At 48.8% G+C, this 57,671-nt stretch carries 52 protein-coding genes, 1 tRNA gene, 1 pseudogene and 1 other annotated feature (2 of these 55 running past the window's edge); of the genes and pseudogenes, 40 read left to right on the top strand and 14 right to left on the bottom strand.

Annotated features, from left to right (window positions below):
- From KME12_01105 to rplL, 11 genes are all read left to right on the top strand, one after another.
- Positions 1-467, top strand: the 3' portion of a protein-coding gene (locus KME12_01105; protein ID MBW4486364.1) for a metal ABC transporter substrate-binding protein. 604 nt of this gene lie to the left of the window's left edge; the window shows 467 of its 1,071 coding nt (coding positions 605-1,071); its start codon lies off the left edge, out of view; its stop codon occupies positions 465-467.
- A gap of 10 nt (positions 468-477) precedes the next feature.
- Positions 478-1,314 (top strand): metal ABC transporter ATP-binding protein, encoded by an 837-nt coding sequence (locus KME12_01100; GenBank protein MBW4486363.1) that lies wholly within the window; start codon positions 478-480, stop codon positions 1,312-1,314.
- A gap of 27 nt (positions 1,315-1,341) precedes the next feature.
- On the top strand, positions 1,342-2,199 hold the full coding sequence (locus KME12_01095; GenBank protein ID MBW4486362.1) for a metal ABC transporter permease: 858 nt from the start codon (positions 1,342-1,344) through the stop codon (positions 2,197-2,199).
- An 83-nt stretch (positions 2,200-2,282) separates the two neighbouring features.
- Positions 2,283-2,645 (top strand): 50S ribosomal protein L19, encoded by a 363-nt coding sequence (gene rplS, locus KME12_01090; protein ID MBW4486361.1) that lies wholly within the window; start codon positions 2,283-2,285, stop codon positions 2,643-2,645.
- A 91-nt stretch (positions 2,646-2,736) separates the two neighbouring features.
- Positions 2,737-2,809, top strand: a tRNA-Trp gene (locus KME12_01085).
- A gap of 235 nt (positions 2,810-3,044) precedes the next feature.
- The gene (gene secE, locus KME12_01080; protein MBW4486360.1) at positions 3,045-3,266 is read left to right on the top strand and encodes a preprotein translocase subunit SecE; all 222 of its coding nucleotides are present in this window, start codon (positions 3,045-3,047) and stop codon (positions 3,264-3,266) included.
- Positions 3,266-3,913 carry a transcription termination/antitermination protein NusG gene (gene nusG, locus KME12_01075; GenBank protein ID MBW4486359.1) on the top strand — a complete coding sequence of 216 codons (648 nt, stop codon included), beginning with the start codon at positions 3,266-3,268 and terminating at the stop codon, positions 3,911-3,913. Before secE ends, nusG begins: the two co-directional genes overlap by 1 nt.
- Before the next feature lie 7 nt (positions 3,914-3,920).
- Positions 3,921-4,346 carry a 50S ribosomal protein L11 gene (gene rplK / locus KME12_01070; GenBank protein ID MBW4486358.1) on the top strand — a complete coding sequence of 142 codons (426 nt, stop codon included), beginning with the start codon at positions 3,921-3,923 and terminating at the stop codon, positions 4,344-4,346.
- A gap of 66 nt (positions 4,347-4,412) precedes the next feature.
- Complete coding sequence (gene rplA, locus KME12_01065; protein ID MBW4486357.1) at positions 4,413-5,129, top strand: 50S ribosomal protein L1; 717 nt, start codon at positions 4,413-4,415, stop codon at positions 5,127-5,129.
- 63 nt (positions 5,130-5,192) lie between these two features.
- Positions 5,193-5,346: a sequence feature (ribosomal protein L10 leader region), on the top strand.
- Positions 5,347-5,417: 71 nt separating this feature from the next.
- Positions 5,418-5,954, top strand: coding sequence for a 50S ribosomal protein L10 (gene rplJ, locus KME12_01060; GenBank protein MBW4486356.1), 537 nt, complete (start codon positions 5,418-5,420; stop codon positions 5,952-5,954).
- Between the two features lie 95 nt (positions 5,955-6,049).
- The gene (gene rplL / locus KME12_01055) at positions 6,050-6,442 is read left to right on the top strand and encodes a 50S ribosomal protein L7/L12 (protein ID MBW4486355.1); all 393 of its coding nucleotides are present in this window, start codon (positions 6,050-6,052) and stop codon (positions 6,440-6,442) included.
- Between the two features lie 132 nt (positions 6,443-6,574).
- Here the strand turns inward: rplL and KME12_01050 are convergent, their stop codons facing one another.
- Positions 6,575-7,114, bottom strand: coding sequence for a GIY-YIG nuclease family protein (locus tag KME12_01050; GenBank protein ID MBW4486354.1), 540 nt, complete (start codon positions 7,112-7,114; stop codon positions 6,575-6,577).
- A 21-nt stretch (positions 7,115-7,135) separates the two neighbouring features.
- Entirely contained in the window at positions 7,136-7,459 is a 324-nt protein-coding gene (locus KME12_01045; GenBank protein MBW4486353.1) for a hypothetical protein, read from the bottom strand.
- Positions 7,460-8,297: 838 nt separating this feature from the next.
- Between KME12_01045 and KME12_01040 the strand changes: the two genes are divergently transcribed.
- Positions 8,298-8,861, top strand: a complete 564-nt coding sequence (locus KME12_01040; GenBank protein ID MBW4486352.1) for a YsnF/AvaK domain-containing protein — start codon at positions 8,298-8,300, stop codon at positions 8,859-8,861.
- A gap of 171 nt (positions 8,862-9,032) precedes the next feature.
- Here KME12_01040 and KME12_01035 read toward each other — a convergent pair whose 3' ends face one another.
- Together KME12_01035 and fabG are read right to left on the bottom strand one after the other, a co-directional pair.
- Complete coding sequence (locus KME12_01035; protein ID MBW4486351.1) at positions 9,033-9,620, bottom strand: rhomboid family intramembrane serine protease; 588 nt, start codon at positions 9,618-9,620, stop codon at positions 9,033-9,035.
- Positions 9,621-9,770: 150 nt separating this feature from the next.
- Complete coding sequence (gene fabG / locus KME12_01030) at positions 9,771-10,541, bottom strand: 3-oxoacyl-[acyl-carrier-protein] reductase (protein MBW4486350.1); 771 nt, start codon at positions 10,539-10,541, stop codon at positions 9,771-9,773.
- Between the two features lie 164 nt (positions 10,542-10,705).
- Here fabG and trxA point away from each other — a divergent pair, with 164 nt between their 5' ends.
- A complete protein-coding gene (trxA, locus tag KME12_01025) occupies positions 10,706-11,035 on the top strand; it encodes a thioredoxin (protein MBW4486349.1) in 330 nt (109 codons plus the stop codon).
- A gap of 54 nt (positions 11,036-11,089) precedes the next feature.
- Entirely contained in the window at positions 11,090-11,701 is a 612-nt protein-coding gene (locus KME12_01020) for an adenylate/guanylate cyclase domain-containing protein (GenBank protein ID MBW4486348.1), read from the top strand.
- A 24-nt stretch (positions 11,702-11,725) separates the two neighbouring features.
- Here KME12_01020 and KME12_01015 read toward each other — a convergent pair whose 3' ends face one another.
- From KME12_01015 to KME12_01000, 4 genes are all read right to left on the bottom strand, one after another.
- The gene (locus tag KME12_01015) at positions 11,726-13,510 is read right to left on the bottom strand and encodes a glycosyltransferase (protein ID MBW4486347.1); all 1,785 of its coding nucleotides are present in this window, start codon (positions 13,508-13,510) and stop codon (positions 11,726-11,728) included.
- 176 nt (positions 13,511-13,686) lie between these two features.
- Entirely contained in the window at positions 13,687-14,913 is a 1,227-nt protein-coding gene (locus KME12_01010; GenBank protein ID MBW4486346.1) for a glycosyltransferase, read from the bottom strand.
- 10 nt (positions 14,914-14,923) lie between these two features.
- Positions 14,924-16,597 carry a glycosyltransferase family 39 protein gene (locus KME12_01005; GenBank protein MBW4486345.1) on the bottom strand — a complete coding sequence of 558 codons (1,674 nt, stop codon included), beginning with the start codon at positions 16,595-16,597 and terminating at the stop codon, positions 14,924-14,926.
- A gap of 13 nt (positions 16,598-16,610) precedes the next feature.
- Positions 16,611-18,248 carry a hypothetical protein gene (locus tag KME12_01000; protein ID MBW4486344.1) on the bottom strand — a complete coding sequence of 546 codons (1,638 nt, stop codon included), beginning with the start codon at positions 18,246-18,248 and terminating at the stop codon, positions 16,611-16,613.
- Positions 18,249-19,245: 997 nt separating this feature from the next.
- On the opposite strand from KME12_01000, the gene KME12_00995 reads away from it, so the two are divergent.
- The 16 genes from KME12_00995 (at position 19,246) to KME12_00920 (ending at position 44,217) form a co-directional block, all read left to right on the top strand.
- Entirely contained in the window at positions 19,246-21,078 is a 1,833-nt protein-coding gene (locus tag KME12_00995; protein ID MBW4486343.1) for a fatty acyl-AMP ligase, read from the top strand.
- Positions 21,079-21,140: 62 nt separating this feature from the next.
- Positions 21,141-22,949: an acyl-CoA dehydrogenase family protein gene (locus KME12_00990; protein ID MBW4486342.1), complete on the top strand. Its 1,809-nt coding sequence runs from the start codon at positions 21,141-21,143 to the stop codon at positions 22,947-22,949.
- Complete coding sequence (locus tag KME12_00985; GenBank protein MBW4486341.1) at positions 22,918-23,346, top strand: acyl carrier protein; 429 nt, start codon at positions 22,918-22,920, stop codon at positions 23,344-23,346. The genes KME12_00990 and KME12_00985 overlap by 32 nt, the downstream gene beginning before the upstream one ends.
- A gap of 147 nt (positions 23,347-23,493) precedes the next feature.
- A complete protein-coding gene (locus KME12_00980) occupies positions 23,494-24,957 on the top strand; it encodes an MBOAT family protein (GenBank protein MBW4486340.1) in 1,464 nt (487 codons plus the stop codon).
- Positions 24,957-25,919 carry a hypothetical protein gene (locus KME12_00975; GenBank protein MBW4486339.1) on the top strand — a complete coding sequence of 321 codons (963 nt, stop codon included), beginning with the start codon at positions 24,957-24,959 and terminating at the stop codon, positions 25,917-25,919. Before KME12_00980 ends, KME12_00975 begins: the two co-directional genes overlap by 1 nt.
- Positions 25,920-26,008: 89 nt before the next feature.
- Positions 26,009-27,349 (top strand): NAD(P)/FAD-dependent oxidoreductase, encoded by a 1,341-nt coding sequence (locus KME12_00970; protein MBW4486338.1) that lies wholly within the window; start codon positions 26,009-26,011, stop codon positions 27,347-27,349.
- Positions 27,350-27,408: 59 nt separating this feature from the next.
- Positions 27,409-29,235, top strand: a complete 1,827-nt coding sequence (locus KME12_00965) for a DUF393 domain-containing protein (GenBank protein MBW4486337.1) — start codon at positions 27,409-27,411, stop codon at positions 29,233-29,235.
- A 23-nt stretch (positions 29,236-29,258) separates the two neighbouring features.
- A complete protein-coding gene (locus KME12_00960; GenBank protein MBW4486336.1) occupies positions 29,259-30,245 on the top strand; it encodes a glycosyltransferase family 2 protein in 987 nt (328 codons plus the stop codon).
- Between the two features lie 132 nt (positions 30,246-30,377).
- On the top strand, positions 30,378-32,000 hold the full coding sequence (locus KME12_00955) for a hypothetical protein (GenBank protein ID MBW4486335.1): 1,623 nt from the start codon (positions 30,378-30,380) through the stop codon (positions 31,998-32,000).
- Positions 32,001-32,048: 48 nt separating this feature from the next.
- A complete protein-coding gene (locus KME12_00950; protein ID MBW4486334.1) occupies positions 32,049-33,635 on the top strand; it encodes a hypothetical protein in 1,587 nt (528 codons plus the stop codon).
- 70 nt (positions 33,636-33,705) lie between these two features.
- Positions 33,706-36,216 (top strand): bile acid beta-glucosidase, encoded by a 2,511-nt coding sequence (locus KME12_00945; GenBank protein MBW4486333.1) that lies wholly within the window; start codon positions 33,706-33,708, stop codon positions 36,214-36,216.
- 470 nt (positions 36,217-36,686) lie between these two features.
- Positions 36,687-39,428 carry a zinc-dependent metalloprotease gene (locus KME12_00940; GenBank protein MBW4486332.1) on the top strand — a complete coding sequence of 914 codons (2,742 nt, stop codon included), beginning with the start codon at positions 36,687-36,689 and terminating at the stop codon, positions 39,426-39,428.
- 246 nt (positions 39,429-39,674) lie between these two features.
- A complete protein-coding gene (locus KME12_00935) occupies positions 39,675-39,890 on the top strand; it encodes a hypothetical protein (GenBank protein MBW4486331.1) in 216 nt (71 codons plus the stop codon).
- Between the two features lie 400 nt (positions 39,891-40,290).
- Positions 40,291-40,716, top strand: a complete 426-nt coding sequence (locus tag KME12_00930) for a hypothetical protein (protein MBW4486330.1) — start codon at positions 40,291-40,293, stop codon at positions 40,714-40,716.
- 473 nt (positions 40,717-41,189) lie between these two features.
- Complete coding sequence (locus tag KME12_00925; protein ID MBW4486329.1) at positions 41,190-42,557, top strand: NAD-dependent succinate-semialdehyde dehydrogenase; 1,368 nt, start codon at positions 41,190-41,192, stop codon at positions 42,555-42,557.
- 22 nt (positions 42,558-42,579) lie between these two features.
- The gene (locus KME12_00920) at positions 42,580-44,217 is read left to right on the top strand and encodes an acetolactate synthase large subunit (protein MBW4486328.1); all 1,638 of its coding nucleotides are present in this window, start codon (positions 42,580-42,582) and stop codon (positions 44,215-44,217) included.
- Here the strand turns inward: KME12_00920 and KME12_00915 are convergent.
- The gene (locus tag KME12_00915; protein ID MBW4486327.1) at positions 44,180-44,380 is read right to left on the bottom strand and encodes a hypothetical protein; all 201 of its coding nucleotides are present in this window, start codon (positions 44,378-44,380) and stop codon (positions 44,180-44,182) included. The genes KME12_00920 and KME12_00915 overlap by 38 nt on opposite strands.
- A gap of 651 nt (positions 44,381-45,031) precedes the next feature.
- Here KME12_00915 and KME12_00910 point away from each other — a divergent pair.
- On the top strand, positions 45,032-45,577 hold the full coding sequence (locus KME12_00910; GenBank protein ID MBW4486326.1) for an FHA domain-containing protein: 546 nt from the start codon (positions 45,032-45,034) through the stop codon (positions 45,575-45,577).
- A 36-nt stretch (positions 45,578-45,613) separates the two neighbouring features.
- Positions 45,614-47,614, top strand: a complete 2,001-nt coding sequence (locus KME12_00905) for an FHA domain-containing protein (protein ID MBW4486325.1) — start codon at positions 45,614-45,616, stop codon at positions 47,612-47,614.
- A gap of 7 nt (positions 47,615-47,621) precedes the next feature.
- Here KME12_00905 and KME12_00900 read toward each other — a convergent pair whose 3' ends face one another.
- Positions 47,622-48,263, bottom strand: a complete 642-nt coding sequence (locus tag KME12_00900; protein MBW4486324.1) for an NAAT family transporter — start codon at positions 48,261-48,263, stop codon at positions 47,622-47,624.
- A gap of 113 nt (positions 48,264-48,376) precedes the next feature.
- Between KME12_00900 and KME12_00895 the strand changes: the two genes are divergently transcribed.
- From KME12_00895 to KME12_00885, 3 genes and pseudogenes are all read left to right on the top strand, one after another.
- Positions 48,377-48,805 carry a hypothetical protein gene (locus tag KME12_00895; GenBank protein ID MBW4486323.1) on the top strand — a complete coding sequence of 143 codons (429 nt, stop codon included), beginning with the start codon at positions 48,377-48,379 and terminating at the stop codon, positions 48,803-48,805.
- Between the two features lie 64 nt (positions 48,806-48,869).
- Positions 48,870-49,371, top strand: a pseudogene (locus KME12_00890) (DUF4332 domain-containing protein).
- A 14-nt stretch (positions 49,372-49,385) separates the two neighbouring features.
- Positions 49,386-50,252: a shikimate dehydrogenase gene (locus KME12_00885; GenBank protein MBW4486322.1), complete on the top strand. Its 867-nt coding sequence runs from the start codon at positions 49,386-49,388 to the stop codon at positions 50,250-50,252.
- Positions 50,253-50,443: 191 nt separating this feature from the next.
- Here the strand turns inward: KME12_00885 and KME12_00880 are convergent, their stop codons facing one another.
- A complete protein-coding gene (locus tag KME12_00880; protein MBW4486321.1) occupies positions 50,444-51,076 on the bottom strand; it encodes a hypothetical protein in 633 nt (210 codons plus the stop codon).
- 321 nt (positions 51,077-51,397) lie between these two features.
- On the opposite strand from KME12_00880, the gene KME12_00875 reads away from it, so the two are divergent.
- Positions 51,398-51,832, top strand: a complete 435-nt coding sequence (locus KME12_00875) for a hypothetical protein (protein MBW4486320.1) — start codon at positions 51,398-51,400, stop codon at positions 51,830-51,832.
- A gap of 60 nt (positions 51,833-51,892) precedes the next feature.
- Here the strand turns inward: KME12_00875 and KME12_00870 are convergent, their stop codons facing one another.
- The 3 genes from KME12_00870 to upp form a co-directional block, all read right to left on the bottom strand.
- A complete protein-coding gene (locus KME12_00870; GenBank protein ID MBW4486319.1) occupies positions 51,893-52,180 on the bottom strand; it encodes a YggT family protein in 288 nt (95 codons plus the stop codon).
- Between the two features lie 166 nt (positions 52,181-52,346).
- A complete protein-coding gene (locus KME12_00865; protein MBW4486318.1) occupies positions 52,347-52,676 on the bottom strand; it encodes a hypothetical protein in 330 nt (109 codons plus the stop codon).
- Positions 52,677-52,765: 89 nt separating this feature from the next.
- Positions 52,766-53,416, bottom strand: coding sequence for a uracil phosphoribosyltransferase (gene upp / locus KME12_00860; protein ID MBW4486317.1), 651 nt, complete (start codon positions 53,414-53,416; stop codon positions 52,766-52,768).
- 549 nt (positions 53,417-53,965) lie between these two features.
- Here upp and crtH point away from each other — a divergent pair.
- From crtH to ppk1, 4 genes are all read left to right on the top strand, one after another.
- A complete protein-coding gene (crtH, locus tag KME12_00855; GenBank protein MBW4486316.1) occupies positions 53,966-55,552 on the top strand; it encodes a carotene isomerase in 1,587 nt (528 codons plus the stop codon).
- A gap of 205 nt (positions 55,553-55,757) precedes the next feature.
- Entirely contained in the window at positions 55,758-56,360 is a 603-nt protein-coding gene (locus KME12_00850; GenBank protein MBW4486315.1) for a superoxide dismutase, read from the top strand.
- A 178-nt stretch (positions 56,361-56,538) separates the two neighbouring features.
- Positions 56,539-56,745 (top strand): hypothetical protein, encoded by a 207-nt coding sequence (locus KME12_00845; GenBank protein ID MBW4486314.1) that lies wholly within the window; start codon positions 56,539-56,541, stop codon positions 56,743-56,745.
- A 66-nt stretch (positions 56,746-56,811) separates the two neighbouring features.
- Positions 56,812-57,671, top strand: partial view of a polyphosphate kinase 1 gene (gene ppk1 / locus KME12_00840; GenBank protein ID MBW4486313.1) — the start only. The gene runs 1,300 nt beyond the window's last position; 860 of the gene's 2,160 nt are visible here — the first part of the coding sequence; it begins with the start codon at positions 56,812-56,814; its stop codon lies off the right edge, out of view.

Genomic DNA, 57,671 nt, shown 5'->3' with positions numbered 1-57,671 from the left:
TGACTCGCAAAGTCGTGGCCAGCATTCCACCCGAAAACCGGAAGCTTCTCACCTACCACGACTCTTGGGCCTACTGGGCTCGCGAATATGACGTTGACGTGATCGGGGCCATTCAACCTTCTGATTTCAACGAACCCTCTGCCCAGGATGTCTCCAAGTTGATCGATCAGATCCGGGAAAGCAAAGTCCCTGCTATTTTTGGGTCGGAAGTGTTTCCTAGCAAAGTGGCAGAACAGATTGCCCGCGAAGCCAACGTCAAACTTGACAATACTAGTGACGACGATCTACCCGGTGAAGGTTCTGCCAATGCGATGGAAAACAACAATCCTGAACATACTTATATCGGGATGATGGCCGAAAACCTCCGCATCTTGGCGAGGAACCTCGGTGGTGATCCTAGCCTAGTAGATAGCCTAGAAACGGCCAACATCGTTGGGCCAACTGCCACCGCTCAAGCCAAGCCATAAGGTAGAAAGCATGCAACCTTTGCTGGAAGTCAAAAATCTTGCCTGTGGCTATCAAAGCCAAACCATTTTTGCAGATGTCAATTTCTCCTTGTACCCAGGCCAATTTTCCGGCTTGGTGGGGCCTTCAGGTAGTGGTAAGAGTACCTTACTCAAGACCATTGTGGGACTGCTGCATCCCTGGGGCGGAGAAATTTGGTATCGGGGACGCCGCCTAAAACCAGGAGCTTCTCCGGTTAAGGTGGGCTACGTTCCTCAAGTAGAGACGGTAGATTGGGGCTTTCCCGTCACCGCAGAAGAAGTGGTGATGATGGGGCGGTACCGACAGCAAAGGCTCTGGCCTTGGCCCTCCCGTTGCGATCGCACCAAGGCCAGAGAACTGCTCAGCCGCGTTGGCATTGAACATGTAGCGCGTCAGCCCATTGGTGAACTATCCGGTGGACAGCAGCAACGAGTGTTTCTAGCACGAGCGCTCGTGGGCGATCCCGAAATCGTGTTACTCGATGAACCAACCAGCAGTTCCGACTTGCATGTCCAGCACGAACTCCTGCATCTGTTAGCTGAGCTAGGGCAACAGGGCTTAGCCATCTTAATTTCTACCCATGATCTCAACTCCGTTGCCACTCACCTACCTTGGGTAATCTGCTTCAACCACGGCCTCATCTGCCAAGGCCCACCCAAAGACGTTTTCACGCCCGAAAGCTTAGGGAAAACCTTCCGAGGTGAAATGGTGGTATTTCGGCACAATGAGCGAATTTTGGTTGCGAGTGGAGCCACCTCCTTGCTGCATGAAATGCAAGACAATCTGCCACCCGCCCTCTACAAATCTCTACCTTCTAAATCTGCCTAATTTCTTGCACCAACGTCTGGACTGACTATGGAGTTCCTGCTCAAACCCTTTCAATACGAGTTCTTTAGTCGAGCCATGTGGGTCGGGATGATGGCAGGGTTGTTGTGCGGTGTGATGGGAGTCTACATCACCACCCGACGCATGAGTTACATCGCCCACGGTTTATCCCACGCCATCTTGGGGGGTGCTGTAATTACCTATGTTTTAGGCTTCAACTTCTATATCGGCTCTGGAATTTGGGGGTTTGGTACTGCCCTGCTGATTCAATACCTCACAGGCCGCAAAATCTACTCTGATGCTGCGATTGGCATTGTCACTACCGCTAGTTTTGCCTTGGGCGTTGCCATTATCAGCACCTATCGCAGCTTCACTCAAAGCTTTGAAGCAGCCCTATTTGGCAATGTTTTAGGCATTACACCCACCGACTTATGGGTGGTGACAGCCGTGACTGTACTCTTGCTAAGCCTGGTTTTCATCTTCTACCGTCCCTTACTTTTTTGGTGTTTTGACCGGGAAGTAGCTAAGGTACATGGCGTCCCAGTTTTCGCAATGGATACGCTGTTTGCCTTGATGATGGCAACGCTGCTAGTCGCCACCTTACAAGTGTTAGGAGTCACCTTGATCATTTCAGCAGTCGTGATTCCTGCTTCGATCGCTCGCCTTCTCAGCAATCGCTTTGGCACCATGATGCTACTCTCAGGCGGATTGGGAGCCGCGATCGCCTTTGTCGGCATCTACATCAGCTACTACTTCGACATCGCCTCTGGAGCCAGCGTCGTCCTGCTCTCCACCCTAGTTTTTAGTCTCGTTCTGGGGTGGACTCGTTTCCAACAGCGCCAAAAACGTTATTTGCCTCCACCCCTGCATGCAGAAAAATTGCAGTAAGCAAAGCAATTCTAAAAACTGAGGACTAGACCGAAAGCCTTTCTTCGAGTTACTATTGGAGACTGTGAGTTTTTTAAAAACCTATGAACGCGCAGGAAGTCATCCGCTCGATTGAAGCGGAGCAGTTAAAGGCAAATCTCCCTGAAATTTATGTTGGCGACACCGTCAGGGTAGGCGTCATCATTCAAGAGGGAGGCAAAGAACGGACTCAGCCTTATGAAGGCGTCGTAATTGCCAAGCGTAATGGTGGCATCAACGCCACGATTACCGTACGTCGCGTCTTCCAAGGCGTTGGTGTAGAGCGAGTGTTTTTAGTTCACTCTCCCCGCATCGAAAGCGTTAAGGTGATTCGTCGAGGCAAAGTGCGTCGCGCTAAGCTATACTACTTACGCGATCGCGTCGGTAAAGCAACTCGCATTAAGCAGCGCTTCGACCGCGGCCTCTAATCAGGCTCAGCTTCCACAGCTCTAAGGTTGACGCAAAACAGCTTTAGAATTACAATGCGAAAGCTGAGCGTTGAGCCTAAGCTCAACTTGGGCGCTCTTAGTTCAGTTGGTAGAACGCAGGTCTCCAAAACCTGATGTCGGGGGTTCGAGTCCTCCAGGGCGCGCTGGATGATTACCATGACGGTTCTACTCGGAAGTGTCTCCAAGATTGGTGAACAGGTGCTGTAAGTACCTACTTTCGAGTAGAATTGTTGTTTGGGCGATCCACCGAGCATTGTAATTGAGTTCCTACTTTTAGGTGAAGCAACAGTGCATACTTGCTTGCAGCTCTCTTGAGCAGGGTTGCCTAACTTTAGCGGGAAACCGCTCATAGCTGCACTGATAGGGGAATGAGCAATTGTGGCTAAAAAAGACGAAGTAGAAATACAAGAGAAAAGTTCAGGATTTGATGCAGTTGGTTTCTTCAAAGAATCCAAAGAAGAGCTAGATAAGGTCGTTTGGCCAAGTCGTCAACAGCTCGTCAGTGAATCCTTAGCAGTATTGCTGATGGTAACCCTATCTGCAACCCTCATCTACTTGGTGGACAACTTCTTCAACTGGGTAGCTGGAAAGGTGTTTTGATGACTTCTGCATCAGATGAATCATACAATGCCCTCCCACCGGAAGTGAGAGTGGAAAGCCATGAGGAGGAGTCTTTCGCTCCTAATAGTTCTCATTGGTATGCCGTTCAAGTAGCTTCTGGTTGTGAAAAGCGGGTGAAAACTAACTTGGAGCAGCGAGTTCAAACGATGGATGTCGCTGAGCGAATCCTTCAAGTAGAAATTCCTCAAACTCCTGCTGTTAAGATTCGGAAGGATGGCAGTCGGCAAAATTCGGAAGAGAAAGTCTTTCCAGGTTATGTGCTAATTCGCATGGTCATGGACGACGAGACTTGGCAAGTTGTCAAGAACACCCCGAATGTGATTAACTTTGTCGGCGCTGAGCAAAAGCGTCGCTATGGACGCGGGCGAGGCCACGTTAAACCGATGCCGTTAGGTGCGACAGAAGTAGAACGTATCTTCAAGCGCGCTCAAGAGCAGAAGCCAGTCATCAAAATTGATATGGCAACCGGAGATAAAATTCTGGTGCTCTCGGGTCCTTTCAAGGATTTTGAAGGGGAAGTGATTGAAGTCAGTCCAGAGCGCAGCAAGCTCAAAGCCTTGCTTTCCATCTTTGGGCGAGACACTCCCGTAGAACTGGAGTTTAATCAGGTTCAAAAACAGAGCTAGAAGATAAATGGCAAAGAAAGTAGTTACGGTCATTAAGTTGGCCATTAACGCAGGTAAGGCGAACCCTGCGCCTCCGATTGGCCCTGCGCTCGGTCAGCACGGCGTCAACATCATGATGTTCTGCAAGGAATACAATGCTAGAACTGCTGATCAAGTAGGTTTAGTGGTTCCTGTAGAAATCTCTGTCTACGAAGATCGCAGTTTTACCTTCATTCTCAAGACACCCCCCGCTTCTGTACTAATTCGCAAAGCTGCAGGTGTAGAACGAGGTTCTGGTGAGCCCAACACCAAGAAAGTTGGATCGATTAGTCGGTCTCAACTGCAAGAAATTGCTCAAACCAAACTACCCGATCTGAATGCCAATGATGTTGAAGCAGCCATGAGAATCGTGGAAGGGACTGCACGCAACATGGGTATTACTGTCAAAGACTAGACCTCGAATATAAACAGTTATCACGGGGGAGAAGCAGCGCTTCGTTAATGACCCCAGGAGAGGAAAATGGCAAAGAAGGTATCGCGTCGGCTCGCAGAGCTGAATAAGAAAGTAGAAGAGAGAGCGTATGAGCCGATGGAAGCGCTCAACCTCTTGAAAGAGACAGCTACTGCTAAATTTACAGAATCAGCAGAAGCGCACATTCGTCTTGGTATTGATCCCAAATACACCGATCAGCAATTGAGAACCACTGTGGCTCTCCCAAAAGGCACCGGACAAACTGTTCGGGTTGCAGTCATTGCTCGGGGTGAAAAAGTAGCTGAAGCCAACAACTCTGGCGCTAATATCGCTGGCTCGGAAGAGTTGATTGATGACATCCAAAAGGGCATGATGGACTTTGATGTCCTGATCGCAACACCTGATATGATGCCTCAAGTGGCAAAATTAGGTCGTTTGCTCGGACCTCGTGGTTTGATGCCTTCCCCCAAGGGCGGCACAGTGACATTTGATTTGGCCCAGGCTATTTCAGACTTCAAAGCTGGAAAACTAGAATTCAGAGCCGACCGAACTGGTATCGTCCACGTTCTTTTTGGAAAGTCTGACTTCTCAGCAAACGATTTGCTAGTCAACTTGAAAGCTCTGCAAGAGACGATTGATCGGAACCGTCCTTCTGGTGCTAAAGGTCGTTACTGGCGATCGGTCTTTGTTTCTGCAACAATGGGACCTTCGATCGAAGTAGATGTTAGTGCGCTGCGCGACTTAAAGCTGACTGACGTAGCCTAAGCCTAGCACTGCATCTAAAGTACTTCCCGGAGTGGAGGAGCAACAAGTTTTACCCACAAAATCCCAATTGAATAAACAAAGCCAGAGACAGCAGGCGCAGATTGCTTAATCTCCTGCCGAGGTTTTAACTCTACTAGTAATTGGTCCCTCTAGTTTTTGAAGGCCAATCCCTGTAGTGTTTAACCCGGCTCAATGTCCGGGTTTTTTTCTGGTTTGAGTTGGGCTTTGTTTAGGGATGGGTTTAGATTTGGCATTCTGCGTTTTTTCTTAAGGAGGTGAGTATCAAGTATGGGCAGAACGCTAGAGGATAAGAAGGCAATTGTGGCCGAACTCAAACAGCAGTTGAGCGAGTCCCAACTTGCATTCGTGATCGACTACAAGGGCTTAAGTGTGGCTGAGATCACTGATCTGCGGCGACGTTTGCGTCCAGTAGGCGCAACATGCACGGTCACTAAGAACACGTTGATGCGGATTGCGGTTGACGGGGATGCAACCTGGCAACCAATGACTGAACTTGCATCTCAGTCTTCCGCCTTCTTGCTCGTGAAGGACGACATTGGTGGTGCCATTAAGGCTTACCAAGATTTCCAGAAGGCTACGAAGAAGACTGAACTTCGTGGTGGCGTCATGGAAGGCCGTGTCCTCAGCGCTAATGATGTCAAGGCGATCGGTGAGTTGCCATCTAAGGAACAGCTCATTGCTCAGATTGCAGGAGCCATCAATGGTGTCGCTACCAAGCTGGCTGTGGGTATCAACGAAGTTCCTGGTTCTTTGGCTCGCGCCATCAAGGCTGTGTCCGAGAAAGACGACCAACAGGCAGCTTAATGCTTTCGGATTCTAGATTTTAGAGTTTGGATTTGTACCAAGTTCTAGTTTTTTAGGCCAAACGGTTTACGCAAAAAATTCCTAGGAGTTAACTAATGTCTGCTACAACTGACCAAATTCTGGAACAACTTAAGTCTCTGACTCTGCTAGAAGCAGCTGACTTGGTTAAGCAAATCGAGGAAGCTTTCGGCGTTAGCGCTGCAGCTCCTGCTGGTGGCATGATGATGATGGCTGGGCCTGGGGCTGGCGCTCCTGCTGAAGAAGTAGAAGAGCAAACTGAGTTCACTGTCATGCTCGATGAAGTTCCTGCTGACAAGAAAATTGCAGTTCTGAAAGTTGTTCGAGTTTTGACAGGTCTAGGCTTGAAGGAAGCAAAAGACCTTGTAGAAGCTGCGCCTAAGGCAGTGAAAGAAAATATTGCTAAGGGTGATGCTGAAGATGCTAAGAAGCAACTCGAAGAAGCTGGCGCTAAGGTAACGATTAAGTAAGCTTCGCTGCTATTCGTTCTATCTCAATGAGCAAAGGAGCCTGATTTAGGCTCCTTTTTTTGGGATTTTTGTGATGAATAGGCGATCGCCCAGCCCTACTTGAAACCATACCCAATCGCTAAACGGCTAACCTTACTTCAGGTCTAATAAGCCAGTCTCTTTCAACTTAGGATTGAAGCGAATTTGCATCTGAACGCCTCGATCTCGTAGCTGGGCTAAGATTTGCTCTTCGACTCGCCTAGCCACCCGCTTCAGTAGCTTTATTTGCGTCATTTCATCAGCTTCGCGATAATCAGTCTGCTCTTCTTCAGTCATGGCAAACTTGGCATCAATCGGCTGATTCCAAAGATTTTGCTCCTCCGCATTGCCTACCGGAGTCTTGCCGTTTTCAGAGATCCAAGCATCTCGAATCGCTTCTAGGGCGGTACGATTGGGGCGATCGCTCGTCTGGACTTTAAACCAGTAACAAGCTTGAGGGCGACGCACTAAATGCTGTTGGAGGCTGAGATAAATATCTCGCGAGTAGCCAATAAATTGTAGAGTTTGTGCTTGGTCAAAAATTGCATAAACACCAACTTTCCCTTGGAATTGCTCGTTTACTTGACCAGCATCATCGAGGTAGGGAATGTATTCTAAGTCGGCGAGAACAGGAATATCAGTTATAAAAGTCATGCGTTGCTTAAAAAAATAGTTTTAGTCAATTTTGTGATAGATAGCACACAAGCGACTAGGCTGAAAAATCTTAGCCTTAAACATAAAGTTAGGCGGCACATTCACAATCACATACTGATTAGATTCATGATATTTTTCAAATTCTTGGGGCATGCCTTTAGGGCTTGACGTGCTATAAGGCACAGGTTGAAATAGTAATTCTGTAAATTCTACTTGCTCACATTGCGACTGCTGAGCTACTTGTTGTAAAAAAGCTTCACTTCTCAACAAGTTAAATAAATCCGCTTGGGCTGCTGGCTCCAGCGTAAATCCACTATCAAAATGTTCAATAATTTTAAGTTTCATTGTTCATAACAGTTCACTAACTGGGCGATGAAATATCAAACAAAAACAAAGCAGCGATCGCTTCATCGATATAGCAGAATTAATACTAATTTCTGGGCATTAGCTTTGATTACTACTTTGATTCAGCCTATTAGATTCTGAAGCGTCTGTCAGCAATAGCTCTTCATCTCGATATTAAGAATCATGACTTCACCACTCCATCTAGGCGTGAGACTGCGGGCACAAAAAGTACCTGTAGCCTGAAATTTTACTACCCAATAGGCTTAGGTCATTTTAATTTAACTCCTTCTTAGGCTATAAAACACTGCTGCAATCTCCTAAGTCTTACTTGAGGTATAAAACCCTGCCAAATCTAGCCCCTAGGCTGGAGAAGGGGCAGATAAATGCAGAGTTAGCTCGCGTTAGTTGCCACCCATAAGAAAAAAGGAGGAAAGCTATGGCTGATTTAGATAAAAATCGAGATTTGAATCAAGGAAATGAGGCTCATGAGCCCGATGCGAACCGTGACCCGCTTTCTGGTCAACCCGGTGCTCATCCCGTAGGAACTGGCATTGGTGCCGCTGGAATTGGCACAGTGGGTGCGGTAGTAGGGGGTGTAATTGGCGGTCCTATCGGCGCAGTGATTGGAAGCGCAGTTGGAGCAGTAGCAGGTGGTTTGGTTGGCAAAAGTGCGGCTGAAGCCGTTGACCCCACCGTTGAAGAGGAATACTGGCGCAACAATTATGCTTCTCGGCCTTATGTGGAACCAGGCCACACCTATGATGATTATCAGTCAGCTTACCAAACTGGGTATGAGGGCTATGGTCGTCATGCAGAGACTGGAAGAAAGTTTGATGAGATCGAACCAGATCTTCGGAGCGATTACGAAACCCGTCATGGCGGTAAAGGTCTAGGTTGGGATAAAGCAAAGCATGCAGCCCGCGATGCTTGGGACAAGGTTGAAAATACAGTTACAGGTTCTGGCGATCGCAACTCCGGACAAAATCTTGCTGGCCGAGGCGACACTCAACAAGTCAATCTGTACGAAGAAAGGCTGATCACTGACAAAACCCGTGTCAAGACTGGTGAAGTCAACGTTGGTAAGCATGTAGAAACTGAAACTGCCCGCGTTGATGTTCCGGTGGAAAAAGAGCGTGTAGTTGTAGAGCGCACTACCCCGACGAATGCTGGTACCCCAGTTACACCTGGAGAAGCTGACTTCCATGAGGGAGAAGTAGCACGGGTAGAAATCTATGAGGAGCGAGCTGACATTCACAAAGAAGCGGTACTACGCGAAGAAGTGAATATCAGAAAAGAAGTTGATCATGAGACGGTTCAGGCGGAAGAGCAAATTCGCCGGGAAGAACTAGATATCGATCGCCAAGGTCGTGGAGTAAGCGATCGCTCCAATCCTCTAACCTAAACCCTAGCCTAACTCTGGCCTAACTCTGGCCTAACCAGATAGTTAGCTGATGGTGCATTGCAACCAGAGCAGATTGCTAGTGTGATCAAGGGTGGGCTTAATATTAGGCTCACCCTTTTTTCAGGCTCCTACAAAACTCAACGGGCTGCACTCAAAATCAGCTTGAACCCGTCAAATGGACTTTTTACGTTGGGCTAAAAGACGCGCTGCTAGAAGTCCACCTAGAAAACCGAACAAGTGGCCTTCCCAAGAGATGCCATTACGAATAGGCAGCACTCCCCAGATCAAGCTGCCATAGAGAGTACCGACTAGAAGTGAAAAGGCGATCCCCACTGCGCTTCTTTCAAAGTAACCCCGTGACAATAAAAAGCCGAAGTAGCCAAAAACAACACCGCTGGCTCCAATGTGAATCGAATTAGCGGAGCCAAACAACCACACACCCAAGCCACTGGCCAGGATTGTAATCAGACTAACGATAAAAAAGTCGCTGATTTCTCGGAGCATCACAAACCATCCCAAAACTAGGAAAGGGATGGTGTTCGCCATTAAGTGCCCTAAACCTCCATGCAAAAACGGTGCAAACAGAATGCCCCGCAAGCCGCTAATACTACGAGGGCGGATACCGTAGAGGTTGAGAGCGTTACCTAAAACGAACAAATCAATAATTTCTAGCAACCAAATACAGATAATGAAGCTGCCCAGAATCAGAGCATGATTTCTGAGTTCACGGGCGATCGCACTTTTATCGTCATTCTTCATGGCTTTGCCTCAGCAGTATCTCACCTGAGATTTGCCCCTCAAATTATCAGGGTCCTGTTCTACAGTTTTAGCTTGCTGAAGGCAGTTTTCTCCAGAATTCAATTTTTGCAGGCAACCACAGAGGATTTCCCTACAGTTGCCCTACACCCGTTAAGCCATGACCATGCCGCCATCTACATTCATAACTTGTCCTGTAATGTAGGCAGCCGCTGGGTCAGCAGCGAGGAATTTCACTAAGCCAGCTACTTCCTCTGGCTGTCCATAGCGGCCTAAAGGAATAAACTTCAAAATTTCTTCCGTGTGGTTCAAGCCACTGGTCATGTCAGTCGCAATGAAGCCAGGAGCTACAGCATTGACCGTTACCCCCCGACTCGCCAATTCCTTGGCAACAGTCTTGGTAAAACCAATAACCCCAGCTTTAGCTGCGCTGTAGTTTGCTTGCCCTGGGTTGCCCATTTGGCCTGCCACAGACGTGATATTGACGATGCGGCCAGAGCGTTGCTTCAGCATAATTTTGCTAGCCAATCTGGTACATAGAAATACACCAGTCAGGTTGAGATCAATCACAGCTTGCCAATCTTCCGGCTTCATCCGCAACAGTAAGGTATCGCGAGTAATCCCAGCATTGTTGACGAGAACATCAATGCGTCCCCATTTTTCCATCACAGCGCTGAAAAAAGCATCGACCTGATCTGCTTTGGAGACATCGGCTTGTAGAGCCACAGCGTCACTGCCCATAGCAGTGATATCAGCCACGACTTTGTCCGCAGCAGTACTAGAGTTGGCATAGTTGACCACAACATTGGCTCCTTCAGCAGCGAGCGCCAAAGCGACAGAGCGACCAATGCCTCTAGATGCTCCAGTTACGATCGCCACTTGCCCTTGCAATCGTTTCGATGCAGTCTCTTGCAATGCCTCCATACCTAATTCCTCTTTTCGAATATCAGTAGCCAATCGCTCAATTATCTTAGGGCATTTACGTCCCAACTCTGCTGCTTAACCGATGGGCTGCTTAACCGAGGACAGATGAGCTACAAAGGATTTGTACTAGGATCAATGCAATGATCCGCAACTGGTTGTGTCCTATGGCTACCAAAAAACAGTTCAGTAACTTTCAAGAATTGTTATCTGGTTCTGAGTTACCAATGCTAGTAGATTTTTATGCGCCTTGGTGTGGCCCTTGCCAAGTTATGGCTCCGATTTTAGAGCAGGTCAATGCTCAAATGAAGGAACAATTGCGTGTCGTAAAAATCAACACAGAAACCTATCCAGAATTGGCATCTCAATACCAAATTCATGCGCTGCCAACGCTGGTCTTATTTAAGGATGGACAGCCGATCGATCGCATAGAAGGTGTGATGCAGGCGAAACAGATTGTGCAACGTTTACAACCGTTTGTTTCCAGAAATTCGTAGGCAGGATGCGAGGGTTGCTAGAGTAGTCGCGATCGCCGTATCCCTCCTAAGCCTATGCACTCTCAAAACACCAAAGCTGAATTGCACCGCCTCCTTCAAGCTCGCAACGAGTACCCCGAAAAAATCGCTGAAATTGACGCTCAAATTCATACCATTTTTGCCGAAACTCACGCAATTCTGGTATTGGATATGTCAGGCTTTTCTCGGCTTACGATTCGGCATGGCATTATTCATTTCTTGGCTATGATTCATCGCTTAAGTGCGATCGCCACCCCCCTAGTCGAACAGCACCAAGGTACTGTGATCAAGCAAGAAGCTGATAATTTATTTGCTGTTTTCCCAGAAGTTGTATTAGCGGTGAATGCTGGGCTAGATATCTTAAAAAGCTTAGCGACTGTCAATTCTGGATTACCAGATGCAATGGATTTGTACGCTAGCATTGGCATCGGCTACGGAGAAGTGTTGTTGGTAGCGGGCGAAGATCTGTACGGCAATGAAATGAATTTGGCTTCCAAACTAGGGGAAGACCTAGCACGATCGAATGAGATTTTACTGACGGAGTTGGCGTTCCAGCAGTTGCAATCTACAACTTGGACTTGTGAGGCCATTGAACTCTCTGTTTCTGGCTTGGAACTAACGGCTTATCAGGTGCAGTTTTCCAAGTGAGCCCAATTTCTAACACCCAATTGCCTAACAACGGTACAGACGGTATCGATAGCCATCGGTACGATGCTTGTGCTCTGGATCAGCGATACAACGCTCTCCCGCTAAGAGAGAGGCTAAACTCGGTGTCTCGTCCGGATTGGGAAAGTTGAGCAACCATAGATCCAGCGGGCGAGGCAATTGGCTTAAGGTTTGCTGGAGCGCGATCGCACTCGATAACGGATTTTGGTCTTGATGGGCTAGCAGAAAGCGGGGATTAGCCAATGTCCCTGTGATCGGTCGGCGTTTCAGCTCCCAAGCCAAACCCATCAGCCTGCCTGTCTGCCCATGAGTCATATGGGCGATCGCGATCAAGGGGGGAGATTGAGTCGCTTGCTGAAGATGTTGCACCACCACATCAGGGCGATGGGTTTTCTGATAACCCAATCCTGTCGCAACGGTCAGACTACTAAGCAGGCCAACGAGCCAAACAATCATCACCACTGTTTTACCGTTGGGTTGCCACCGTTTCCAAACATTACCCGCTGGTTTTGGTGGTGACACTTCGGGTTGAGGCGTGACGGACTCAGACCAAAAAGCAGCTAGGCTGGTTGCCAGTAAAACAACAACGGCAGGAAAATAAACAAAGCTGAAACGAAATGCACTGGTAATTTCGGTTCCTAAACCGTAAGCAATACCAAAAAAGAGCGCGATCGCACTGAGGACAAAACCACCTAATCCTTGCAGCGCCAATCGGCTTTGGAGTTTCTGCCACTGCTGCTTTAACCCTTGGTAAATTAGCGGGACTGACCAGGCACAAAACAGCAGCATACCCAGGCCAGACATAATCACTAGGGTAAAATTGGGGGCTTGCACGGGTAAAAAGACCAGCATGGTGATCCACCCCACTAAAGCCTGTAGCACTGGATCGAACCAACCCAGCCCAGATCGAGTACCGCTATAGATCCAGTCGGTCAGCTGATTGCCGTAAACTCCTTGCCAAGCAGGTAACCAAACGACGATGCCCGCTACGGTTCCAGCGACCACCGCATAAATTCGTCCCCACAGTTTAAGCGCTGGTAGCTGGAAGGGCAGATGAGATTGATTGGACCTAGCTTTTTGCCCCACCAAAAGCCAAAATCCCAGTAATACCAAAGCCTCTGCGAATAAAGACAGGACGAAGAAGTAATGGGTTGCCATACCCAGCGTATTCACCCCAACCCAACTTAACCCAACCAGTAGGGGTAAAGGTTTATGAACCCGCAGCGATCGCAGCGCAACTACTAAGCAGCCCAAGGAAGCGATCACCCACAGCACAGCCAGGGTATAGTGACGCGCTTCCTGAGCCAGGTAGATACCATAAGGGGAAACAGCCATCCCCGCTGCTGCCAGATGCCCAACTAAAGGAGATTCAAAAGCCAGCCAGCCCAAGCCAAACATCGCCGGAATTGAAACAGCCCCAAAGATGGCAGGGAGCGATCGCGCCGCCCAAATGGACACCAACCCCTCTTGAGACGGAAACAATTGCAGCCACCAATGAGCCAGCACAAAATAGAGAGGAGGATGAGTGCTTTCCTGCATCAAGTGCTCCGACACCGCAGCCACCTTTGTTTGTGGCTCTAGCTGTAAAGGTTGCAGGAGGGTATCCAGAGCGATCGCTTGATTCAGCGGAATAGTACGAAAACTGTGCCCTAAGCTAAACACCAAAGTGGCAAATTCATCCGTCCAAACTGATTTCGAGTCAAGGCATAGGAAGCGTAGCCCTATACCCACAAGCAGCCAAAACAACAGCAGTAGGAGATGCAGCCAGCGGCTGTGAAGCAAAGTTTTCAAGTGTCAGGGCCCAAAGCCAGCGCTTTCAAGAATTGCAGGTCAGCCACTTAGATGATGAATTGCCCCCATCGATCTCAGCAACTCGTCTAAGCGCTTCCCTCCAAGTCAATCAGTTTCTCACGAATTTAGGTTAAGCGTCTGTTAGCAAAATGCTGCTTCTGCCGCTAACCTGCATCTTATTTGACTTCGGTAACTCGCCAACTCAATTTCAAGTTAATCCAGAAATTCCAGAACAGCACGATTGCGATCGCGATCATTTTGGCGGCATATTGGTTGACGTGGAAGACATTATACAAACCGTTAACAATCAAAGTATTAAGGACTAAACCCAATAAACAAACCACATTGAATTTCAGCAACCGTTTGGCACGTTGTCGCCATCCCTGCTGCCGACTGGAAACATCGCTAAAAGTCCAAGCATCATTCCAGAAAAAGTTGTTAATAATGGCCAACTCCACCGAGATGATGTTGCTTCTCGTCAGTCCTAATTGCAGCCCCTCCCGCAGTAGATAAAACACTGACATATCGACAAACAAACCCGTTAGCCCCACAAAGCCAAACCGGATGAAGCGACCAAAGGGTGATAATGCCAAACGCAAGCGCCCTAAATGACGCAAATAATCCACATACTGCTTCCAAGTAACCTTGCTCTCGCCTCCCTGTCGCTCCTGAAACACATAGCCTACTTCTGCTACTCGCCCGATATCGCCTCGGCCCAGCACTTCAATCAAAATTTTGTAGCCGACAGGACTCAATGTTTTCCCGGCGATCGCCCTACGCCGTACCAAGAAGTAGCCGCTCATAGGGTCCGAGACTCGACCTACTACACCCGGTAGAATCACGAGCCCAACCAACTGGGCTCCCCGGGATAGAAAACGCCGCACCACACTCCAGCTACTAACGCCACCTCCTTCTACATGGCGACTTGCTGTGGCTAGATCTGCGCCCTGCTGCGTCTCTGCAATCAGCTGGAGCAAAACCTCCGGTGGATGTTGGAGATCTCCATCAATGACACCGAGCACTTCTCCTTTAGCCACTTGCCAACCCCGGATCACCGCAGTGGACAACCCCCGCTCCTGTTGCCGCCGCATCACCCGCACCTGAGGATACTGGCTCACCAGCTCTTGAGCAATCTTCCAGGTATAGTCTGGGCTATCATCATCGACCACGATCAATTCATAGTTACCTGGTAGCACCTGATCTAACAGCCGACTCAACAATTCAATCAAGGCTTCAATATTCTCACCTTCATTGAAAGTGGGAATCACCAGGGATAAATAAACCGTAGGTAAGAACTGCTCTTCGAGAGAGTTCGGCTCAAGGTCATGTGCAACCGTTGGCTCAGTAATTGTCAAAGAGCCAGAAGGAGGCGCTAAAAGAGAACGGGATTGGCTAATACTCATCTCGAAAGCCTCAGGTTGCAGAAGAACGGGTATAAAGACGGACAGTAAACTCATCCAAAAGCATCGTGCCTGTTAAGTGCTGAGTTTGGGTTTGGCGGTACTGTTGAGCCAGCACTTGTTGAACTTGCTGTTTTTCTAATTCTGTACTGGGGCGAGACCAAACAGGCCGAGCGCTATCTATCCAGAGAATCCGAGGATATGATGCCGTCTCAGGGGTTAAGGTCGTTGCTAAAGCCGCCGCTAAATCAGTGGATTTCTGGGCTAAGAGCTGTACAGGAGCGCTAGGAGGCATGTAGTAAGCCAGCCGTAACACATGGCCCCAAGCGCTAGAGTTCATGGCAATCAGCGTTGGGGTCGTTGGCTCTTGCATCACCAAGTCGGCCACCGCATGAAACACTTGACGCTGCCTCAAACTGAAGTCGCCTACTCCAACACCTAGGTATAGAAGCAAGAGAGCGGCCACGGCAGGTCCTTGCCATCTAGCTGATAACCGTTCTAGCCCTAGAGTGAGTAATAGTAAGCAACCAGGCAAGATAAAAATCATAGCTCGCCCCCAGCCAAATCCAATGGTGAGCTTACCAGTTACGGTATCCACAGCTAGGGCCAAAAGCAGGGGGAAAATGCCTAGAATGCAAGCGGTTCCAAGCAATTGATGCTTACCCCATCGCCAAACTGAAACAATGCAGGCCGTTAGCACTGCAATCACTCCAACTCCAGCTAAAACAATACTTGTCGTGGGTAAGCTCGTGAGCCAATCACCCAACAATAGATGAGCGGCTAAAGTCTGAGCTACATCCTGCAGGTGAGCGATCGCAGCTGTCCCCCCCCCACCCGAAACTTGACGCACAACATCACTACGATTGCGTAGTTGTTGTAGTGTTCCCCACACCGCCCAAGGGATGGTTAAGATAACGCCAGTGGTTAAGGGTATGGCATACTGCCACCAGCGCCGCCAATCTAAATAGAGCACTAAGGCCGCTAAGGTAACAACCCAATACACAAACAGATATTGAGTCAACAGTCCTGCCGTCACAGAGCCAATTAACAAGAGCTGCCAGGACAAAGATTGCTTCCATCTTTGTGGGAGCTGTCTATCATCTTGGTGAATCAAGCGGAGGAGAGCCCAAGCACTAAGGATCGTCCAAAGCACCAAGGGACCATACATACGAGCATTCAGTGAGTGAGATAAGTAGAATGGATTGACACTGAGGAGGGCCGCCAAAATCAAGCCGCCCCGGTGTCCCAACAGTGTTTTTCCCAAACCATAAGCACAGCCAATTGCAGCAATACTAAGGAGAGCGACCAAACTGCGCAGAGCAATTTCACTGTTGCCAAATAAATATAGCCACCCATGCAAACTTAAATAGGAAAGTGGGGGATGAGGGTCACTCAGAATTCCTTTGATCACATTCTTCACCGCTTCTATTGCGCTGTAACCAGCCACGTTAGAGGGTAGATGCAAAAGAGCTGCATAGTCTTGCAGAACTATAGGTAAGGCTCCAGGATTTTGATACTGCCCGCGCTGTCCGGTAGAGAGAAGTACAGATAAAACTTCGTCATACCAGAGTTCGCGACTTCCTAAATTGAGCAGGCGCAGCAGCACAGCGATCGCGATCGCTAGAAGCAACAGCAACTCTAGGGATACAGCAAACTTTAATCTAATGGCTCTAAATTGCTTATACATAAGCGTGAGCGCCTCATGCCTCATTTCTAATGGGGTTAGACGGGGTGGTTAGGTGACTAGAAGAGGAAATGCTAGAACTTTGAAGAATAGAAACTTCGTAGATGGGATACTTACCAAACTTTCCCAAATCCGAGAACTGCATTGTAAAAGGTTGATTTGAGTGCGAAAACTTTAAATCATCTAGACTTGCTTTAGGAGTATTACAGTCCCGATAGGGATAACAAACATACAAAAACTTTTGGTATCCCTGAGACAATAGCGTGGTGCTCAGCTGCTTCACATCTTGGTTTGCCTCAGTGAGGAAGAATGCTTTCTCAGGCAGTGAGGGCGCTAACGCCTGGGCTACATACTCATGAGACATCGCAATGATGGAGCTTGGTTGCGATCGCAATCCTGCTACTGCGGGTACAGTGAGCTGGTAGTTACGGGCTAAATCGACCGTTCCTAAGAAGATATTGATATACAAGCCCACCAACCCAAATACAGCAAGCAGTCCCATGAAGGCCAACTGCAAGTTTCGTTGATGAGTTTGCATTAACGATTTCAGTTGCATCGCTACTAGCAAAGCAATCAGTGGAACCGTAATTAGTAAGAAACGTGGTCCCCATTGTTTACCACCTGCACCGGCAGGCACAATCAGAGGCACGGCCAGAACAAATAAAATGCTGATGAGCAAAATCACCTGCATTTTAGGAGTCAGTTTCAACTTACCTCCTAAAAAGGCCAGACAGGTATAGATTAGAGAAAAGAAAACAACTGGAAAATAGTAAGTAAGACTAAATAGCAACTGCTTAAGATTATCTAACGCCGTTCGCAAGCGTTGGCTCAAAGTGAATTCTTCAACGATTTGAACAGAATGAATTCCTAAAGGATGCTGATAAACCAGCAGATTGATACCAAAAAATATTGCCACTGACAGCATCATACTAACCGCGATCGCGATCGCCTTCTGCCCAACAAAATTAAATTTTTTTAATTGTTTGGTTTGAGTTGCAACTAGCCACACAAGCATGATCCCAACCAAGCATAAAAACTCTGGTCTAAACCATACAGCTAAGCCAATCAATGCTCCACTGAAAATTGCATCTCTAGTAGAAAGACCTTTAACAGGAGGAACTAGCGCTAAAGCTAAGCCTTGAAACGCTAAAGCAACAGCCAATGTATGCTCCCAATACATCGCACTATACAAGGACAGAGGAGCTGTAAAAATTAGGACAACTAGAGCGATCGAAGTACTAATCTTACCTAGCTTCAAGCGTTGACAGGCTAAATAAAAACTAAACCAAAGGACCCAAGTAGAAACCAAAGGAACAACATAGAGTCCTCTAAAACCCAACAGAGCATGAAAAGGAGCAGTTACCAGCGGAAAGGTAAAAGGGAAAGTAACAAAGTAACGGTTCTCTACGTTATAGACAAAGGGAGGCCGAAAGGGATATAGCCCAATGTCCCACAGGCTTTGTATCCAGGTATTTACAGGTAGCCTCAGATCAAAGTGAAAGTTTCCAGCACTAAATTGTTTCGCCAACAAAGCTTTCAACCCACCATCACCACTGTAAAAGACATCATTTGGCACTAAAGCTTGTAAGCATAAAGAAAATAGAATGCCAATAAAAATGACGGTGAGCGGAATATTCAATCGAGGAATCTTCATGGTTTCCCTGCCTAGGAATACCCTAGCTCTAAGGTCTGATTTTGATGTCAACTTAAAAACTCATATTTTTCTGAGCAGATCATGACATATCACTTATAGATATCAATTGTTTCAGCCCATAACTCCGGAAAAATTGGTCACAGCTTTGTCAAACCAGTGAATGTACGCATGGCTTGGATTTCACCTACCTTAATTTGTCAATTAACACTTCTTTTGACAAATCCTCAGATCAAAACATCTAGCAAATTTACTGTCATCTTGACCGTAGAAGGTAAAGCCTTTACCCACACGTTTATACTGTCCCAGATTGCATCTGCACAAAAATAGGCTTTAGAGAAGCTTTATCTTCATAGCCCAGACTGTCAGCGTTTTTACTGTCCTCTCGACTATTCTCTCGAAATAAGAGTGAAGCTTACGAATAGATGCTTTGGCTGATTCGCAACTAAAGCTCCTAATGGCGACCAAAACGAAACTTTTAGCAGGTAGATCAAGGCTAAATCAGGCGATCGCAGAACTGAGAATATGTCAATCTCTAGCAATCAGCATTTTTTTATTAAGAAGTTTTCCTGTAATTACCGAGACTTCGTTACTTACTCTGAGCATCTATTTACCAGAGTCAGCTGTATTTTGGACAACAAAAATCCGTAGCTATACAGAAACTTCACAATTCATTTAAGTAAGGACTCAGCAGATCGCTTAAGTTAACTCATCCCAAAATCAATACTTTGAGGGGTTTGCTCAGGAAAAATATCACTCTTTGGAGGAGTGACTAGATTTTTTTTTGATGAAAATGAGTCAAAGGACTAGTAATGCCCAAACTCGATATGCCAGACTCTGCATTTAAGTTCGGTATTCACTTACGAGAAACCACTTAGGTGTTATTTAACAAGTAACGCTTAGATAAGTTTTTTAGTGAACAAAGCTTAAAATGCCAACTTTGGTCAGAGCATAACCGAGGAACTCCCTAGAGTTGGCTCTATCCTTGCGGAGTCTAGAGATGCCCCAATGTCTTTCTCAACCCACTGTTGAGTTTTCTACATTAATCAAGTTGCTGCGTTGGCGATCGCAGCAGCAACCTGAACAGCAAGCTTATACGTTTTTGATTGATGGCAAGACAGAAGGCCCAGCCCTAACCTACGCTGAACTGGATCGACAGGCCCGATCCATTGGCGCTTTGCTGCAACAGCACCAAGCTCAGGGAGAGCGGGCCTTACTGCTATACCCCCAAGGACTAGAAGTACTTGCGGCTTTTTGTGGGTGTCTCTATGCGGGCGTGATTGCGATTCCAGTGCCACCACCTGATGGTAGTCGGCTAAAGCGCACCCTACCTCGTTTACGCGCGATCGTTAAGGATGCGCAGGCTTCGATTGTGCTGACCACCAGCCGCATTTTTGATATTTTGGCAAAGGCGGGGTTGGAGTTTCCTGAGTTTCAAAGCATGCGTTGGATTGACACTGAGCAAGTTGATCTCAGCTTGGCAGATCAGTGGCAAGACCCTGACGTTGACAGCAACACTCTCGCTTATCTGCAATATACTTCTGGCTCAACTTCCACACCCAAAGGGGTGATGATCAGCCATAAGAATTTAATGTTTCACTCGGCCTATCTGCAAAGGGCTTGTGGATATACCCCAGAGAGTGTGACTGTCACTTGGATGCCCTATTTTCACGATTACGGCTTGGTGGAAGGGCTCACCCAACCGCTTTACAACGGCACACTTTGCTATGTGATGTCACCGTTTGCTTTTATCAAGCAACCTGTCCGGTGGCTGCAAGCAATCTCTCGCTATGGTGCCACGCATAGCCAAGCTCCTAACTTTGCCTACGATCAATGTGTCCGGCGAGTTACTCCGACTCAATTAGAAACGCTGGATCTCAGCAGTTGGCAAGGGGCAGGCAATGCTGCTGAACCGATTAACCCCAGAGTGATGGAGAACTTTTACGAAAAGTTTGCTCCTTGCGGCTTTCAGTGGGACACCTTTGCCCCAGCATACGGGCTCGCTGAAGCAACTTTGCTAGTTTCCACCAGCCCTGTCAACACATCGCCTGTAATTTGTACGGTTGAGGCCGCAGCAATCGAAAAGAATCGCATTGCGATTGCACCGCCTAACCAACAGGAAGGGGTTCGGACAATTGCCAGTTGTGGGCAGTTAGTCTGCGAGACTCAAGTGGCGATCGCCAATCCTCAAACTCTAAATCGTTGTGCACCTGATGAGGTGGGGGAGATCTGGGTATCTGATCCTGGCGTGGCTCAAGGCTACTGGCAACGACCGGAGGATACTACAGCTACCTTCCAAGCTTACTTAAACGATAGTGGCGAAGGCCCCTTCCTCCGCACCGGGGATTTAGGGTTCATTCAGGATGGGGAGTTGTTTATCACGGGTCGGATCAAGGACTTGATCATTATCCGAGGCACCAACCACTATCCTCAAGATATTGAATGGACGGTGCAGGAAGTTCATCCAGCCTTGCGTCCCGACTACGGTGCTGCCTTCTCAGTCGAGTTTGAGGGCGAAGAAAGGCTGATTGTGGTGCAAGAAGTAGAGCGACAAGCCCAAAACTTGGATGTAGATGAAGTCATCGCCGAGATTCGGCAGGCGATCGCTGAGCAACATGAGCTGCAAGTTTATGCAGTGGTTCTAGTGAAGCCGGGCAATGTCCTCAAAACCTCCAGCGGTAAGATTCAGCGTCAAGCTTGTCGATCTAGCTTCTTAGCTGGAGAACTCGGAGTTTTAGCAGACTGGAGCGAGAATCCGCAGATTCGGTCTAATTTTCGACATTTACAAGGAGATGTCAACTCTCTCCTACAACGCATACAACCCACTCACTAAAGCTTACAGCTCTGCTGTAGTTGTACTGTCGATCGGCTGGCGATCGCTCCAAGGAGAATGCAATGCATCCACTCAAACAATACTGGGTCGCGGAAGCCCTTGAACAAGATTTAGGAGATCCCTGTAATCCAGATAGCCTGATGTCTTTCCAGCAGGTTGTAGAACTGGACGAGCAAGAGGAGTTTCCTACAGATCTGCTTAATTGGCTCTATAACTGGAAGCTCAATCATTACTACATACCAACTGCATGTGGGGGTGAGTTTACCTCCTTTGAGGAGTTTGTTGCTTTCGTCCGAGTCATGTCTCGTCGAGATTTGACAACTGCTATCAGCTTCACCACGCTGTTTTGGTCTTATCTGGTTTGGATGGCAGGCACAGATGAACAAAAACAGCGGTTGGCTAGCTTTATCAAAGATCACAACGGCGCGATGTGTCTGGCTTATTCCGAAAGGGCACATGGCAGCGACCTGGTCGCCAGTGATGTACAAGCCACCAAAGTGGCCGGAGGCTATCTCCTCAATGGAGAAAAGTGGCCAATTAATCGAGCGACGATCTCCGGTGTCACCTTTGTCTTAGCCAAAACAGATGAATCAGGTGGAGCGCGCAGCTTATCTCTGTTCATGGTGGAGAAAAGCCAACTTGATCCCAATACTTACTACAACCTGCCCAAAATTCTGACTCACGGCATCCGTGGTTCTGATATGAGCGGCATTGGATTTCAAGACTGCTTTGTGCCAGAGTCTAGCCGCATCGGGGCAGAGGGCGCAGGTCTAGAATGGGCGCTCAAAGGCTTCCAAATTACTCGCGCCCTTTGTGCCGCTTTTTCTCAGGGAGCCGCAGATACCGCCCTCAGAACCACACTCAACTTTGCACTGGGCCGTAAGCTCTACGGCAAGACTGTCTTTGATATGCCCCAGCCTCGGCGAACTTTGGTTGATGCTTTTCTAGATATTTTGATCTGTGATTGCGCCACCATTGGAGCTGCCAGAGGTTTTCATGTCATCCCTGAGCAGTTCAGCGTTTGGTCGGCAGTAGTGAAATACTTCGTCACAACCACGCTGGAGAGCATGGTGACGAATGTTTCGGTGGTGCTGGGGGCTCGGTACTATATGCGCGACGCTCATGACTGGGGCATCTTCCAAAAAGTCGTGAGAGACAACGCCATCATCAGCGTGTTTGATGGCAGCACTGTGGTTAACTTACATGCCCTGCTGCTGCAACTGCGACAACTGGCAAAACAGCGATCGCGCCAGAAAGGCCGCAATCTGGAAGCTTTACAAGCTCGTTTAGCAGCTTGTTTCTCCCTAGACCAGTCAGTTCCCACATTTGACGGTCGCAAATTGGAGCTGTTTAGTCGCGGTGCAGATGATGTCCTGCAAGGTTTGGCATTAGCTCTGACACAGCTGCAAAGCCTGGAAACAGATCCCGATCTCGATTCTGACGTATTGCAGCAAATTGGTGGGTTCACTCATCTCCTTTTAGAAGAACTCAGCGCTCTAGATCAGAGCTTAGAGAACTCTACATTTGAGTTTGGGCACGACCAATCACCAGAGTTGTTCGACCTAGCTAAGCACTATTGCACCTTACATGCCGCAGCATCTTGTGTGCATATGTGGCTCCACAACCGCCATCATTTGGGTGCCTTTTTTGCCAAGGGTGAATGGCTAGCTCTCTGCCTCAGAAGGCTGGCCCTCTCATTCCGCCCGGCGCACAGTCTTGCTTCTCGAATTAACGATGAAGCGATCGCTCAGGAGCTTCTACAGCTCCACATGGAAGACAAACTCTTTTCCATCGTTCCTTTTCAACTAGCAACATCTAAAGTACAAGGGGATCAAACCAATGCAACTTCAGAACTCCAGCTACAAGCCTAGCGAAGTTTTGAGCCCAATCGATTTAGGCAGTCAAACCACAGAAACTTCTCCAGTAGAAGCAATTCAACAGTGGCTGGTCAGCCAATTGGCAAAGCAGTTATCCCTTGATCCCAACAACATTAAGGTTCAAGAGCCGCTCACTCGCTACGGCTTAGACTCCATTGATGCCGTAACTCTCGTAGGAGAGCTAGAAGATTGGCTAGAGTTGGAACTTCCTTCCACCCTATTGTGGGATTACCCCACCATTGAGAAAGCCGCTACTTTCTTGGTGCAAGAGTTTGACGTGGCAGCAGCCCTGAACAACGTCAACATAGAGACGGCTACAACTGCTCCTCAAGAGAAAGCAGAGAAGTCTTCTGGTTGGGGTGGCTTGTGGAACCGTATTAGTGGTAGCTAGTTTGCAGATGGGGAGCCTGGCTTCATTGCTGATTCAAATAATCAGTCATGGTTGTGAAGGCTCTCGCATAGTCCTACCGAATAATCTACGGATCAACCTTGATAGGGCTGGGAACGGATGAACTTAAGCTTGGGGAGGATGGATTAATTGAACTTTTCGGAATTCTCCTTCTGGTGGGTACTAATACTCTTCAGTATCCCTTTCTTCGCGGTTCGCTTTATCGGCCAGCACTTCAACCTGTGGCGACCTGCTTTCGACAGTGTTGGCTTAGCCGCGATGTCATTGTTCTTATTTGTCAATGCATCGCGCTCTAGTTTTATCATCTTTATCTTTGAAATTATTTTCAACTACGTCCTGGTGCGTCTGATGCTACGTCGTCAAGGGTGGGAAGCAAAGATGATTGCCACCAGCTTGATTGCGATCGATATTGCCATCCTCGCTTACTTCAAGTACCTCAACTTCTTTGTCGAAGATGTAGTGGGGCTACTATTGCCAGGGATAGCTGCTAGCTGGAGGTCACGAGGGGAAATTCCAGGTATGGGAGCGATCCCGCCAGGTCTTTCCTTTTATACCTTTCAAATGGTTGCTTTTGTCGTTGACTCCTTTACCAGCAAGAAGAAGCGCCCGATCGGGGTAATTGACTATGTCAATTTTGTCTCCTTTTTTCCCCAGGTTGTAGCAGGTCCAATTGAACGCCGCGCCGATCTGTTTCCCCAGATCGAAGGATTTCGGTTTAAATTTACCTTGGACAACTTTGAGGCAGGTCTCCGATGGCTCTCGCTCGGATTGTTCATGAAGTTTGTGCTCGCTGATAATATCTCTCCCTACATCGATTTAGAAGAAGCCAGTAATGCTTGGCTAGTTTGGTTTTCGGCCTACCTATTTACTTTAAGAATTTATTTTGACTTTGCAGGTTACAGTTTCATCGCGCTAGGACTTGCCAAGTTTGTCGGGGTGAAGCTGACAACTAATTTTCTCGCGCCTTATACATCCCAAAGCATCAACGAGTTCTGGCGGCGCTGGCATGTCACCCTCAGTACTTGGTTCCGGGATTATGTGTTTTTGCCGCTAATGGGTTCTAAGAAACAGTGGGCTCCTTTCTTTTTGTTTCTGACCTTTACCCTCTCCGGCTTTTGGCATGGAGCCGCTTGGAACTTCATTCTTTGGGGTGCTTATCACGGTCTATTGCTGCTTGTCCTCCGCTATGCTGGGCGGCCTTTCTATAGCTTCGTGGGCCAGCGATTGCTCATGCCCCAGTTTATTTCTTGGGCGTTGACCTTCGGATCAGTCATCCTCGGATGTCTGTTCTTCATGGAAACTAATGTACGCCGTTTAGGCACCAAGCTACAGACCTTAGTTAACCCGGAAGCCTACTCTTTTAGCAACATTAGCAGTGCGCTTAGCTCGTTTAGTACTAACGAGGCTGTCGTTCTCGGTTTCACTTTGGGGCTGGCAACCTTAGTGCTGTTGCTTGAGCATGTAGCAATTTGGCAAAAACGTGAATCTGAGTATGACTTGCTGACTTCGCCTTGGGTGTCGCGAACCTTACTTGCTTTGACAGTCTTACTGGCTGCAAACACTCCCTCTCAGTTTATTTACTTTGAGTTCTAATGCAGAAACTTCTCAAGCTCACTAGTTGGGTCGCGATCGCAGGTTTAGCTTGGACGGCTGGCTACTTCTACAATGCCCGCTATGGAGGTGAGCTAAGCTGGTTGCGCATGATGTATGAGCAAAAGATGGCCTTGGCAGATCAGGTTCAGGGGCCGCGACGAGTCTTAATTTTAGGAGGTTCTGGCGCTCATTACACAGTAGATGCGGGGGTGATGCAGCAAGAACTAGGCATCCCTGTTCTCAATCTTGGCGTGGATGGCCCTGTGGGACTCGATGTGATTATCCCTAGCATCAAGGATAAGATTCGACCGGGAGATATCGTTCTGCTGATTCCAGAATATTTGCTACTGCTAGATGACGATGGCTTTGGCGATCGCTCTGGGCAGTTTAGTATCGCGATCGGTCAGCCTGGACTGGGAGGCATTCCTGCCAAACAACTGGCTCAAGACACGCTGATGGTGGGAGCACCCACTTTGCGAGCCTTGACCAAATCATCCCTAGATATTGTGGAGAAGGGTAAACTCACAGGTTATTATTCTGACCCCATTACGCAGAATGGCGATCCGACTGTTCTTAAGCAGCGTACCAAGTCAAAGTGGTGGCAGATGAAGATCAAAGAGCCCATCTCTGACTATGCCTATGAGCGCATCGCCAAGTTTCGCCAAGAGGTAGAAGCCGAAGGAGCCACGCTAGTCTTAGGGTTGCCTTGGCTGTATGCCAGCGATGACCCACAAACGATTGAAAACGTGCAAAAAACTGCGACCCAGCTAGAGGCGATCGCCCCTGTTCTCTACGACAAGGCTTCCTTAAATCTCAAAGCCGACTCTAGCTTATTTGCGGATACGCATTATCACTTGAATCAACCTGCCAGAAGGATACGCTCTACCGAACTAGCCCAGCAATTTAAGCAAGTGATGGGAGATCAGATAGCAGCATCACCGCTCACCCAACAACCTCAATAGGCATCAGTCTGTTGGGGCTAAGCCAAATCGCAGTCACAAGTTCCACTCCGTCAGTCCCCCATGACACTCACCCTAATTCGCTAATAATGATGTACTGCAAAAAAGATAGGCTTGCAGATCAACCTGAAACCCTTCCTACCCCTTTTCTAAACGTCAATCCTATCCGGATTTGCATTTTGGGAGGAGGCTTTGGGGGGCTTTACACCGCCTTATACTTGCAGCGCACTCTAGGCAAAAAGTTCAAAAACTATCAAATTAGGTTGGTTGAACCGAAAGATCATTTTCTGTTTACACCGCTCCTCTATGAGCTGGTGACGGGTGAACTCCAAGCTTGGGAAATTGCCCCCACCTATCAACAACTTTTGGCTCACACTAACGTTGAGCTGTGGCAGGAAGCGGTTTCCAGCGTTGATTTAGCGCACCGTCGTGTCCGACTTCAAAATGGTGAATCGCTGATCTATGACTACTTGGTCTTAGCAGTAGGCGGAGAAACCCGACTTGATACCATTCCGGGTGCAGTTGAACATGCTTTTCCTTTCCGCTCCTTGGCTGATGCGATGCATTTAAAGGAGAGACTGCGTTTTTTGGAAGCATCAGGGCAACACCAGATTCGAGTCGCTGTGGTCGGGGGTGGCCCCAATGGTGTGGAACTCGCTTGTAAGCTGGCAGATCGCTTAAAGGCCAGAGGGCAGGTGCGGTTGATTGAGCGGGGCGATCGCATCCTGAAAACCTTTTCAGTGGCAAGTCGAGCAGTGGCCTACAAAGCGCTGCAACGCAGAGGGGTACAGATTGAGTTGGAAACGGGCATTGAGGCGATCGCGGCCCATCACCTGACACTTGTTCATCAAGAGCAAACTCGCACGATAGATACAGATCTAGTGTTGTGGACTGCTGGGACTCAAACTCTAGATTGGGTAAGAGATCTCCCTTGCCAACAGAATTCGCAGGGACAACTGCTCACATCACCAACCCTGCAATTAGCAGATTACCCAGAAGTATTTGCTTTAGGAGATCTGGCAGCGATTCAAACTGTAGGACGACAGCCAGTTCCCGCCACAGCTCAAGCTGCTTATCAACAAGCCAGTTGTGCGGCTCGCAATCTCCGTGCTGCAATCACAGACAAGTCACTGCTTTCCTTCCGCTACCTCCATTTAGGGGAAATGTTGACGCTGGGCACCAACTCAGCGGTGGTCTGGAGCTTTGGTCTCACCCTACAGGGAGCGATCGCCTGTGTGATTCGGCATTGGATTTATTTACAGCGAATGCCAACCCTGCGCCATCGTCTCCGTGTCATCAGACATTGGCTTGCTAGTGGTCTCCTGCGGTGCTTGCCAACTCCCGCTCGCCAACCTGTTCGCCAAGTTTGGAAGCGGTTAAATAGGCGATCGCGACGAGCCGTGGCTCACTACCCTGGACGTTTGCCTTACTAAAACAGATTCAAATAAATCAAAAAACCCGAACTTAATAAAAGATTTTTCTGAGGTTGAATATGGTGGCTGAGGCGCAAAAACCTAAATCCCTACTGAGAACCAAGCTAGAGGAATTGTTCGGCTTAGACCTGCGCTCATTAGCTGTGTTTCGCATTGGCTTAGCGCTGCTGATCCTCACAGATTTAATCATCCGTTCCGGGGATCTGGTCGCACACTACACAGACGCTGGTGTCTTGCCGCGATCGCTACTCACAGAAGCCCTTTGGAAACCAGGCTATTGGTCTATTCACCTAATCAGTGGTCAGCCCCTCGTCCAAGGTTTAATCTTTTTAAGCGCTGCTCTAATCGCCTTGGCTCTGTTGGTGGGATACCAAACCCGACTCGCCGCGATCGCTTCTTGGGCACTGATCATCTCCCTCCATAACCGCAATCCTGCTCTGATCTTTGCGGCAGATGATGTATTGCGCGCCTTACTGTTTTGGTGCATGTTTTTACCACTAGGCGCTTATTATTCTATCGATCGCGCCCTCAACACCTCTTCTAAACCTCTACCCAAACGGATACTTTCTGGCGCTACTCTGGCACTCACTTTACAAATCTGCTTTGTCTATTGGTTTTCTGCTGCTTTCAAAACTACCAGCCCAATTTGGTGGCCTCAAGGCGATGCTGTCTACTACGCCTTGAGTTTTGACCAATACGCCACTCAGTTTGGTAAATTTCTGCTGAACTTCCCGCCCTTGCTTACCTTTTTTACCTTAAGCACTCTGCTACTGGAGTGGATAGGGCCGTTGTTTCTCTTTGTGCCGTTCCGCACCACCTGGTTCCGATGTGGCACCATTATCACGTTTATCTTGTTACATATCGGTTTTGGTGCCAGCCTTCATATCGGTATTTTCCCAATGTTGAGTGTCTTTTGCTGGCTAGCATTTATCCCTAGCGATGTTTGGGACAGTTGGGGGAAACGCCTGTATACAGCAGAGCGAGCTGGATTGCAGATTTACTACGACCGTGAATGCGGCTTCTGCAAGAAAGTAGTGCATTTGCTCCGAACTTTTCTGTTGCTACCCAATATCCCCTTACTCATGGCGCAGGAAGATCCTAGCATCTTTGCGGATATGCAAACCTACAACTCTTGGGTTGTCGTAGATTGGCAAGAACGTAGACATTACAAGTTTGAGGCGATCGCCTATATTTGTTCTCTTTCCCCTGTGTTCAAGATCTTGGCTCCGGTGCTGCGGTGGCGGCCTGTGATGTCTGTGGGAACTAAGTTTTATGAAACAATTGCCACCAATCGTCGTACTGCCGGAAAGTTCACCAAACCCCTCAAATTCCGTCCTTTAGAAGTGCGATCGTCGCGGCCACTGAATCTGATTACCTTATTGCTATTTGCTTATACCTTTATTTGGAATCTCAGAAGCTTTGCTCCCGATGTTTTTAATCGCAGAACCCTAAATTCTGTGGATGGAATTAGCCGAGTCACCCGCCTTAATCAGTCATGGAGTATCTTCGCCCCCGCTCCACCCAGAGATGATGGTTGGTATGTGATTCCGGGTCAGTTAGCCGATGGCACCGAAGTAGATGTATTTAAAGATGGTGCGCCTGTGTCCTACGACAAACCTAGCTTAAAGGTGCGGAATGCCATTTACCGCAATATGCAATGGCGCAGCTACTTGATTAATCTCAACCGAGCAATGGGTAAAAAGCTGTATCCCTACTACGGTGAGTATCTATGCCGCAACTGGAACGCTCGACATCAAGGTGCAAAACAGATCCGAAGTTTAGAGGTTTACTTCATGAAGGAGAGAACAGTTCCACCCGGACAACCCCAAACCGTAGAGAAAACCCAAGCCTGGCAACAGTCCTGCTCTCAGCCTAATCAACCATAGCGTTCCAGAAAGGACATTTACTCATGCTGGATCAACTATCGACCATTCAGCCTACGGCTCGCCTAACATCCAGGGTTGCGGTCTTAGTCCCCTGCCATAATGAGGCTTTGACGATCGCTCAGGTGGTGGCGGATTTTCAAACTGCTATGCCAGAGGCCAAGGTTTATGTCTATGACAATCGTTCAGTTGACAATACAGCAGAAATAGCAAGTGCAGCAGGCGCGATCGTTCGCTATGAACCTGTACCTGGCAAAGGCAATGTTGTTCGGCGGATGTTTGCCGACATTGAAGCAGATGCCTATGTAATTGTAGATGGCGACAACACCTACGAATCAGGCGCAGTCAGGCATCTCGTCACTCGCTTACTGGATCATCAGCTAGATATGGTGGTAGGAGTACGGCGCAGCACACCTAGCGAGTTAGCTGCTTATCGACGTGGACATCGCGGTGGCAATCTCATGCTGACCTATTTTGTCCGGATGTTGTTCGGAGCCCAATTTTCCGACATGCTTTCGGGTTATCGAGTGTTCTCACGCCGCTTTGTCAAATCTTTTCCAGCGCTATCGAATGGTTTTGAGATTGAAACTGAGTTTACAGTTCACGCCTTGGAGCTGAAAATGCCTTTTGCTGAAGAGCCCACCTGGTATAAATCTCGCCCACCTGGTTCTACCAGCAAACTCAAAACTTTCAGTGATGGTTGGCGCATTGTCGGCACTGCTTTGCTGCTGTTTAAGGAAGTACGGCCTCTACTATTTTTCGGCCTAATCTTTTTACTTTTGGCTCTTACATCCATTCTTTTAAGTATCCCCGTTCTGACCACTTTTTGGGAGACAGGATTGGTTCCTCGATTTCCGACTGCGATCCTCTCAACATCTATTATGCTGCTGGCTTTCTTGAGCTTAACCTGCGGCATGGTTTTGGACTCAGTGGCGAGAGGACGGCAGGAAGCGAAACGCATGATTTACCTATCTTACTCAGCGCCAGGAACCCATGAATTGCTCCACCAGTAAGGCGAAATTAGGGTGCACTGAGATCAATTGCCTGAAAAGGCAGGACTAATCACTGAACTGCTTGACGGTATTGAATCCCCTGAAAATTTACTGGAGTTCATCTCAATGCAATGGCTCAGCCGACCCAATAAATTGGCTACGGAACAACATTCTCAGGCCACCCGTACCCGCAAAACCGTTGTTAAAGCAGCGTTGACTCTGGCGCTCGTGACCTGGTTGTGGGCGATCGCCGTCACCTCGGACACTTTAGGGCTAGACACAGACCTGAGACTCCAGATGGCGCATGCTTGGTGGACGGGCACTGAAGAAGTCATTCTCACGCCTGACATGACACCCAAAGTCCGGGGAGACATTCGGTTCGGCGTCATAGGTAAAGGAGAGAAGCGATATATTGCCTACGAGGTTGGGCAATCGATGTTGATGTTGCCTGGAGACTGGGTTGGCACTCAACTACATCGCGCATTCCCCGCGATCGATTCCTTGCAATGGCGCACCTTAGCCGTTAGTTTTCTGATCTTTATTCCCCTGAATGTAGCTGCGGTTGTCTCTGGCTTCTGGCTCCTCCGTTTGTTTAACTTTGACGAGCAAATTGCTGGACTGACCAGTATCACTCTGTTCCTCGCGACCACTATGCTGCACTACGCCCAAGTGCCTCAACAAAATAACCAGTTATTGCTGTTGGTAACACTTGGATACGCTACTGCCCTTGCTTATGTGCATCAAAGGCAGCGTTATTTTGCACTTCTTAGTGGTTTAGCGCTCGGCGGAGCCTTACTGATCCGTTCCACCAGCACTTTACATGGACTCACCGTATTACTCTTTCTGGCTGGGTGTGAGATTTACCAAAGCCGTAGCATCGCCAAAACGTTCCAAGCATTGCTGCTATGGGTAGCAGGCTTTATCCCTTTAGCTTTAGTGAGTCGCATTCTGGATGACTGGCGGTATGGCGGCTTTTGGGCAACTGGCAAAATCGTCGAGCAGCAACAGTTAACCACAGACCCCATGTGGAATGGGTTGCCTGATCTACCAGCAAATTACCCCTGGATCAACGATCCCTCCGTGGGCATTTTAGGAGCGCTTTTCTCTCCAGCCAAAAGCATTTTTCTTTATGATCCCCTACTCGTACCTTGTCTAATTCTAGGCGTGGTGCTTTGGCGAAAGCTTCATCCCTTTCTCAAGTGGTACTTAGCCGTTGGGGTGATGAACCTGGGATTGCATCTCTTGGCTTACAGTCGCTTTGTGTTTTGGCATGGAGATGCAGCTTGGGGAGCCAGATACCACGTCACGTCTGTCCATCTCTTACTACTACCTCTGCTAGCTCTTTTTGCTCAGCGCTTGCTCTACAGTCGAAGATTAAAAGCTTGGGTGATGCGCGGTTTGATTGTTTTGGCGATCGCCATTCAACTTGCTTCAGTGGCAATGCCGAGACAAATGGAGGAAACTCAGACTCTAGTTGGGGCTCCTGGCTCGCGTCTACAATTCCGTCTGGCTCAGCGCGTGATCAACATTGCCTGCTTAGCCAATAGTTCTATTTCAACCCGCTGCTCTAGCGAGTTACCCCCTAAAATCAGCAATTATCTCAAGGAATATAACTCGATTACCTTTTTACCATTTAGCTTCAGCCAGCAAGCAATTAAGAACCCAGCCCTCGCTCCAATTGCAAGAGTCTTATTTGTAATTTGGGTAGTCATTGTGGCGATCGCGGTGGTCAGCACCCTCTTCTATTACCGCCCTCTTTTTCTGCCAACTGGTTAGGCCTTTTTTTAGCCACAATTATTAGTTTTTGAGTAATATATCCTAGACATGAGAATCAGAAAATTAATCTCTCTTCATGCAGGCAATTCCACCGAACTTGTGGGGAAAGCCTTAATCCTCTTGGCAATTGGTTTTGGTTTTTTCAGTCGAGTTATCAGTGTGTTTCATTACAACACTTTTGATGTGGGGTTTTCTCCAGATCAAGTGAGAGATGCCCACGTTTATATGAAGATGTGGCAAGGAATTTGGCCTAGCTTAGGACCAGCCTCCTCAATTGGTGGCTACAATATACCACCGCTCTACTATTATTTAGTTTTTCCATTTACTATTTTTGGTCCCAATCCAGTTTTTCAAGCTTTACCGAATGCGCTCTTTTCTTTCTTGTCAATTCCAGTTCTAATTTACTTGGTCTACCAGCTCTTAGAAAACCTCAATCCTAGCAAACGACTGTTTTTAGCAGGTTTAGCAGGTTTTTGGTATAGCAGTCTCTTCGCTGATATTTATCTGAGCACTTACGAGTGGAACCCTAGCCCCATTCCGTTCTTCTTAATGAGTTTTGTGCTGCTCTACAAATTTCAATTGGAAACCCATTTACCCCTCAAAGTCCAAGCAGTTAGTTGGGTTGCCTATGGCGTGGTGTTGGCTATTTTAGTTAGCTTGCACTCTAGCACCATGTTTGTGATGCCAATTGTGTTTCTTGCCAGTTCAATTTTATTTATTGCCAAAAACCGGAAGCGCTGGCAGCAGTGCTGTCTTCCTGCCTATTCTATTTTAACAGCCTTACTTTGTCTGATTCCTTATTGGAAAGGGGAGGCGAGCCGTGGATGGGATAATACAAAGGAAATTTTGTTAACGGTTTTTAACTCAAACCGAGAAGTACAAGGTTATACACCTTGGGAAAAAATCGGCAGGATTTTATTTAACTATTCCGAGTTAGGACGACAAGTCTACTTTATCAACTCCTCTTGGCTATTTACAGCCATTTCCATAACATTTTCATTCTTAGTTCTAATCTTAGGAATCTGGAAGTTTAGAGGCAACAAAATCATTTTTGCCGTTTTGTCTTTCACTTGGTTAGTTTACTTTTATGCAGCTTCTAATCATACAGGGCTGTATCCGATTCATTTTAAGATGCCAATTTTATTTAGTCCTATTATTTTTACCGTTCTAAGCCTTTCCTTTTTAGGGACGTCTCTCAAGCCGAACACATTAATCACAAACGTTACGATGCTGTCTATTCTAGTAGGTATAGTTTTATCGATTGGTATCAACCTTAATATGGACTATACCTACTTAGCTGGGAAATATGGTCAAAACAGGGTTATTTCAACTCAAGAAATGGTTGAAGTACTCAATCAACTACCTGCCAGCTCAACTATTTGCGATCGCAACCTCAGGGGATGGAGAAAAGTCAACAATCCCTACAGCTACATTGACACTTATATAACCAAAAAAGCATTTAATATTACCGCACAATGCCAAGCAGGGAATTACACGATGCATAATAAATTTTATTATCAGTTCCTAGAAGATAATTTGTGGCCCGCTCTAAAGGTTTCTAGAACTGGGTCTTTCGAAGAAGCTGCAACTCTGCTCTGGGAAACTCCAACTACTTTTGTTTATCAGCTTCAGTGATCTCTGGCTTAATTTGAGATTTTAGTCGCACCAATTTCACAAGTGCAGTCGCACAATCTAAAATCGGGGGATGACGAATCAGCATCCTCTTTCAGAAATTCCTTCGTGTGCTTGGCAACGACCGATTGGCTTAGGTTGGGACAAGCCCTACACTGTCCGCTACGCTAGCAATTTAGATGATGGCCCCTGGCATGGCATGCCCTTAGGCGGCTTTGGGGCTGGATGTATCGGTCGCTCCTCACGGGGAGACTTCAACCTCTGGCACATTGACGGCGGAGAACATGTCTTTCAATCGATCCCAGCTTGTCAGTTCAGTGTTTTTGAGCAAGTGGGGACAGAAACCCCTCAGGCCCATGCCCTCTGCACTGAGCTACCAACCGACGGTAGTCTGAGCCAGTGGCACTGGTATCCCAAGCGGGCCCAGAGGACAGAAATCCGAGCTTCCTCTGACGATTCCATTCATCCGTCATCCCTCATCTCTCATCCTTCTGGTACCTACCACGCTCTTTATCCTAGGAGTTGGTTCGTCTACTCTGGTGTGTTTCAAGCCGAACTGACCTGTCAGCAGTTTTCACCCATTTGGGCGCACAATTACCAGGAAGCCAGCTATCCGATCGCGATTTTTGAGTGGACAGCTCACAACCCCACCGACCAACCGATTACCCTCAGCATTATGCTGACTTGGCAAAATTTGGTGGGTTGGTTCACCAATGCCAACAAGTCACCAGAAGTGCGAGTTAGGGATGATGGTAGCCCTGTTTATGAGTACCAGCCGCGCTTAGGAGAGAGCCAAGGTAATTTCAACCAGTGGGTCGTAGATCGCCATCGCGTTGGATGTGTGTTAGATCGAGCGGGCCGAGATGCCAACGCCAATCCTCAGGAAGGTGAGGGACAGTGGGCGATCGCTTCTCTAGCCCCTCCCTATACTTCGGAAGTGTTCTACTACACCCGCTGGAATCCAATTGGGGATGGGGCTGAGATTTGGCAGACCTTTGCCCAAGACGGATCTTTGGCAGACTGTAGCGACGAAACCCCAGCAGCGGCAGGAGAGCAGGTGGGAGCCGCGATCGCCATCCGCTTTACGCTTGCGCCTGGTGAGTCGCGTCAGATTCCCTTTGTACTGGCTTGGGATTTTCCCGTCACTGAGTTTGCGGCTGGAGTCGAGTACTACCGCCGCTATACCGATTTTTTTGGTCGCAGTGGACAAAATGCTTGGTCAATGGTTCGCACTGCCTTAAAGCATTACCCAGACTGGAATGCCAAAATTCAAGCTTGGCAGCAGCCGATTCTAGAGCGAGGGGATTTGCCCCAATGGTTCAAGATGGCGCTGTTTAATGAGTTGTACGACCTCACCGATGGTGGAGCGCTGTGGAGTGCCGCTAGCGATCGCGACCCCATCGGCCAGTTTGCCATTTTGGAATGTATTGACTACCGCTGGTACGAAAGCTTGGACGTGCGGCTGTATGGCTCCTTTGGGCTGCTGATGCTGTGGCCAGAACTAGAAAAATCCGTAATGCGAGCCTTTGCCCGTGCCATTCCTGCTGCTGACGATCGCACTCGTGTCATTGGTTACTACTACACCATCGGCGCAGAAAGCCCCACAGCAGTAAGAAAAGTGGCGAACGCCACCCCGCACGATTTGGGCGCTCCCAACGAGCATGTGTGGGAGAAAACCAACTACACCAGCTACCAAGACTGCAATCTCTGGAAGGATTTGCCCTCCGATTTTGTGTTGCAGGTGTACCGGGATTACCTGCTCACCGGGGCCAATGATGTTCAGTTTTTAGAAGAGTGCTGGCCCTCCGTTGTCGCGGCATTGGCTTACCTCAAAACCTTTGATCTCGATGGCGATGACATCCCAGAAAATTCTGGTGCCCCCGACCAAACCTTTGATGATTGGCGATTGCAAGGCATTAGCGCCTACTGTGGTGGCTTGTGGATTGCTGCCTTAGAAGCCGCGATCGCCATTGGTCAAATTCTGATCAGTCAGCCAGATGCAACTAGCCCGACGGCTGATACGACTGAGATTATGGGCGCGATCGCTACTTACCAAACTTGGTTAGCTCAAGCTCGCCCCCTCTACCAAGCCAAACTGTGGAACGGTCAATACTACCGCCTCGACAGTGAAAGTGGCTCAGATGTGGTAATGGCAGACCAGCTCTGCGGTCAGTTTTATGCTCGGTTGCTGAGCTTACCCGATGTAGTCCCCCTAGATTGCGCTCACACCGCCTTAAAGACTGTCTATGAGGCCTGCTTCTTAAAGTTTTTTGACGGTCAATATGGAGCGGCTAATGGCGTGAAACCGGACGGCTCTCCCGAAAATCCCAAAGCTACTCATCCGTTAGAAGTTTGGACTGGAATTAACTTCGGACTCGCTGCTTTTTTGCTACAGATGGAGATGAAGGCTGAGGCATTTCAACTAACCGAGGCAGTCGTGCAGCAAATTTACAATCACGGTTTGCAATTTCGGACACCCGAAGCTATTACCGCCAATGGCACCTTTCGAGCCAGCCATTATTTACGGGCAATGGCAATCTGGGCGATCTACGGAGTTCTGACGAAATTTTCGGCTGAGCCGTAGTACTGAGTCGCAATTCCGACAATCGGTAGATTGTTTAAATTTGCGCTATTTGCCCCGCTATTTAGGGATAGCTTTATAGGACTGTCTCGCTTGATGGTGCAGGAGTTGCTCCCTACCCTCCAGCACCATTCACCTTCTCGTAATCGGTTTGTATTAGGTTTGAGCGGTGCCCGCCTAAACAATCAAGAAACCTAACTCGTCATCGGTTTGTACTGAGTTTGAGCGGTGCCCGCCCAAACAAATCCAAAATTTAACTCGTAATCGGCAGTAGGGGCGCAGTGGGTGAAATGAAAAAGTTCTCGTTCTATATTGCTTTTCTCTGTAGCTTATTTCTATTTTTAGGCGTGGGTCTGGTTCAAGCTTATGAGCCTCAGACCCATGAGAATCAGGCCCGTGAGAGTCAGGCGATCGCGCCACCTCCAGATCTGCTTGCTAGCACTCAGACTACGTCCCCTTCGGTCTTTGCTCCGATGGGCAATCCTGTGGGCAATCAGGCTACAGTTAACCTTGAAGCCCAAGCGATCGCCTCTGCTGGCAACGCATCTGAGGACGTATCTGAGGACGTATCTGAAGAATCAGATCTGCCTGATCTGCAACCCTTCGATAAAGTCATTAAAAAAACACGGAAGTCGGAAGGGCTATTTACCCTTTATCGCAACAAAGACACAGGCAAAATCTACGCTGAAATCAAGCCAGGGCAGCTAAACCAGAACTTTTTAGCGACCATGACCCTAGAGTCGGGGATTGGGGAAAGCGGTCTCTACAGTGGTTTACCGACTGGGGACTTTCTGTTTCAGTTTCGGCGGGTGAATCAAAACATTCATTTTGTGGTTCCCAACACCTACTTCCGCACCCGTGCAGGTGATCCACAACAGCGCTCCATTGACCGCTCCTTTAGTGATTCCGTACTCGCGTCTCTGCCAATCAAAAGCATTCATCCCAAGCGGAAAACGCTTCTGGTCGATTTAGGGCCAATGTTGCTCAACGACTTTGCCAGCCTCTCTCCGGTTGTGAGTTGGATGCTAGAAACCCCCTATAGTATCGATGCGAGTAAGTCTTACTTTGGGCCCGCTAAAGCATTTCCGTTTAACGTAGAAATCGAGTCAGTCTATGGCTTTTCTGGCGGGAGTGAAGAGGGTGGTTCCTCTTATGTCAATGCCTTACCAGACAGCCGAGGGCTAACCTTGCGGGTACACTACAGTTGGTCAGAGTTACCGAAAAATAATCCCTACCGTCCCCGATTAGCAGACGATCGCGTCGGTTATTTTATTACGGCCTACCAAGATTTTTCAGACAGCAACCGTCGAGAGCCTTTTGTTCGCTATATCAACCGATGGGACTTACAGAAACAAGACCCCGATGCTGCTCTGTCACCACCGAAACAGCCTATTGTCTTTTGGATTGAGAACACAGTGCCCCTAGAGTACCGGGAGACAGTGCGAGAAGGGGTATTGATGTGGAATCGAGCCTTCGAGAAAATTGGCTTCCTCAACGCGATCGAAGTCAAACAGATGCCTGACAACGCCACTTGGGACCCTGCTGACATCCGCTACAACACGATTCGCTGGTTCAATTCCTTTGACAGCGCTTTTGCGATGGGGCCTTCCCGCGTCAATCCGCTCACAGGAGAAATTCTTGACGCTGACATTATCGTAGATGCTAACTTCATTCGCTACTTGAAGCAGGGTTTTCAGGCATTAGTGTCGCAAAACCAGCCCTCTAGTCAGCCTTCTGGTCAAGCAGCGCCCAAAAACTTATGTACCCTCAGTGGGGTTCAACCACGTTACCTACAAGCCCTACAAGCAGACTCCGCGATCGCTAAGCCCGCCATTCCTCCCGCTGTAGCCCGGATCGTGCAGCAGACCCATGAACAAGATGCTTGTTATGGCATGGAGCTAGCACACCAATTTGCCGCAGGGCACCTCTCCCTATCCTTGCTGCAAAATGTCATGCCTCGTGGCCCAGAGATGCAGAAATATATTCATCAGTTCATGCGAGAGCTGATTGCCCATGAAGTTGGCCATACATTAGGGCTACGGCATAATTTTCACGGCAGCACAATGGTTCAGCCCCAAGATTTAAACAATACTAAACTCACTCAATCTCAGGGTTTAGTGGCCTCGGTGATGGACTACAACGCCGCCAACTTAGCCCCCCGAGGTAGCAAGCAAGGAGACTATTTTACTGAAGTAATCGGTCCTTACGATGAGTGGGCGATCGAATACGGATATAAACCAATTGTCGCGACGGTGTCGCAAGCCGAAGTTCGAGAGCTACAGGCGATCGCCCAACGCGCCCCCCAAGCAGCATTAGCCTACGCTACCGACGAAGATGTCATGGCAGGTCTTGATCCAGAGGTGAATGCCTTCGACCTTAGTGGCGATGTCCTGCTCTACTCACAGTGGCAAATGGACAACGCTCGTGAAATGTGGAAGCGCCTAGAGAAGCGCTATCCAGTGGCAGGCGAGAGCTATAGCGAAGTTCGAGATATCTTTGACACCATCTTCTTCTACTACTTAGGCTATGCCCTCAATGCCAACAACTTTATCGGTGGGCAATCTCTTAGCCGTTATCACGGTGGAGATGCAGCTGGACGCTTGCCCCTAGAACCGATCCCTGTAGAACAACAGCGGCAAGCCCTAGCGGTAGTGCAAAAGTATGTGTTCAATGAGGAGTCGTTCCAGTTTTCTCCCCAACTCCTGAACAAGTTAGCTCCCTCTCGCTGGAACCATTGGGGCACCAATGTACCCGTGTTTAATCTCGACTACCCCATCCACGATCGCGTCTTGTTCTTGCAAAAGATTGTGCTGCGAGATCTACTCTCCGCCGATCGCCTCAGCCGCCTGCAAGATACAGAACTCAAAACTGAGCCTGGTAAAGCTTTGACCTTGCCAGAACTCTTCGACACCCTCCAAACCAGCATCTGGCAAGGGGTGGTGAAATCCAATGACCAGCCGATGAAATTTTCCAGCCTAAATCGCGCCCTACAACGCGAGCATCTCAATGTCTTAACAGCGATGGTGCTGCGAAAGCGAGAAGCTCCAGAAGATGCGCGAACCCTCGCATGGTACGAGCTACGCCAATTACATGACTCGTTGAGCAACACCTTACGCAAACAAGGCCGCAAGCTAGACACCTACAACAAAGCTCACTTAGAGGAAACCCGCGATCGCATTGCTAAAACCCTAGAAGCCCAGTTGCAAACCAACTGAGTAGCACAGGATGGAGATGGCAGAAAAACGGTAGAGGCTGTATAGAAACGCGCTCATCTTCCTTCCATCTCCCCTAAGAATTACAAGGCTTTTAACCTTGAACTGCACCTAAGAAGGGGGTCACGTTAGTCTTTCGAGACAGGATTCATCCGGAGTTTTGGCGCATCCTTAGAAATATCTATTGGCTCAGGTTCGTGTTACGGCACTTCATGGGCCGACATGGAATGACGAATTCAAGAGAAAACCATGTTTGCAGACTTCAAGCCCACTGTAGTGCTAGAGGAAGACGAACTTCCTAGCCAAAACTCCCCCCTAGATATCGCGGGTGCTTTTGATCCATTCCTTAGCTTAGGAGCCCTTGATAGCGATACTGAAGGCTGGGCGGAATTACTCGCCTACTCCTGGGGTGTTGACTGGACGACTTCAGATTCGTCTGCCAGCGATGAAGTAGATGCAGCCTAAACAAACCCTCCAGCAGCCTCAGAAATCATCACCCAGGCTTTAGGCAGTCTCAATTGAAGATTTACCTGCAACGTTAAATTCAATACTTTCAAGCGATCGCCCTTTGTCATCCCCCTAGACGAAGCGGCGATTATTTTTTACCTCAAAGTTGGGAATACTGAAGTCTTGGACTCTCAGCCTTTACCTTATTTGTCTACAGATTAAGAGATTAAGTCTTCTCACCAAGAGTAATTTCTGTGGTTTTTCGCTCTTTGGGAGCAGTATAAATTTATACTTCGTCCCTTTTTGTAGACAAGACATGATTTCCTTTTGCTCAATTCCAGAGTCAGTTCCCGTCGTAATCCGCGATCGCTAGAGCCTTACTCATTCCTAAGCTTCCCCAGGGACTTACCAGCCAACTATGAAGAAATTACTGTATTCGGGCATGATCATCGTCTGCCTCGCTGCCGTGACGATGCCTGCAATGGCTAAAGGCAAACCTCAAAAGCAACAGAAGCCGCAAAAAACAGAGAAAATTTCCGAGCAGCCTAGCTCAACCGATCCAAATCTTCAGCCAATTTGTCAACAAAGCCCTCTAAGTACTGGGGCTAAGGCTTCCAACCTACGTTCTAACAAAGGTGGAAAACTACGCGGTCAAGCTCGTGCCGAATATGTACATCAACTTAACCAAGCTAGGAAAAGCCAGCTAGCGGGACAAGTAGCAAATGCCTGCACCGGACTGCCGCAACTACCTCCAAGTTCCACCGCGCCGTCAACCTCTACAACCTCTACCACTAACTCCACTAGCCAAACTTCTACCTCAGTTGAGGTTAATAACGTAAGATAAGCGTTTGCGAAACCTATGTCTCTGCTCGGATCTTGCAATGCCGTGTGACACTTCTTTCAATTTGCAAGATCTGCATCTTTCTAAAGCACCTCTGGCCTCCGGGCTGGAGGTTTTCTCTTACTTCGGGTAGGAATTAGGGGTTCAATATCCGCCATTCAAGAAATTTGTTGTTAGACTCGTGCTAGCAGCTGGTAGCTACACAACGTATCTAGTAAGCTTATTGACTGGTTTATTACTTTCTAAGCATCCAATCTAAGCATCTAACGACTGCCATTTCTTCATAGCAGATGTACCTTTTCTCCACACGCTGCGAAAGCTGGAAATCGACTAGAACTGCTGGCTCAATAGCGATTGCTATGAATTGAGCATCCTTGAATTGAGCAGGATTAAGCACTTGGGGCGCTTGGGGGATTTGAGCCAGTCCATGCAGGGCTAGATGAGCTACCTCATTTGTGTTCAACGGGAGGTTGGATATGGGACTCGCAACGATTAACCCAGCCACAGGAGAGACACTTAAGACATTTGAACCCCTGACAGACGCAGAATTAGAAGCCAAACTTCAGCAAGCAGACCAAGCCTTTCACGAATATCGAAAAACTGCGATCGCTCAACGGGCGGAGTGGATGCAAGCCGCCGCTCAGATTTTGGAGACGAATAAAGAGCATTTTGGCAAAATCATGACCCTGGAAATGGGCAAAACTCTCAAGTCAGCGATCGCTGAGGTAGAGAAATGTGCCTGGGTCTGTCGCTACTACGCGGAAAATGCCGCAGAATTTTTGGCAGATGTGCCCGCTCAAACGGATGCCAGCCAAAGCTTTGTGCGCTACCAACCTATTGGGGCCGTGCTCGCGGTGATGCCGTGGAATTTCCCCTTTTGGCAGGTCTTTCGCTTTGCGGCTCCAGCGCTAATGGTAGGCAATGTTGGCTTGCTCAAACATGCCTCAAACGTACCGCAGTGCGCCTTAGCCATCCAAGACATTTTTGACAAAGCGGGTTTTCCGCCTGGGGTTTTCCAAACTTTACTGATTGGTTCCGATCGCGTTGCCGCTATTGTGGCGGACGACCGCGTCAAAGCCGCTGCACTGACAGGTAGCGAGCATGCTGGTGCTAGCCTCGCCTCTGCTTGCGGAAAACAAATCAAGAAAACTGTGCTGGAGCTAGGTGGTAGTGACCCCTTTATTGTCTTAGAAAGTGCTGATTTAGAGGCTGCCGTAACCACCGCTGTCACTGCGCGCCTCCTGAACAACGGCCAATCTTGTATCGCTGGCAAGCGCTTTATTATTGCTGAGGCGATCGCCGATGAGTTTGAGCGCCGCTTAGTCGAGAAGTATCAAGCGCTGAAAGTGGGCGATCCAATGGAACTCGACACCGATATTGGCCCCTTGGCTACCCCCGACATTCTGCAAGACTTAGACCATCAGGTGCAAGCTTGTCTAGAACAAGGTGCAAGAGCCCCAGTCGGTGGGCATTCTATAAAAGAGCGCCCTGGCAACTTTTACGCTCCGACAATCCTTACCGACTTTCCCCCCGGTACTCCTGCTGACCAAGAGGAGTTTTTTGGTCCGGTGGCACTGCTATTTCGGGTGAAAGATATCGATGAGGCCATTCGCCTCGCTAATAGCACTTCTTTTGGCTTGGGAGCCAGTGCTTGGACCCAAGTAGCAGACGAAGCAAGCCGCCTGATCGAAGAACTAGACGCGGGTGCTGTATTTATTAACGGACTAGTCAAATCCGATCCACGTCTCCCTTTTGGCGGCATCAAGCGATCGGGATATGGGCGAGAGTTGGGCATTCAGGGCATTCACGAATTCGTCAATATCAAAACCGTTTGGGTGAAATGACATGGGTGAAATAACAGGTCCAATCAACACCGCCGAACTGTTGGTTAAATGCCTCGAAAACGAAGGCGTTCGCTACGTGTTTGGCCTACCTGGTGAAGAAAACCTTCACATGTTGGAAGCCTTAAGCCACTCTTCGATTCAGTTCATCACCACGCGGCATGAGCAGGGCGCTGCTTTTATGGCAGACGTGTATGGTCGCTTAACGGGGCAAGCGGGCGTTTGCCTTTCCACCCTCGGTCCTGGAGCCACCAACCTAATGACTGGCGTGGCCGATGCTAATCTGGATCGCGCTCCGCTAGTAGCCATTACTGGGCAAGTTGGCACCGATCGCATGCACATCGAGTCACACCAATATCTCGACTTGGTAGCTATGTTTGCGCCCGTGACCAAGTGGAACGCCCAAATTGTTCGCCCTAGCAATACTCCAGAAATTGTCCGCAAAGCGTTCAAGATTGCTGAAAGTGAGAAACCGGGTGCCGTTCACATCGATCTACCAGAAAATATTGCTGCTATGACGGCCCCAGGCCAAGCCCTGTCGAAGTGCTCGATGGAGAAAGTCTACGCTTCATTCCACAGCATTGAGCAAGCTGCCGCCGCGATTTCTGCCGCCAAGAATCCCATTATTCTGGTTGGGAATGGCACGATTCGAGCCGACGCTAGTGAAGCGTTAACCAAGTTTGCCACCGAACTGAATATTCCTGTGGCTAATACCTTCATGGGCAAAGGGGTGATTCCTTACACGCATCCTTTAGCTTTGTGGTCAGTGGGGTTACAACTACGCGACTATATTAGTTGTGGTTTCGATCGCGCTGACTTAGTGATTGCGATCGGCTACGACTTGATTGAATATTCACCCAAGAAGTGGAACCCCAACGGCACGATTCCGATTGTGCATATTGGGCAAACCACCGCAGAAGTTGATAGCAGTTACATGCCGATCGCCGATGTGGTCGGGGATATTTCTGACTCCCTCCAAGAAATCTTGAAGCGCTCTAACCGCCAAGGCCAGCCAGAGCCTTATGCCATCAGCTTACGAGCAGAGATCCAGGCAGACTATGAGCAGTACGCCAAGGATGATGGTTTTCCGATCAAGCCGCAGAAAATAGTCTACGATTTGCGGCAAATCATGGGGCCAGAGGACGTTGTGATCTCCGATGTGGGCGCACACAAGATGTGGATGGCGCGTCACTACCACTGCGATCGCCCCAACACCTGCATTATCTCTAACGGTTTTGCCGCAATGGGCATTGCCATTCCAGGCGCGATCGCGGCTAAGCTCGTGCATCCAGACCGGAAGGTAGTAGCGGTGACTGGAGATGGCGGCTTCATGATGAACTGCCAAGAGCTAGAAACCGCACTGCGAGTCGGCACCGCTTTTGTCACGATTATTTTTAATGATGGTGGCTATGGCTTGATCGAATGGAAGCAACAAAACTATTACGGCCATTCTGCCTTTGTGAAATTCACCAATCCTGACTTTGTGAAGCTAGCTGAAAGTATGGGCTTAAAAGGCTACCGAGTTGAATCTGCAACCGATCTGATTCCGACCTTAAAAACTGCCTTAGCTCAGGATGTGCCAGCGGTAATTGATTGCCCAGTAGACTACAGCGAGAATCTACGCTTTACCCAAAAAGCCGGAGATCTAAGTTGTGCGATGTAGTCGGTGACTTGAGGGTGTTCTGGCGACGCTGCTTTAGCTTCTGCCAGAGCATCACCACTAGCTCTTTTTCTTGGGGGGCTAGGTGTGTCATCTCGCACCCCCAGAATTTAGTCACCTCATCCTGGTTAATATTGTCTCGCTCAGGAGCGCCACTTGTAGCCATAAGTTATGCTCCGTGAAAGGCTGCGAACCGAGTCTTGAGTTGATCTCTTTGATATTTAATAAAAGTTCAATTAGTTTCGCTGTGCGTAGCGTCACAAATAAAAGAATTTTGTACTTTTATTGCTAAAAAATTAAAAATTGAAGGTTGACTTTGCCCTTTGATAAGCATATTTGCTCATTAAAAACACAAAATTAGCGTAGGAAGTAAGAAGGCTAATTTGTCTTCAAAAAGATTAAGTTCATTAGTCTGGAATGCTCTTTGACCTACCTTGTACCTTGATAATCTATAGCAATCCTAAATGGATTGGGAACAGGGGGGTGGGGGCGAGCCCCCATTCAAGGGTTTTACCCCTGCACCCCATTCAAGAATCAAAAAAGCAATCCTAAATGGATTGGGAACAGGGGGGTGGGGGCTTCGCCCCCATTCAAGGGTTTTACCCCTGCACCCCATTCAAGAATCAAAAAAGATTGCTATAGGTAAGCAATGAATGCTAAAAGCTAGTGCTAAAAGTGAATGCAAAAAAGGGGCGATCGCTAACCGCTCGTATCAAAAATAGCTCACTGTTTTGGGCAAGTTCTTGCCAAACTTCAGGGAATTTCGGGAGCCAACTCTGAGGTAATTGGTAGCAATAAGTCATCTAAGGCTGGAACGATGTATGAAATCACATTAGCTTGGACGGAAGGGGAGCAAGCAGAAACTAAAACGTTGCATCCCTGGCAGGCCAGTAAACAACCCGGAGCGATTCGCATTGGTCGCGATCCAGAGCGCTGTGATTGGGTACTGTCGCATCCCACTGTCTCAGGGTTGCACGTCGAGATCATCTTTCAGCCAGAGCAAAACCAGTTTTATCTCCGAAATCTCCGTGCCCAGAACCCACCCTTTGTAGATGGCTCCCGCTTAGAGCAAGGGGAAGTGGCGCTGCAAGTGGGTAGCAAGATTGGGTTAGGTCAATTAGAGCTATACGTGACCGCGATCGCCCCCATCAAAACTACAGTTCTTTTATCTCCTCAGCTTCCTACCCTAATTCCTACCCTCTCTAGCCCCTTGGTTCCCACTGCTCCGCCCGCTCTCTCAACCTATGGCCTTCAGTGTCCTAAGTGTCATCAGACCTCACGCTACGAGTACCTCCAGTCAGGTTGCCCTTGGTGTGGGACTTCCTTAGCAGCGGCAGCCAGTGTCATACTGTCGCCAAGGTAATCTCACCAACGTCACCCATAGGTTAGCAAGAGCGGTATGACTGGGGCAGCACCACTACGAATTCAACTGAGCTGGTCAGAACCTCTAACGGGGGAGCAGCGATCGCCAGTGTTGACGGTGCCGATCGCCTTAGGACGAGAATTTGCCCAGTTGCCTGCTCAGCTTGGAGAACAGCGCGTCTGCCGCGTTGCCCTAGCCAGTGACGAAATTTCTCGGTTCCACGCCTTGATCACCTTAGAACCTGATGGGTTGGTGGTCACGGATCAAAACAGTATTAATGGCACGCTAGTAAATGGTGTATTGCATCACCGCAGTTTCTTGGCGAACGGCGACACGATCCAGATTGGCCCCTACGCGATCGCCATCTCCTTCGCCGTCACTCCTCCGGCACCTGCTTCGTCTCCTTTAACTCCTTTAACTCCACCGTCCCTAGCCGCAACTCAGTTACCCGATCCTCGCTTTGCTGTCACAGAGTTACCAAGTGCAGGAGAGGCCCATCTAGCGGATGAATCTTTTCCACCCCCTCTGTTTCAGAACCAGCAAGTCTCAGTACAGGATTTATTTGCGACAGGTTTACCTGTGCGAGAAAGCGACTATGCCGCGATTGGGGCTGGATTAGGAAGCTTTTGTTGGGTCGATTTGCTTCGGATCTGTGGAGTTCACTCGGCTCAAGTGATCACTTTAGGCATGGAACCCCAACCCTACGCTCGTTATCAACGTCTGTGCCGCAATTCCCAAATTCCTTTACACGAACGATTGCGCTCCAACTCTGATTCTTGCCCAGATAATATTTGGGGCTGGCCGAGTTATGCCTTGCGGGAAGCCTGGCACGACTTGAGCAGAGGCCATCTGACAGCAGCGCTGAAATATCTGTGGCAGGTGTTTGCAGAGCCAACTTTTGCTGAAACCTATACACCGCGAGCAGCGAATCTGTTTGCAGCCCTCGATCGCGAAGCTAAACGGATCGGGTGGGAGGAGATGTTTTGCTATGGACGGGTACGAGGGATTCGCAAAACTAATGATGGACGGTACGCGATCGCCTATTCTCGTTCGACCTCGCAGCAGCGGGACCATGCCTTTTTAGTCGCCCGCTATGTGCAACTTGCCACCGGATATCCTGCGATTCAGTTTTTGCCCGACTTGCAAGCCTATCGCGAGCAAACAAAAGACTTTACCTCGGTCGTGAATGCTTACGAAGATCACGATCACGTTTATGAGCATTTGGAACAGCAAGGCGGCACCGTCTTGATTCGGGGTCGCGGGATTGTCGCATCGCGCATTTTGCAACGGCTCTACGAAGCTCGGCAAAAAAATCCCAACATTGCAATTCTGCATTTGATGCGATCGCCCAAGCCTGAAGGCAATAAGTTTGGCACCGCTCAACGCCACGTCGAGAACCATTACGAGTTTCAACCGTTTAATTGGCCGAAAGCTTGTTGGAGCGGGGAACTACGAGTCATGCTAGAGCAAGCTACTCCCCAAGAGCGCCAAGGTCTCTTAGCTGCTTGGGGCGGCACCACCACAGCCGACCGGGGAGATTGGCGGCGCATTGTCGAAGAGGGACTGAGCCAAGGTTGGTATCAAATCACCTTTGGAGAAGTGGAACGGGTAGAAGCAGATGAGCGCGATCGCCCTGTGACTTACATTCAAGAACAAAACTTGAAGGGGCAAATGCGGCTGGAAGCAGATTTTGTCATTGATGCTACGGGGTTGGAAGCCAAAGTCAAAACGAACCCACTTTTAGATGATTTGGTGACGCAGTACAGTTTGCCGCTGAATCCATTGGGTCGCTTGAGCGTGGCTAATGATTTTGAGTTGGTCGAAATGCGGAATGGTCGAGGTCGCCTGTATGCAGCAGGAGCAATGATTCTGGGTGGTCCCTATGCGGCGGTCGATAGTTTCTTGGGGTTGCAATACGCGGCTCTCTGCGCGGTGACAGATTTAGTGAAAATGCGCGCTCCCAGTCTGCAACGCTTACATCCAGTCCGATCGCTGACTCAGTGGTTCAAGTGGGTGATTGGGCGACCTCCCTCTTAGCCGCCACCTAATTAAATAGCTCCGGAACCGAATCTTTGAGCAGGGCGATTGTACCTTCGGCAATAAACTGCACCGCGATCGCCAAAATAAAAAATCCCAAAACACGGTTAAAAGCGCCCACGCCACTTTTGCCTAGACGGGCCATGACGCGATCGCCCACAGAAAGGCAGAAGTAGATCATGCCCCCCAGTAGCAAAATCCCGATTAGAGCGCCTAAGTGGTCCAGCAACTGGCTGGATCTCGCTGACAACCCCATCACCACCCCAATCGCGCCCGGACCGCTCAACATGGGTACAGCCATTGGCGTGAACGAAATATCTTCTTTTTCCGCCACTTCTTCTCGTTCCGGGGGAGTGAGTCTAGGTCGCACAGTTACCATCTCCCAAGCCGTCTGCGCAATTAGCAAGCCTCCAGCAATTCGTAGGACTCCTAAGGAAAGATCAAAAAATTCTAAAATCAGCCTCCCAGCTAGAAAAAAGATAATTAAGACACAAATCACATTCAGTGAGGTTTTCCGAGCCTGCTTTTGACGATAAGCTTTGGAATCTAAAGCCGTTAAGCTATAGAACAAAGGAACAGCCCCAATGGGGTTGGCAATGGGGAGTAGGGCTAGAAAGGTAGCGGTGACTTCAGCTAGAAGTTGCTGCATGAAACTTGATCGGCTCAGCCATAGCAGATTAGATTCGACAGTTCTGTAATATCCTTTACCTACTAGTTTTTCATCAATCTAGTGGCTGAAATCGTGAAGTCTAGGCTAGAAGCATGACACCCACCCTATTCGGGCGCTGGCAAACTCGTTTATTCCTCTTCGCTACAGTCGGTGTCTTGGTGACGCTACCGTTTGCTCTTGGCTATATCGGCCCTGGTGCAACCGCACAATTTTTCTGGGTGCTGTTCTATGTAGCGCTGTTTGGCCTAGGATGGGATGTCCTTTATACCTACTTACAGAAATTTCGTTGGGATCGTGATTGGCCAGGGGCTTTGCAACTGTTAGCAGGGCTGTGGGAAGCAGTATTTATTGTGTTGCTGCTAAAAACGGTTGGTTTGTTTGGCATTGATCGAAACCTATCCATGTCGGGCTTTTTGTGGCACTACAGCTCAATTTGGCTCGCAATTTATTTAGTTGCTCACAGTTTGATGCGAATTCTGTTCCCGCGATCGCGCTTCCGGGGAGGGCAATGGCTGTTCTAAGCGCCATTCCAAGCAGATCTAGACAACATGCGCCAGAATAGGATTCTTTGTCAGTGACACGACTATGGGTACGCGCGATCGCCATCGTTCTGGGTCTCGTCCTCAACCGCTACGACCCTGTAGCTGGCCCATTGAACAATTGCCAGGTCTAAGCCAAGAAGACCAAACTCGATTGCGAGGCTACGACATTCACACGACCCAACAGCTATTGCAGCAAGCTGCTACACCAGCTCAGAAACAGCACCTATACACCAGCTCAGAAACAGCACCTAGCGGCCCAACTGCAAATCCATATTCAACACGTCAACAAATGGGTGGCCTTAGCTGACTTGGCGAAAATTCCGAGTGTAGGCTGTCAATATTGCGGGCTGTTGCTGCATGCAGGGATTGCCTCTTGCGCTCAACTAGCTCAGACTTCTTTACATCGGCTACACCCCCAAATTATGCGGTTGCAAGTTGCCATGATGCAGCGACCAGATTTGTGTCCTCCCGTAGAGGCAGTAGCGATCTGGATGCAACAGGCGCGATCGCTCACAGCTAGTTCTATTCTGAAAACAAGAATCTAAATAACTAGTAGTGCATGAAGTTGATTACAGGTACAACTAAACTTTTGGGTGTAATCGGTGACCCAATCAAGCATTCTCTCTCACCCGTGATGCACAATGCCGCGATCGCCGCATTAGGGCTGGATTACGTTTATGTGCCTCTGCCCGTAGCGCCATCCGATTTAGCCACCGCGATCGCTGGATTTGCTGCCATTGATCTGCGCGGATTTAGCATCACGATTCCCCACAAGCAAGCCATTATTCCGTTGTTAAATCAGGTGTCGGACGTGGCTCAGGCGATTGGAGCTGTGAATACGGTTTGGCGCACGGAGCAGGGTTGGAGCGGCACCAACACGGATGTGGTCGGCTTTCTCGCTCCCCTCAAAACCTACAACCGCGATTGGAGCCAAACCACAGCGGTGATCTTAGGCAATGGAGGCGCGGCGCGGGCAGTCGTGGCGGGCTGTGCTCAGTTGGGTTGTGCGGCGGTGAAGGTGGTGGGGCGCAATCGCCAAAAGCTAGCCCACTTTCAACAAAGTTGGGTTAATTCTCCAATTCCAGTTGAGCTTTCGATTCATTCTTGGCAGGAGTTGCCCAGTTTGTTGCCTGATGCAGGTTTGGTTGTGAATAGTACGCCGATTGGGATGCACCCCCATGATGAGGCGTCACCCTTAGAAGACGCGATCGCAACTCAGATGACTCAGGGAGCGATCGCTTATGACTTGATCTATACGCCGAGTCCCACGCGGTTTTTGCGGCAGGCTCAACAGCAAGGGGCGATCGCGATCGATGGGTTGGAAATGTTGGTGCAGCAGGGGGCAGCGGCGCTAGAGATTTGGGTGGGGCAAACGGCTCCGGTGGAGGTGATGCGACAAGCATTGCGGGATTATTTGGGCTTGTAGTTTGGTTTCGCTGGCGAGGGGTTGTTGTCTCGTGGTTGGTTTGTTGAAACCGAACCCTTGGGGGCGCTTGCCCCCAAACCCCCGCTGAGAGACGGTTGCGTCCCTCAGACTCCCTCCAAAAGGTGAGTGCGTGTAGTATTCCCCCCAGCATTGGGGAGCTAGAGGGCCTGGTTCGGAATTCTTAGGGAACTCTATGGGCTGGGCCAGCGCCAGTTGTAGCGGTTCCAGCGGTAGATGCCTTGGATTTCGTATTCCATGCCGCTGTCGAAGCGGATGAGGCAACTGGTGTAGGCTTGGCCGTTGTCGGCTTTTTCGGCGACCCCAATGACGGTGCAAGAAAACCATTCGGGGGCGCAGGGGCCTTCTGCTTGGACCCATTCCCAGAGGCTATTGCAAACTTCAATGCGATCGCCCACTTTGACCTTTAAGGTTTCGCGATTATCTAGCTCGGCGTAGGCGGTGACGTGTTTGGGTTGCACGCGGTTGAGCCATTGCGGGCCGTACAGCTCTCGGATAAATTGCATCGAGGCGGAGTCACGATTGTGTAACCAATCGTTGAGTAGCTTAATTTTCCAGGGATGGTTTTGTTGCTCTTGCTGTTTGACAAATTCGAGCAGAGTGCGTCGTTGCTCAGCGGTCAGTTCATCCAGCGGATTCTCTGTTTCGTTATTGCCATCTGCATCATTGCTCGGACGCTGCAAACGCTCTAATTCCACTACCATGCTCAGCAGAATTTGCTTTTGTTGCGCATTGAGCGGATAGTTGACAGCATCACATCGTCTAAATGCTGCTTGTAAGACCGCTTCAATCTCAGCTTTGGTCATGGCAGATGGTAGCTACAGGGGATGAACCAACATCGAAACCAACCTTGTCTACTCCTACATCGCTCCCAGCTGAATCAACCAGCTTTGCTATCAAGTTGCCAAAATTGGGTGTTTGATGAGCTTTTAGGAGTTGGATTTCGCATCAATCATTAATAAAAATATTAACTTTTTACAGCGAAGATTAAATTTCTATTATTACAGAAGGGCCCAGGGAAGCGAGCTAGTGAACCGGAAAAGGTTAGAGCCAATTCACGCTAAGCTGAGTTCAGGCTGCTTACAAACAGCTCAACCAGTTGTTATTGAGTCATTACAGTGAAGTTTATGCGCTTTCGGGCCTTTGCTGTCCTTGTGATTGCTTGCCTATTTACGCTAGGCAGTTGGCTGGTGAGTCCTGCTGCGATCGCCCTCACCCAAATTAAGTTGTTTGACATTTCTTATCACGAGTGTCCCGCTGAACTAGCTGAAGGCACGGTCAGCAGTGGGGGTGCCGCAATCCCTGCCAATTGCTTTCTCGTCACGGGTAAAGCTCAAAATGATTCGGGCAAGCTAGTGATCAATGCAGATATTTTTGGCCGCATTTACGATGCCAATAACAACTTAGTCATGCAAAATCGCACCCGGCTAGGCTCAATTGATGAGGTGCCTCAGGGTGTGAGTGATTTTCAGCTCAGGATTACGGTTCCCGCCAGTCAACCTGCTCCTCTGAAGCTAGAGCAATTCAAAGCAGCAGGTTTTACTGGCAAAGTGCGTCGCTAGCTAAACTAGCTACCCAAAAGGTAAGTCTCAATTAGGGCTCAATTGGGGCTCGATTAGGGCTTAGAGGCCATAGACAGAACTTTGCTGCAAGCTGCTAAAAATACCTGTCAAAAATTGCAGCAGGAAGATCGCCAGAATAGGTGAGAAGTCGAGCCCACCTAAGGGAGGGATGAAGGAGCGGAATAGGTTGAGATAAGGATCGGTGAGCTGGCTGACGATTGAGAAGGGAGGATCAGACCAGCTAATGGTGGGAAACCAGCTTAAAAGAATCCGAATAATCAAAAGAACTGTATAAATTTGCAGAAAAGTAGCCAAGGTATTGGTTAGCAGCGCTATTGAGGGATTCATAAATAATCTGGCTTCCTTCTAGATATACAAGCATTCTAGGCTTGAATTTACTTTAACGAATATCAGCGCCGACAAAATTGGTCAAACAGAAGTTACCCCCTGGGAAGTATTACCCCTGATGGTCCCAGTTAGTCCCAGTGTGCAAAGTTAGGGTCTTGATGCAGCGTTAGCGATCGCGCTGGGCCTGCTCTTCCCAACCCACCAATTCAGTTTCTTCCGGTCTACCGTTCACGGTGCTGAGTTGCTCACGCACGTCGTCGATCGCTTCGTTGAGTTGGGCAATTTTGTCCTCTAAGCCGCGACGAGCCATCTCAATACTCTGCTCTGTCGGAGGCTTAAGATTGCGTTTCCTACCTTTACTACTCAAAGCTTCGTCAGCAGGGAGCGACTCTTGCAAGCGGTTGGAAGTCAGCAGGGTGCCTAGAATACCACCCACAATGCCGCCAAAGAGGGCTCCTGCGACAAATCCGCCTGTGAAACCATCTCGATTGCTCATCTTGATACTGTCCTGCTTTAGTGTTCAGCTTAGCTTAACTAGTATTCCACCACGTTAACTTTGCTGGCTAGAGAGGTTGGCTAGGAACGCTAGGTGCCAAAGGTGCGATCGCCTGCATCTCCCAGTCCGGGCACAATAAAGCCGTGGCTATTAACCCCTTCATCAATCGCAGCTGCATAGATCGTCAAGCTGGGATAGGTTGTGCTGAGCTTTTGTAGCGCTGTGGGAGCCGTCACTACAGAAATAATCCGGGTAAAAGCTGGATCAACGCCTCTGCGAGTCAGCTCGGCCATTGTTGCCATAATTGTGCCCCCTGTCGCCAGCATGGGTTCACTGATTAAGACATGAGTTTCGGGCGGAAATACTTCTGGCAACTTGTTGAGATAGCAATTAGCTTCTAGCGTGGCTTCATCTCGCACAAACCCCAAGTGATAAATCGAGGCTAAGGGCAACAATGCTTGTGCTCCATCTAATAGTGCTAGACCTGCCCGCAAAACTGGCACCACCACAATGGGTACTTCTGGATTTACAAAGGTGGCGGCACAAGGACTTAGAGGAGTTTCGACCGTGGTTTCAACCGTAGGCAACCAGTCCCGAATCGCTTCGTAGGTTAGCCAGCGCCCTAGCTCTGTCATAGCGCTGCGGAAGAGAGCAGGCGGGGTAGACACATCACGGGCTACGGCTAGCCAATGCTTAATTAAAGGGTGAGGTGGAACGTAAACTCGCAGTTGCAAAGCCATAGCCAGCAGTTAAAGAAATAGAGGTTACCAAGTCACAAGCGTCCACTATGATACTCCTTTCCCTTCGGGATAGATGCGAGCAGGTAGCTGCACTTCATCAGATCCTGATGCGATCGTCATAAGAAATTCAAGGAACTTGTTGCAACTCTTTTGCATTAAGTATTGACAACTATTTTCAACAAGACTATATTAATTTTCAGTGTTCTCCTCTCTAAGGATCGGCAGGTGGGATCGGTTAGCGGCAGCAAACTGGTCCCCTCTTTTTTTGCTCTCTTATTTGGCTCCCTTAATCTCGATCTTGAGCCGAGTTTGGAGTTGTGGAGCAGCTTTACTAGTTTTTCTTCAACTTTGGCGATCGCCATTATCATCGTTGTTAGGGCCGTTCTAGACTTCGTTCTAGACTTATAGACTCATACATTGATCCGATACACTGAACAGAGGGATGGGTGAGCTAGCAATGACGAGTTGGGGTCTAAGTTGCGATCGCTAATTCGTTGTTTGGGTGTTAGCCACCTGTTTCCAGTTTTGTTCTGCAATCCCGCTGAGTTCATGCCTGCTTCCAACGCTTCTCCAGCTTCTTTGGGTCAAATTGCTCCGGGTTCCTCTCTCTCTGAGTCAACCTCCGGGCCAACAGACTTTGACAGTACAGAATTCGACGCGATCGTAATTGGCTCTGGCATTGGGGGTCTAGTTACGGCGACCCAACTGGCGGCCAAAGGAGCCCAAGTATTAGTTCTAGAGCGGTACCTGATTCCAGGGGGTAGTGCTGGATATTTTGAGCGGGCTGGGTATCGGTTTGATGTCGGAGCCTCAATGATCTTTGGGTTTGGTCAGCAAGGCACCACAAATCTGCTCACGCGAGCCTTGCAAGCAGTAGACATGAGCCTAGAAACGATTCCCGATCCGGTGCAAATTCACTATCACCTGCCCGATGGATTGGATCTAAAAGTTCATCGGGATTATGAGAAGTTTTTGCAAGAACTAATTGCTCAGTTTCCCCATGAGCGCGAGGGCATTCGGCAGTTTTATGATGAATGCTGGAAAGTATTCAACTGTCTCAATGCGATGGACTTGTTGTCGTTGGAAGAGCCTCGCTATCTGACCCGGGTGTTTTTCCAGCATCCTTTCGCTTGTTTAGGCTTGGTCAAGTATCTACCCCAAAACGTCGGAGATATTGCCCGCCGCTACATTAACGATCCGGCGCTGCTGAGATTTATCGATATGGAGTGTTACTGCTGGTCGGTGGTTCCAGCCGATAAAACTCCGATGATCAATGCAGGAATGGTGTTTAGCGATCGCCACTATGGCGGCATCAATTACCCCAAAGGTGGCGTGGGCCAAATTGCCCAAAAATTGGTAGAAGGCTTAGAGAAAGCGGGAAGTCGAATTCAGTACAAAGCTAGAGTCAAGCAGATCTTGATGGAGAATGACCGCGCGGTCGGTGTAGAACTCGCTTCTGGTCAGGTTTACCGAGCTAAACGAATCGTTTCTAATGCCACCCGCTGGGATACTTTCGAGCATTTACTCCCTACTGATAAAATGCCCGTTGCTGAGAAGAAGTGGCAACAACGCTATCAAAAATCTCCTAGTTTTCTTAGCTTGCATTTAGGGGTAAAAGCAGAAGCCTTGCCAACTGGCACGGAATGCCATCACATTCTGCTGGAAGACTGGGAGCGGATGGAGGATTCCCAAAGTACCATTTTTGTCTCGATCCCGACTTTGCTCGACCCTGACTTAGCGCCTCCAGGTCATCACATTATCCATACCTTCACTCCCAGTTGGCTAGAGGAATGGCAGGGATTATCCCCCAGCGCCTATGAAGAAAAGAAAGAAGCAGCCGCAGCAACTCTCATACAACGACTGGAGAAGATTTTTCCACAATTAGGTCAAATGCTGGACTACCAAGAAGTAGGCACCCCTCGAACTCACCGTCGCTTCTTGGGGCGGCAAGATGGCACCTATGGCCCCATTCCTAGGCGTAAATTGTTGGGCCTGTTGGGTATGCCCTTCAATCGCACAGCGGTGCCAGGTCTTTACTGTGTGGGCGACAGCACCTTTCCCGGACAAGGTCTCAATGCGGTCGCTTTCTCTGGCTTTGCCTGTGCCCATCGCATTGCCGTTGATTTGAAATTGTAAAGCCCTGAATAAAGCCTGGAAATAGGCTAAATCATTACGATTCCGGGTTTGGTCTAGCTCTCATCGGACTTTTGATATAAAATCCTATCGTAAATTGCTGTCTCTACCAGTGCTCTCATCAAGCATTGGACAGAAGCGATCGCTGATTGAATTGGGTTTGCTACCCGCGATCGCTCCACCAGCCATTCGGAGAGGATTAGAACACATGGCTTTTGAACTTCCCCCCTTACCTTACGACTACAACGCGCTAGAGCCTTATATCTCGGCACGCACCCTAGAGTTCCACCACGACAAGCACCACGCAGGTTACGTGACTAACCTGAACAAGTTCACTCAAGACACGGAGCTGGCTGACAAATCGCTTGAAGAAGTGATCAAAGCCACCTTCAAAAACCCAGACAAAGTGGGTGTATTCAACAATGCCGCTCAAGTCTGGAACCACACCTTCTTCTGGCATAGCTTGAAGCCCAGTGGGGGTGGTTCTCCCAGCGGCGCTCTATCAGACAAAATCAATGCTGACTTCGGTAGCTTCGATAAGTTTGTCGAAGAGTTCAAGAATGCAGCGACCACTCAGTTTGGTAGCGGTTGGGCTTGGTTAGCCCTCGACAACGGCACCCTCAAGGTCACCAAGACCCCCAATGCCGAAAACCCGATCGCTCACGGCCAAACTCCCCTCCTAACCTTAGATGTTTGGGAGCACGCCTACTACCTCGACTACCAAAACCGTCGTCCTGACTTCATTCAAGCCTTTCTAGAAAACGTGGTGAACTGGGACTTCGTTTCTCAAAACTTGGCAGCAGCGGCTTAGACCACTGGCTCTCAATCACAGCAGTTGAAGGTTTCTCAGCCATGAGTTGAGCTGAACCAACTGCAACCACACCCAAACAGTCACGCTTTAGTTCGTGGCTGTTTTCTATTTGGCCGTGTTTGGGCAGCGGCAATCCTTACAATAAAAGAGCTTAAGAAAATTAATCTTAAATTTAACAATGAATAGCAACGAAATCGCTCAATACATTGAGGCCACCGATGGCATGGCTAAACCTTGGCTCCTTTTGCAACTCCGATTACAAAAACTGCAAGAGCGGCGAGACACCATGCCCGCAGATGAATATGCCAATGAGCTGGCTGACATCCACCAATCGCTGATGAATTTAGGAGAATGGTGGAAAGGGATGGAAGACGAAGTGTTTTAAGCGAGCTGGCTTGTGACGCTGCTACTCTTGCTGTCCAGTTAACGCTGCCGAGATTGCCTCAGAACCATGCCGAAAACTAAAAAGATCATTGCTGAGCCAAGCCTAATTGACTCCCAGTACTATTTCAGTCGCGAGATGAGCTGGCTGGAATTTAATAACCGGGTCTTGCATGAAGCCTTTGACCCCCGCACTCCTCTGATAGAGCGCTGCAAGTTTATGGCTATTTTTAGCTCGAACTTGGATGAGTATTTTATGGTGCGGGTGTCAGCGCTAAAGCAGCAAGTAGAAGCAAAGGTCAGCCAGCTCACCTCAGATGGCCGTAAGCCCCAAGAGCAACTTGATGCCATCTGCGATCGCCTCCGCCCAATGGTAATCAAGCAGCATCGACACTTTGAGCAAGCCCTACGCCCTCAACTCGCCAACCAAGGCATTTATCTGCTCGACTACATGGACTTAAACCAAGAGCAGCGGATTTATTTGCAGCGCTACTTTGAAGAGCAGATCTTTCCGGTTCTCACGCCTCTGGCCGTCGATCCTAGCCATCCCTTCCCCTACATTTCCAATCTCAGCCTCAACTTGGCAGTGGTGATTCAAGATCCAGAGACAGAGGAAGAATTTTTCGCCCGCGTCAAGGTTCCTAAAGTGCTGCCCCGCTTCTTGCAGTTACCGGAAAACTTACAGCTACAGCATAAGGGCCAAGGAGGAGTTTGGACGGGGGTGCCGCTAGAACAAGTAGTCGCCCATAACCTGGAGTCTTTGTTTCCAGGCATGAACATTCAAGAATACTATCCCTTCCGGATCACCCGTAATGCAGACCTCGAACTGGAAGAAGATGAAGCCGATGATTTGATGCTCGCGATCGAGCAGGAATTACGGAAGCGGCGGTTTGGCGGTTCGGTGGTGCGTTTAGAGATTCAATCGTCTAC

The organism is Trichocoleus desertorum ATA4-8-CV12, from assembly GCA_019358975.1.
Lineage (GTDB): Bacteria > Cyanobacteriota > Cyanobacteriia > FACHB-46 > FACHB-46 > Trichocoleus > Trichocoleus desertorum_A.
Note: the sequence above shows the minus strand (reverse complement) of the source record. Positions and strands in the feature narration are given on the sequence as shown.

What these genes read in the sequence shown, in the direction of transcription:
- KME12_01100 (MBW4486363.1), top strand. Translation starts at nt 478, where the DNA reads ATGCAACCTTTGCTGGAAGTCAAAAATCTTGCCTGTGGCTATCAAAGC.
- KME12_01095 (MBW4486362.1), top strand. Translation starts at nt 1,342, where the DNA reads ATGGAGTTCCTGCTCAAACCCTTTCAATACGAGTTCTTTAGTCGAGCC.
- rplS (MBW4486361.1), top strand. Translation starts at nt 2,283, where the DNA reads ATGAACGCGCAGGAAGTCATCCGCTCGATTGAAGCGGAGCAGTTAAAG.
- nusG (MBW4486359.1), top strand. Translation starts at nt 3,266, where the DNA reads ATGACTTCTGCATCAGATGAATCATACAATGCCCTCCCACCGGAAGTG.
- rplK (MBW4486358.1), top strand. Translation starts at nt 3,921, where the DNA reads ATGGCAAAGAAAGTAGTTACGGTCATTAAGTTGGCCATTAACGCAGGT.
- rplA (MBW4486357.1), top strand. Translation starts at nt 4,413, where the DNA reads ATGGCAAAGAAGGTATCGCGTCGGCTCGCAGAGCTGAATAAGAAAGTA.
- rplJ (MBW4486356.1), top strand. Translation starts at nt 5,418, where the DNA reads ATGGGCAGAACGCTAGAGGATAAGAAGGCAATTGTGGCCGAACTCAAA.
- rplL (MBW4486355.1), top strand. Translation starts at nt 6,050, where the DNA reads ATGTCTGCTACAACTGACCAAATTCTGGAACAACTTAAGTCTCTGACT.
- KME12_01050 (MBW4486354.1), bottom strand. Translation starts at nt 7,114, where the DNA reads ATGACTTTTATAACTGATATTCCTGTTCTCGCCGACTTAGAATACATT.
- KME12_01045 (MBW4486353.1), bottom strand. Translation starts at nt 7,459, where the DNA reads ATGAAACTTAAAATTATTGAACATTTTGATAGTGGATTTACGCTGGAG.
- KME12_01035 (MBW4486351.1), bottom strand. Translation starts at nt 9,620, where the DNA reads ATGAAGAATGACGATAAAAGTGCGATCGCCCGTGAACTCAGAAATCAT.
- fabG (MBW4486350.1), bottom strand. Translation starts at nt 10,541, where the DNA reads ATGGAGGCATTGCAAGAGACTGCATCGAAACGATTGCAAGGGCAAGTG.
- trxA (MBW4486349.1), top strand. Translation starts at nt 10,706, where the DNA reads ATGGCTACCAAAAAACAGTTCAGTAACTTTCAAGAATTGTTATCTGGT.
- KME12_01020 (MBW4486348.1), top strand. Translation starts at nt 11,090, where the DNA reads ATGCACTCTCAAAACACCAAAGCTGAATTGCACCGCCTCCTTCAAGCT.
- KME12_01010 (MBW4486346.1), bottom strand. Translation starts at nt 14,913, where the DNA reads ATGAGTATTAGCCAATCCCGTTCTCTTTTAGCGCCTCCTTCTGGCTCT.
- KME12_01005 (MBW4486345.1), bottom strand. Translation starts at nt 16,597, where the DNA reads ATGTATAAGCAATTTAGAGCCATTAGATTAAAGTTTGCTGTATCCCTA.
- KME12_01000 (MBW4486344.1), bottom strand. Translation starts at nt 18,248, where the DNA reads ATGAAGATTCCTCGATTGAATATTCCGCTCACCGTCATTTTTATTGGC.
- KME12_00995 (MBW4486343.1), top strand. Translation starts at nt 19,246, where the DNA reads ATGCCCCAATGTCTTTCTCAACCCACTGTTGAGTTTTCTACATTAATC.
- KME12_00990 (MBW4486342.1), top strand. Translation starts at nt 21,141, where the DNA reads ATGCATCCACTCAAACAATACTGGGTCGCGGAAGCCCTTGAACAAGAT.
- KME12_00985 (MBW4486341.1), top strand. Translation starts at nt 22,918, where the DNA reads ATGCAACTTCAGAACTCCAGCTACAAGCCTAGCGAAGTTTTGAGCCCA.
- KME12_00975 (MBW4486339.1), top strand. Translation starts at nt 24,957, where the DNA reads ATGCAGAAACTTCTCAAGCTCACTAGTTGGGTCGCGATCGCAGGTTTA.
- KME12_00970 (MBW4486338.1), top strand. Translation starts at nt 26,009, where the DNA reads ATGTACTGCAAAAAAGATAGGCTTGCAGATCAACCTGAAACCCTTCCT.
- KME12_00965 (MBW4486337.1), top strand. Translation starts at nt 27,409, where the DNA reads ATGGTGGCTGAGGCGCAAAAACCTAAATCCCTACTGAGAACCAAGCTA.
- KME12_00960 (MBW4486336.1), top strand. Translation starts at nt 29,259, where the DNA reads ATGCTGGATCAACTATCGACCATTCAGCCTACGGCTCGCCTAACATCC.
- KME12_00950 (MBW4486334.1), top strand. Translation starts at nt 32,049, where the DNA reads ATGAGAATCAGAAAATTAATCTCTCTTCATGCAGGCAATTCCACCGAA.
- KME12_00945 (MBW4486333.1), top strand. Translation starts at nt 33,706, where the DNA reads ATGACGAATCAGCATCCTCTTTCAGAAATTCCTTCGTGTGCTTGGCAA.
- KME12_00940 (MBW4486332.1), top strand. Translation starts at nt 36,687, where the DNA reads ATGGGCAATCCTGTGGGCAATCAGGCTACAGTTAACCTTGAAGCCCAA.
- KME12_00935 (MBW4486331.1), top strand. Translation starts at nt 39,675, where the DNA reads ATGTTTGCAGACTTCAAGCCCACTGTAGTGCTAGAGGAAGACGAACTT.
- KME12_00930 (MBW4486330.1), top strand. Translation starts at nt 40,291, where the DNA reads ATGAAGAAATTACTGTATTCGGGCATGATCATCGTCTGCCTCGCTGCC.
- KME12_00925 (MBW4486329.1), top strand. Translation starts at nt 41,190, where the DNA reads ATGGGACTCGCAACGATTAACCCAGCCACAGGAGAGACACTTAAGACA.
- KME12_00915 (MBW4486327.1), bottom strand. Translation starts at nt 44,380, where the DNA reads ATGGCTACAAGTGGCGCTCCTGAGCGAGACAATATTAACCAGGATGAG.
- KME12_00910 (MBW4486326.1), top strand. Translation starts at nt 45,032, where the DNA reads ATGTATGAAATCACATTAGCTTGGACGGAAGGGGAGCAAGCAGAAACT.
- KME12_00905 (MBW4486325.1), top strand. Translation starts at nt 45,614, where the DNA reads ATGACTGGGGCAGCACCACTACGAATTCAACTGAGCTGGTCAGAACCT.
- KME12_00900 (MBW4486324.1), bottom strand. Translation starts at nt 48,263, where the DNA reads ATGCAGCAACTTCTAGCTGAAGTCACCGCTACCTTTCTAGCCCTACTC.
- KME12_00895 (MBW4486323.1), top strand. Translation starts at nt 48,377, where the DNA reads ATGACACCCACCCTATTCGGGCGCTGGCAAACTCGTTTATTCCTCTTC.
- KME12_00885 (MBW4486322.1), top strand. Translation starts at nt 49,386, where the DNA reads ATGAAGTTGATTACAGGTACAACTAAACTTTTGGGTGTAATCGGTGAC.
- KME12_00880 (MBW4486321.1), bottom strand. Translation starts at nt 51,076, where the DNA reads ATGACCAAAGCTGAGATTGAAGCGGTCTTACAAGCAGCATTTAGACGA.
- KME12_00875 (MBW4486320.1), top strand. Translation starts at nt 51,398, where the DNA reads ATGCGCTTTCGGGCCTTTGCTGTCCTTGTGATTGCTTGCCTATTTACG.
- KME12_00870 (MBW4486319.1), bottom strand. Translation starts at nt 52,180, where the DNA reads ATGAATCCCTCAATAGCGCTGCTAACCAATACCTTGGCTACTTTTCTG.
- KME12_00865 (MBW4486318.1), bottom strand. Translation starts at nt 52,676, where the DNA reads ATGAGCAATCGAGATGGTTTCACAGGCGGATTTGTCGCAGGAGCCCTC.
- upp (MBW4486317.1), bottom strand. Translation starts at nt 53,416, where the DNA reads ATGGCTTTGCAACTGCGAGTTTACGTTCCACCTCACCCTTTAATTAAG.
- crtH (MBW4486316.1), top strand. Translation starts at nt 53,966, where the DNA reads ATGCCTGCTTCCAACGCTTCTCCAGCTTCTTTGGGTCAAATTGCTCCG.
- KME12_00850 (MBW4486315.1), top strand. Translation starts at nt 55,758, where the DNA reads ATGGCTTTTGAACTTCCCCCCTTACCTTACGACTACAACGCGCTAGAG.
- KME12_00845 (MBW4486314.1), top strand. Translation starts at nt 56,539, where the DNA reads ATGAATAGCAACGAAATCGCTCAATACATTGAGGCCACCGATGGCATG.